67 protein-coding genes and 1 pseudogene are annotated in these 54873 nt (G+C 69.7%); 38 read left to right on the top strand and 30 right to left on the bottom strand.

Going from position 1 to position 54873, the window contains the following annotated elements:
- The first annotated feature begins 97 nt into the window (after positions 1-97).
- The 4 genes from E6R62_RS31370 (at position 98) to E6R62_RS31355 (ending at position 2778) form a co-directional block, all read left to right on the top strand.
- Complete coding sequence (locus tag E6R62_RS31370; protein WP_136216867.1) at positions 98-736, top strand: hypothetical protein; 639 nt, start codon at positions 98-100, stop codon at positions 734-736.
- Positions 737-851: 115 nt separating this feature from the next.
- On the top strand, positions 852-2066 hold the full coding sequence (locus E6R62_RS31365) for a hypothetical protein (protein ID WP_136216866.1): 1215 nt from the start codon (positions 852-854) through the stop codon (positions 2064-2066).
- Between the two features lies 1 nt (position 2067).
- Positions 2068-2385, top strand: a complete 318-nt coding sequence (locus tag E6R62_RS31360; RefSeq protein WP_136216865.1) for a hypothetical protein — start codon at positions 2068-2070, stop codon at positions 2383-2385.
- 177 nt (positions 2386-2562) lie between these two features.
- Positions 2563-2778: a hypothetical protein gene (locus E6R62_RS31355; protein ID WP_136216864.1), complete on the top strand. Its 216-nt coding sequence runs from the start codon at positions 2563-2565 to the stop codon at positions 2776-2778.
- A gap of 64 nt (positions 2779-2842) precedes the next feature.
- Here E6R62_RS31355 and E6R62_RS31350 read toward each other — a convergent pair whose 3' ends face one another.
- The 4 genes from E6R62_RS31350 to E6R62_RS31335 form a co-directional block, all read right to left on the bottom strand.
- Positions 2843-3127, bottom strand: a complete 285-nt coding sequence (locus tag E6R62_RS31350; protein ID WP_136216863.1) for a hypothetical protein — start codon at positions 3125-3127, stop codon at positions 2843-2845.
- A 38-nt stretch (positions 3128-3165) separates the two neighbouring features.
- Positions 3166-3507, bottom strand: a complete 342-nt coding sequence (locus E6R62_RS31345; protein ID WP_136216862.1) for a hypothetical protein — start codon at positions 3505-3507, stop codon at positions 3166-3168.
- Between the two features lie 48 nt (positions 3508-3555).
- A complete protein-coding gene (locus tag E6R62_RS31340) occupies positions 3556-3957 on the bottom strand; it encodes a DUF3307 domain-containing protein (RefSeq protein WP_136216861.1) in 402 nt (133 codons plus the stop codon).
- Between the two features lie 91 nt (positions 3958-4048).
- The gene (locus tag E6R62_RS31335) at positions 4049-4498 is read right to left on the bottom strand and encodes a hypothetical protein (RefSeq protein WP_136216860.1); all 450 of its coding nucleotides are present in this window, start codon (positions 4496-4498) and stop codon (positions 4049-4051) included.
- A gap of 219 nt (positions 4499-4717) precedes the next feature.
- On the opposite strand from E6R62_RS31335, the gene E6R62_RS31330 reads away from it, so the two are divergent.
- Positions 4718-5881, top strand: coding sequence for a TniQ family protein (locus tag E6R62_RS31330; RefSeq protein ID WP_168714241.1), 1164 nt, complete (start codon positions 4718-4720; stop codon positions 5879-5881).
- A gap of 830 nt (positions 5882-6711) precedes the next feature.
- Positions 6712-6879 (top strand): hypothetical protein, encoded by a 168-nt coding sequence (locus E6R62_RS39915; protein WP_168714240.1) that lies wholly within the window; start codon positions 6712-6714, stop codon positions 6877-6879.
- Positions 6880-7342: 463 nt separating this feature from the next.
- On the opposite strand, the gene E6R62_RS31325 is transcribed toward E6R62_RS39915, so the two are convergent.
- The 4 genes from E6R62_RS31325 to E6R62_RS31310 all read right to left on the bottom strand — a co-directional run bounded on the left by E6R62_RS31325 (position 7343) and on the right by E6R62_RS31310 (position 9257).
- Positions 7343-7597 carry a hypothetical protein gene (locus E6R62_RS31325; RefSeq protein ID WP_136216858.1) on the bottom strand — a complete coding sequence of 85 codons (255 nt, stop codon included), beginning with the start codon at positions 7595-7597 and terminating at the stop codon, positions 7343-7345.
- Positions 7590-8030, bottom strand: a complete 441-nt coding sequence (locus E6R62_RS31320) for a DUF6313 family protein (RefSeq protein ID WP_136216857.1) — start codon at positions 8028-8030, stop codon at positions 7590-7592. The genes E6R62_RS31325 and E6R62_RS31320 overlap by 8 nt, the downstream gene beginning before the upstream one ends.
- Before the next feature lie 70 nt (positions 8031-8100).
- Positions 8101-9006, bottom strand: a complete 906-nt coding sequence (gene dapF / locus E6R62_RS31315; RefSeq protein ID WP_136216856.1) for a diaminopimelate epimerase — start codon at positions 9004-9006, stop codon at positions 8101-8103.
- Positions 9003-9257, bottom strand: coding sequence for a hypothetical protein (locus E6R62_RS31310; protein WP_136216855.1), 255 nt, complete (start codon positions 9255-9257; stop codon positions 9003-9005). The genes dapF and E6R62_RS31310 overlap by 4 nt, the downstream gene beginning before the upstream one ends.
- A gap of 158 nt (positions 9258-9415) precedes the next feature.
- Here E6R62_RS31310 and E6R62_RS31305 point away from each other — a divergent pair, with 158 nt between their 5' ends.
- The gene (locus E6R62_RS31305) at positions 9416-10171 is read left to right on the top strand and encodes a GntR family transcriptional regulator (RefSeq protein ID WP_136216854.1); all 756 of its coding nucleotides are present in this window, start codon (positions 9416-9418) and stop codon (positions 10169-10171) included.
- Positions 10172-10250: 79 nt separating this feature from the next.
- Positions 10251-11159, top strand: a complete 909-nt coding sequence (locus tag E6R62_RS31300; RefSeq protein ID WP_136216853.1) for a hypothetical protein — start codon at positions 10251-10253, stop codon at positions 11157-11159.
- A gap of 103 nt (positions 11160-11262) precedes the next feature.
- Here the strand turns inward: E6R62_RS31300 and E6R62_RS31295 are convergent, their stop codons facing one another.
- Positions 11263-11529, bottom strand: coding sequence for a hypothetical protein (locus E6R62_RS31295; RefSeq protein WP_136216852.1), 267 nt, complete (start codon positions 11527-11529; stop codon positions 11263-11265).
- Between the two features lie 176 nt (positions 11530-11705).
- On the opposite strand from E6R62_RS31295, the gene E6R62_RS31290 reads away from it, so the two are divergent.
- Together E6R62_RS31290 and E6R62_RS31285 are read left to right on the top strand one after the other, a co-directional pair.
- Positions 11706-12734, top strand: coding sequence for a fatty acid desaturase (locus E6R62_RS31290; protein WP_136216851.1), 1029 nt, complete (start codon positions 11706-11708; stop codon positions 12732-12734).
- Positions 12735-12905: 171 nt separating this feature from the next.
- Positions 12906-14123 carry an endonuclease domain-containing protein gene (locus E6R62_RS31285; protein ID WP_136216850.1) on the top strand — a complete coding sequence of 406 codons (1218 nt, stop codon included), beginning with the start codon at positions 12906-12908 and terminating at the stop codon, positions 14121-14123.
- A 60-nt stretch (positions 14124-14183) separates the two neighbouring features.
- Here E6R62_RS31285 and E6R62_RS31280 read toward each other — a convergent pair whose 3' ends face one another.
- Both E6R62_RS31280 and E6R62_RS31275 read right to left on the bottom strand, forming a co-directional pair.
- Positions 14184-16094, bottom strand: a complete 1911-nt coding sequence (locus tag E6R62_RS31280; protein ID WP_206308902.1) for a DEAD/DEAH box helicase family protein — start codon at positions 16092-16094, stop codon at positions 14184-14186.
- A 197-nt stretch (positions 16095-16291) separates the two neighbouring features.
- Complete coding sequence (locus E6R62_RS31275) at positions 16292-16843, bottom strand: hypothetical protein (RefSeq protein ID WP_136216848.1); 552 nt, start codon at positions 16841-16843, stop codon at positions 16292-16294.
- Between the two features lie 183 nt (positions 16844-17026).
- Between E6R62_RS31275 and E6R62_RS31270 the strand changes: the two genes are divergently transcribed.
- Positions 17027-17713, top strand: coding sequence for a DUF6083 domain-containing protein (locus E6R62_RS31270; protein WP_136216847.1), 687 nt, complete (start codon positions 17027-17029; stop codon positions 17711-17713).
- A 62-nt stretch (positions 17714-17775) separates the two neighbouring features.
- Here the strand turns inward: E6R62_RS31270 and E6R62_RS31265 are convergent, their stop codons facing one another.
- The 12 genes and pseudogenes from E6R62_RS31265 to E6R62_RS39910 form a co-directional block, all read right to left on the bottom strand.
- Positions 17776-17976 (bottom strand): hypothetical protein, encoded by a 201-nt coding sequence (locus tag E6R62_RS31265; RefSeq protein WP_136216846.1) that lies wholly within the window; start codon positions 17974-17976, stop codon positions 17776-17778.
- 112 nt (positions 17977-18088) lie between these two features.
- Positions 18089-18703 carry a hypothetical protein gene (locus E6R62_RS31260; RefSeq protein WP_136216845.1) on the bottom strand — a complete coding sequence of 205 codons (615 nt, stop codon included), beginning with the start codon at positions 18701-18703 and terminating at the stop codon, positions 18089-18091.
- Entirely contained in the window at positions 18700-19116 is a 417-nt protein-coding gene (locus E6R62_RS31255) for a hypothetical protein (RefSeq protein ID WP_136216844.1), read from the bottom strand. Before E6R62_RS31255 ends, E6R62_RS31260 begins: the two co-directional genes overlap by 4 nt.
- 5 nt (positions 19117-19121) lie before the next feature.
- Entirely contained in the window at positions 19122-19577 is a 456-nt protein-coding gene (locus tag E6R62_RS31250; RefSeq protein ID WP_136216843.1) for a hypothetical protein, read from the bottom strand.
- Between the two features lie 59 nt (positions 19578-19636).
- Positions 19637-19918 (bottom strand): hypothetical protein, encoded by a 282-nt coding sequence (locus tag E6R62_RS31245; RefSeq protein WP_136216842.1) that lies wholly within the window; start codon positions 19916-19918, stop codon positions 19637-19639.
- Positions 19919-20162: 244 nt separating this feature from the next.
- Positions 20163-20516, bottom strand: a pseudogene (locus tag E6R62_RS31240) (hypothetical protein); the annotation flags it as partial.
- 47 nt (positions 20517-20563) lie between these two features.
- The gene (locus E6R62_RS31235) at positions 20564-21151 is read right to left on the bottom strand and encodes a hypothetical protein (RefSeq protein ID WP_206308901.1); all 588 of its coding nucleotides are present in this window, start codon (positions 21149-21151) and stop codon (positions 20564-20566) included.
- Between the two features lie 83 nt (positions 21152-21234).
- Positions 21235-21426, bottom strand: coding sequence for a hypothetical protein (locus tag E6R62_RS31230; RefSeq protein WP_136216840.1), 192 nt, complete (start codon positions 21424-21426; stop codon positions 21235-21237).
- Positions 21427-21484: 58 nt separating this feature from the next.
- Complete coding sequence (locus E6R62_RS31225; RefSeq protein WP_136216839.1) at positions 21485-21766, bottom strand: hypothetical protein; 282 nt, start codon at positions 21764-21766, stop codon at positions 21485-21487.
- Between the two features lie 156 nt (positions 21767-21922).
- Positions 21923-22180: a hypothetical protein gene (locus E6R62_RS31220; protein WP_136216838.1), complete on the bottom strand. Its 258-nt coding sequence runs from the start codon at positions 22178-22180 to the stop codon at positions 21923-21925.
- A gap of 30 nt (positions 22181-22210) precedes the next feature.
- Complete coding sequence (locus E6R62_RS31215; RefSeq protein ID WP_136216837.1) at positions 22211-22432, bottom strand: hypothetical protein; 222 nt, start codon at positions 22430-22432, stop codon at positions 22211-22213.
- Positions 22432-22599 (bottom strand): hypothetical protein, encoded by a 168-nt coding sequence (locus E6R62_RS39910; protein ID WP_168714238.1) that lies wholly within the window; start codon positions 22597-22599, stop codon positions 22432-22434. The genes E6R62_RS31215 and E6R62_RS39910 overlap by 1 nt, the downstream gene beginning before the upstream one ends.
- 191 nt (positions 22600-22790) lie before the next feature.
- On the opposite strand from E6R62_RS39910, the gene E6R62_RS31210 reads away from it, so the two are divergent.
- Positions 22791-23051 (top strand): DNA-binding transcriptional regulator, encoded by a 261-nt coding sequence (locus E6R62_RS31210; protein ID WP_168714237.1) that lies wholly within the window; start codon positions 22791-22793, stop codon positions 23049-23051.
- Between the two features lie 119 nt (positions 23052-23170).
- Here the strand turns inward: E6R62_RS31210 and E6R62_RS31205 are convergent, their stop codons facing one another.
- Together E6R62_RS31205 and E6R62_RS31200 are read right to left on the bottom strand one after the other, a co-directional pair.
- Positions 23171-24082, bottom strand: coding sequence for a ParA family protein (locus E6R62_RS31205; RefSeq protein ID WP_136216835.1), 912 nt, complete (start codon positions 24080-24082; stop codon positions 23171-23173).
- Between the two features lie 32 nt (positions 24083-24114).
- Positions 24115-25554, bottom strand: coding sequence for a ParB/RepB/Spo0J family partition protein (locus E6R62_RS31200; RefSeq protein WP_168714236.1), 1440 nt, complete (start codon positions 25552-25554; stop codon positions 24115-24117).
- A 130-nt stretch (positions 25555-25684) separates the two neighbouring features.
- Here E6R62_RS31200 and E6R62_RS31195 point away from each other — a divergent pair, with 130 nt between their 5' ends.
- A complete protein-coding gene (locus tag E6R62_RS31195) occupies positions 25685-26332 on the top strand; it encodes an HAD family hydrolase (protein WP_136216833.1) in 648 nt (215 codons plus the stop codon).
- Positions 26329-27153, top strand: coding sequence for an NAD(P)-dependent oxidoreductase (locus E6R62_RS31190; protein ID WP_276615674.1), 825 nt, complete (start codon positions 26329-26331; stop codon positions 27151-27153). The genes E6R62_RS31195 and E6R62_RS31190 overlap by 4 nt, the downstream gene beginning before the upstream one ends.
- Here E6R62_RS31190 and E6R62_RS31185 read toward each other — a convergent pair.
- The 5 genes from E6R62_RS31185 to E6R62_RS31165 form a co-directional block, all read right to left on the bottom strand.
- The gene (locus E6R62_RS31185; RefSeq protein ID WP_136216832.1) at positions 27150-27728 is read right to left on the bottom strand and encodes a guanylate kinase; all 579 of its coding nucleotides are present in this window, start codon (positions 27726-27728) and stop codon (positions 27150-27152) included. The two genes, E6R62_RS31190 and E6R62_RS31185, sit on opposite strands and share 4 nt — an antisense overlap.
- Positions 27725-28711 carry an AAA family ATPase gene (locus E6R62_RS31180; protein WP_306432490.1) on the bottom strand — a complete coding sequence of 329 codons (987 nt, stop codon included), beginning with the start codon at positions 28709-28711 and terminating at the stop codon, positions 27725-27727. Before E6R62_RS31180 ends, E6R62_RS31185 begins: the two co-directional genes overlap by 4 nt.
- 242 nt (positions 28712-28953) lie before the next feature.
- Positions 28954-29424 (bottom strand): dCMP deaminase, encoded by a 471-nt coding sequence (locus E6R62_RS42100; RefSeq protein WP_306432489.1) that lies wholly within the window; start codon positions 29422-29424, stop codon positions 28954-28956.
- Entirely contained in the window at positions 29421-30104 is a 684-nt protein-coding gene (locus tag E6R62_RS42095) for a dihydrofolate reductase family protein (protein WP_136216830.1), read from the bottom strand. Before E6R62_RS42095 ends, E6R62_RS42100 begins: the two co-directional genes overlap by 4 nt.
- A 43-nt stretch (positions 30105-30147) precedes the next feature.
- Entirely contained in the window at positions 30148-31581 is a 1434-nt protein-coding gene (locus E6R62_RS31165; protein ID WP_240802015.1) for a helix-turn-helix transcriptional regulator, read from the bottom strand.
- Positions 31582-31876: 295 nt separating this feature from the next.
- On the opposite strand from E6R62_RS31165, the gene E6R62_RS31160 reads away from it, so the two are divergent.
- From E6R62_RS31160 to E6R62_RS31045, 24 genes are all read left to right on the top strand, one after another.
- The gene (locus tag E6R62_RS31160) at positions 31877-32281 is read left to right on the top strand and encodes a hypothetical protein (protein WP_136216829.1); all 405 of its coding nucleotides are present in this window, start codon (positions 31877-31879) and stop codon (positions 32279-32281) included.
- A gap of 152 nt (positions 32282-32433) precedes the next feature.
- The gene (locus E6R62_RS41935; protein WP_136216828.1) at positions 32434-33906 is read left to right on the top strand and encodes a hypothetical protein; all 1473 of its coding nucleotides are present in this window, start codon (positions 32434-32436) and stop codon (positions 33904-33906) included.
- 227 nt (positions 33907-34133) lie between these two features.
- On the top strand, positions 34134-34460 hold the full coding sequence (locus E6R62_RS31150) for a hypothetical protein (protein ID WP_136216827.1): 327 nt from the start codon (positions 34134-34136) through the stop codon (positions 34458-34460).
- A gap of 110 nt (positions 34461-34570) precedes the next feature.
- The gene (locus E6R62_RS31145) at positions 34571-36520 is read left to right on the top strand and encodes an FtsK/SpoIIIE domain-containing protein (RefSeq protein ID WP_136216826.1); all 1950 of its coding nucleotides are present in this window, start codon (positions 34571-34573) and stop codon (positions 36518-36520) included.
- A gap of 123 nt (positions 36521-36643) precedes the next feature.
- Positions 36644-36835 (top strand): hypothetical protein, encoded by a 192-nt coding sequence (locus tag E6R62_RS31140; protein WP_136216825.1) that lies wholly within the window; start codon positions 36644-36646, stop codon positions 36833-36835.
- Positions 36836-36940: 105 nt separating this feature from the next.
- Entirely contained in the window at positions 36941-37195 is a 255-nt protein-coding gene (locus tag E6R62_RS31135) for a hypothetical protein (protein ID WP_136216824.1), read from the top strand.
- A gap of 53 nt (positions 37196-37248) precedes the next feature.
- On the top strand, positions 37249-37440 hold the full coding sequence (locus E6R62_RS31130) for a hypothetical protein (RefSeq protein ID WP_136216823.1): 192 nt from the start codon (positions 37249-37251) through the stop codon (positions 37438-37440).
- A 72-nt stretch (positions 37441-37512) separates the two neighbouring features.
- Positions 37513-38217: a hypothetical protein gene (locus E6R62_RS31125; RefSeq protein ID WP_136216822.1), complete on the top strand. Its 705-nt coding sequence runs from the start codon at positions 37513-37515 to the stop codon at positions 38215-38217.
- A gap of 46 nt (positions 38218-38263) precedes the next feature.
- Complete coding sequence (locus E6R62_RS31120) at positions 38264-38761, top strand: hypothetical protein (protein ID WP_136216821.1); 498 nt, start codon at positions 38264-38266, stop codon at positions 38759-38761.
- Between the two features lie 71 nt (positions 38762-38832).
- The gene (locus tag E6R62_RS39905; protein WP_168714235.1) at positions 38833-39258 is read left to right on the top strand and encodes a hypothetical protein; all 426 of its coding nucleotides are present in this window, start codon (positions 38833-38835) and stop codon (positions 39256-39258) included.
- A 27-nt stretch (positions 39259-39285) separates the two neighbouring features.
- The gene (locus E6R62_RS31110) at positions 39286-39501 is read left to right on the top strand and encodes a hypothetical protein (protein WP_136216820.1); all 216 of its coding nucleotides are present in this window, start codon (positions 39286-39288) and stop codon (positions 39499-39501) included.
- Positions 39502-39591: 90 nt separating this feature from the next.
- Entirely contained in the window at positions 39592-40236 is a 645-nt protein-coding gene (locus E6R62_RS31105) for a hypothetical protein (RefSeq protein ID WP_136216819.1), read from the top strand.
- Positions 40237-40292: 56 nt separating this feature from the next.
- Positions 40293-41045, top strand: a complete 753-nt coding sequence (locus E6R62_RS31100) for a hypothetical protein (RefSeq protein WP_136216818.1) — start codon at positions 40293-40295, stop codon at positions 41043-41045.
- A 41-nt stretch (positions 41046-41086) separates the two neighbouring features.
- Positions 41087-41824: an FtsK/SpoIIIE domain-containing protein gene (locus E6R62_RS31095; protein WP_136216817.1), complete on the top strand. Its 738-nt coding sequence runs from the start codon at positions 41087-41089 to the stop codon at positions 41822-41824.
- A gap of 110 nt (positions 41825-41934) precedes the next feature.
- Positions 41935-42228 carry a hypothetical protein gene (locus E6R62_RS31090; RefSeq protein ID WP_136216816.1) on the top strand — a complete coding sequence of 98 codons (294 nt, stop codon included), beginning with the start codon at positions 41935-41937 and terminating at the stop codon, positions 42226-42228.
- Between the two features lie 92 nt (positions 42229-42320).
- Positions 42321-42560: a hypothetical protein gene (locus E6R62_RS31085; protein WP_136216815.1), complete on the top strand. Its 240-nt coding sequence runs from the start codon at positions 42321-42323 to the stop codon at positions 42558-42560.
- Complete coding sequence (locus tag E6R62_RS31080; protein ID WP_136216814.1) at positions 42557-42877, top strand: hypothetical protein; 321 nt, start codon at positions 42557-42559, stop codon at positions 42875-42877. Before E6R62_RS31085 ends, E6R62_RS31080 begins: the two co-directional genes overlap by 4 nt.
- Positions 42877-43149, top strand: a complete 273-nt coding sequence (locus E6R62_RS31075; protein ID WP_136216813.1) for a hypothetical protein — start codon at positions 42877-42879, stop codon at positions 43147-43149. The genes E6R62_RS31080 and E6R62_RS31075 overlap by 1 nt, the downstream gene beginning before the upstream one ends.
- The gene (locus E6R62_RS31070) at positions 43146-44765 is read left to right on the top strand and encodes a DNA cytosine methyltransferase (RefSeq protein WP_240802014.1); all 1620 of its coding nucleotides are present in this window, start codon (positions 43146-43148) and stop codon (positions 44763-44765) included. Before E6R62_RS31075 ends, E6R62_RS31070 begins: the two co-directional genes overlap by 4 nt.
- Positions 44762-45112: a hypothetical protein gene (locus E6R62_RS31065; protein WP_136216812.1), complete on the top strand. Its 351-nt coding sequence runs from the start codon at positions 44762-44764 to the stop codon at positions 45110-45112. Before E6R62_RS31070 ends, E6R62_RS31065 begins: the two co-directional genes overlap by 4 nt.
- Positions 45109-46254, top strand: a complete 1146-nt coding sequence (gene dnaN, locus E6R62_RS31060; protein ID WP_136216811.1) for a DNA polymerase III subunit beta — start codon at positions 45109-45111, stop codon at positions 46252-46254. The genes E6R62_RS31065 and dnaN overlap by 4 nt, the downstream gene beginning before the upstream one ends.
- A gap of 246 nt (positions 46255-46500) precedes the next feature.
- Positions 46501-46791 (top strand): hypothetical protein, encoded by a 291-nt coding sequence (locus E6R62_RS31055; RefSeq protein WP_136216810.1) that lies wholly within the window; start codon positions 46501-46503, stop codon positions 46789-46791.
- 253 nt (positions 46792-47044) lie between these two features.
- Positions 47045-52261, top strand: coding sequence for a hypothetical protein (locus E6R62_RS41930; protein ID WP_136216809.1), 5217 nt, complete (start codon positions 47045-47047; stop codon positions 52259-52261).
- A gap of 8 nt (positions 52262-52269) precedes the next feature.
- Positions 52270-52851, top strand: coding sequence for a hypothetical protein (locus E6R62_RS31045; protein WP_136216808.1), 582 nt, complete (start codon positions 52270-52272; stop codon positions 52849-52851).
- Positions 52852-54873: the final 2022 nt, after the last annotated feature.

The raw sequence follows: 54873 nt of genomic DNA, 5'->3' as shown, positions 1-54873 counted from the left end.
CGACGGGCGGGCAGCGAGGGCGGCGAGCCCCTCCCCCGCGTCGATTCGCTCTGACGGGTGACAAGGTTTGCAAACTAGGAAGGGCATGATGGGCGGCATGGAGAAGCTGGGGAAGCACCAGGGGAACGCGAAGGTGAGCTTCGAGCTCAGGGCGAGCCTGGACCGGGTGTTGAAGGAACAGAAGGCGTATCGCCGAGAGCTCGCGGGAGACGAGCGCTGGAGCGTGCAGGGCCTGAGTCGCCAGGATGCCGCGGGTGTGCGGGCGGCGTGGCGCCGTGAGCAGGAGCGTCTGCGGAAGGCCGGCGAGCTGCTCGACACCATCGACGTGCTCGCCATACACGGTATTGAACTGGAGCTGAGGGAGCGCGGCTGGTGGGACAGGCGCTGGCCCGCAGTGCCCGACGAGGCGATGGACCCGGGGCGCTGGCCCGGATCGCGAGACAAGGGCCTCCCCAAGCAGGTGCCGCTGCGGTTGCCTCAGCCGCTGGCGCGGAAGGTGTACGCGGCCTGCTGGCACACCTCCTACAAGTCGATCGTCGCGCTGCGGGATTGGCGCGACCTGCACCCTGGCATCGTTCCGGGGCGCCGTCGGCGCGAGCCCGGAGACCTGGAGATCGCGCTGGAGGAATACGAGAGGCTGGCAGCCCAGGTGACGACGGTGGGTGACGTCTACCGAGCCGGACTCCGGAAAGGAATCTGGTCCGCCGAAGCCATTCAATCTAGGGTTGCAAACTAGAAAGCAGCTGGTCAGAGCCCTGTCTGTGGTTGCGTGACTTGCGGGATGGGTCTACCTTCCTCGGTGTAGACGGCGCCGTCGAGGCGCCGTCCAACCCGTGTGGAGGCGACGCATCGTGACGGAGCAGCAGCTGACGCAGGAGCAGGACCGGGGTCTGGAGCCGGCCCGGTACACCCGGTGGAACCAGGTGCCGTGGGACTGGGCGTCGAAGACGCAGATGGCTAGGGCGGACCTTCCCCGGGAGCCGGGCGGCCCAGTCCGCGGCTATGTGGCGGGCCGGGACTTCCGCGAGCGGGAGACAGAGATCGCGTTGTACGCCGTCGCGGAGTCGAAGCCGACCCGGGCGAGCGGAGGGCAGCTGGCGTCCGCCGACGCGCGCCGTACGGCGACGGTGCGGGTGTGCACGGACTGCGGGGCGAACTGCCAGCTGCCGCTTCAGGAGCGCGAGGGAAGGCACCTGTGTCCGATGTGCTGGCGGATCGCCACGGTGGTCGACTGCCAGATCGAGCTGCGCGAGCGGAGGGCCGAGAACGCGGCCTGGGCCCGGAGCCTGCTCGAGGCCGGGGCGCTGGCGATCGTTTGGGTGGACCTCTTGGAAGCCGAGCCGACAGCCTCGGGTCGTAAGCGACCGCCGCTGGCCGCCCGCGTTCATGCGGTGGACGAACGGGGCCGACGGATCATGGACGTGCTGATCCGGCTGGCCGGCCCTCGCACCCAGGGCGCCCCTGAGGAGGCTGTGGCGCCGGAGGTCGGCGCGGCAAAGCTGACCCGGGCGTTCGCTGGGCGGAGGCGGGTCGTGTGGGGGCCGCTGCGCACGGTCCGGGAGCGTCTGGGCGAGCTGGGATACCCGGTGGACTTGGGCAACCTGGCGCCGGGCCTGTCGACAGGGTGGAGCCGGGCGCGGCGCTGGTCGGACGACGTGGTCTCCCGGTACGCGCAGTGGCGCGGCGAACTCAACCCGGCTACCGGCGAACTGCGAACGCCGTGGCCGCCGGGCACTGCGGACCGGCTCTGGCTGTGCCTGACCCGCATGGCGAGCAGCACCGACGCGGGCCGTCCCGGAGTGAGCTCCAGGGTCCGCCGGGAGGCTGGACAGCAGCCGCTGTACGGCTCTGTGGGCTCCGGTGAGGTGACGGTGGCGGTAACTGGACCAGCGAGCGCTGGTGTGGGTCTTGCTGAGTTTCTGGCGGCGCAGGGGGTATTGCAGCCGCTGTCTGTGGTGGGCCCGGTGCCCAGCCGGGAGGTGCCCGGCGCCTGCGTGACGTACATGGTCGGCGACGGTGGCGTTCTGGTCGGCCAGGCCGTCACCGTCGGCGGCCTGGGGAGCTGAGATGGACATCGACCCTGAGATGCACATGTACGACTGCCCGGGAACCCTTCCCGGCGGACGTGGCTGCGAGACGTGCAAGGACTGGGAGGGCCGCACGTTCGCTGATATCCGAGCCGAGCTCGCGGGGACCCGGGCGCCGGTGCCTGAGCCACGGTCGGCCCCCAGCGAGCCGGAACCGGCCCGAACCCTTCACCACGCTGGCTACTGCGAGCGTCTTGCCTACGAGGGTGGCATCTGCACGTGCCACAGCCCGGACGACTACTTCCAGGAGCCCCCGAACATGGCCGACCTGGAGGACGGTGTCGATGCCCGCTGGTGAACCCGACATGAGGCGTCACGGTGCCGCCTCATGGTGACGGAAGATGCCGGGCCGGGGCTCAGGAACAGGTACTGACCCGGAATCCGCTGATGGCCCGGAGCCCTGGTGCGGTGGCGGCCACCACCCGTTCGGGTGCGGGCGGATGCTGCCGGACCCGGGCCGTCCGAGGCTGGGATCATGTCCGCCAAGCTGGTCGTCTACCCGCCCGACGAGAACGGCTGGCGCCGGGTGCGGTACGACGGCGTCGCCATTGGGGTCGCCCACCGCCCGGCCGACATCCGCGTCTTCCTCGCCGCGGCCGGCCTGGAGGACGCGGAGGACGTCGACCTGACCGACCCCGGCTTTGTGGAGTGGAGGGGCAGCGGGCCCGAGGATTGGGAGCCTGCCAAGTAGAGCGCGGAACGCCACTCAGGCCCTGCCGTCGGGCAGGGCCTGAGTGGCGTGCTGTGCACGGCATCTACTGGGAGGCGTCGCGTACGGCCTGGCGGCCGGCTTCGGTGATGGAGAAGAAGTGCGGGTGCCCGCGGTGGATGTGCTCGGGGTCCGGGCTGCCCTGGACGTGGCCGCAGTCGTCGATGCTGTCGGCGTAGCCGAGCTCCTCCAGCGCGATCTCGTCGGTGGGGCGGAGCCAGATCTTCTCCCCCGCGTCGGTGGTTTCGATCAGCGGGCCGATGTTGCCCTTGGGATGGGCGACGGCGTTCTGGAGGGCCTTGAGCCGCTTGGGAGTGAGCCGGGGAGCCATCGGGTGCTGTCCTTCCTGTTCGGGCGCTGAGGGGGTTTCTACAGCCAGCGGAAGGCGTTACGGATGTCGCTGGCGGCGCCGGAGAGGTTGTCGCCCTCCAGGCGGATGTCGAAGTCGTACGGGTCGACGTCGGGCTGGTCGAGCTCGGCCATGACGGCCTCGCTGGCGGCGTCGAGGACGCTGGCGAACGCCTCGGGGAGCTGGGCGGCCTTGAGGGCCTCGACGATGCTCTCGTAGTCGGCGCCGCGCTTGATGGCGTCGCTGAGAAGGCGCAGCGCGGCCGCGGCGGCCGGGGCGAGGTCGGCGAGCGCGGAGGCGTCGGCACGGGCGGCCGGGCTCTCGATGGCGGTGATCCGGGCGATGTCCTTCGAGTGCTCCATGGTGGTCCTCCTTGAGGAAGCGGCGGGCGGTTGCGTTGGGGCGCGGGGTCAGACGGTGGCGGCGAGGAAGAGCGCGGCGATCCCGAGGGCCAGGGCGTGCGCGGTCTGGTCGACGTGGGCGGCGCCCCCGTGCTGGGCCCATCCCTCCTGGCGGGCGAGGCGCATCCAGCGAGCCACGGGCCAGCGCCTGTCGATGAACCCGTGGGTCGCCCCGATCCAGAGCAGGGCCGCGGCGGCCGGCCAGGCGGAGAGCGTCACTTCGTCCAGGACCAGGGCGCCGAGGCCGAGCGCGGCGCCGCACAGCAGGACGTGGGTGGCGGCGTGGGTGAGGTTCGCGGTCCAGCCGGTGCGGCCGCAGGCGGCCTTGTGCTTGGCCTGGTGGTCGGTCTGGAAGGGGTAGTCGGCGAGCCAGTGGCCGAGGAGGAGGAGCACGAAGGTTGCTGCGAACATGGTGGTCTCCCTGGTCTGCGATCGGGTGAGGGACGGGGCGGCCGTGCGCCTGGCAGTGGACGGCCGCCCCCGCATCGGACGGTGCGGGGGGTCAGTCGGTGTCGCCGCCGGTGATGATGACGCCGTTGTCGAAGACGATTCCGCCGTGGATGGTGTCGGCCTGGACGGGGCCGCCGGGCTGGTGGCCGGTCTGGCGCAGGCCCGCCTCGTAGGCGGCGCGGGCGGAGGAGCGCTTGCTCGGGTCGTCGTAGAGGATCGTGGCGATCTCGGCCCAGGAGAGACCGTCGCGGTCCTTGAGCTGGACGACCATGGCCCGGGTGCGGCGCTCCAGGTCCCGCTGGATGGCGGAGGTGGACTGGGCGATCTGGCGCAGCTGCGCGGCGGGCAGGTCCTCGACGGCCGGGGTGCCCAGCGCGCTCAACGCGTTCTCCAGGCGGCCGGACTCGATGGCCTGGGCCAGGTAGCCGCGGGCGTCGTCCGCCGTCGGGTTCCAGGTGATGGCGGCCGAGCTGCCGGTGGTCTTGGTGATGTCGATGCCCATGGTCGTGTTCCCCTCTCGACTCTGCTGTGCGTTTTCCGCACACTTAGAGAATAGGGGTGTGCGGTTTCCGCACACAAGGGGTTTCCGAAGATTCTTTCCACGAACTCGCCCCGGAACAGCTGCCGTTGCCCGACGCCGGACCGACCCCCTTCCCGCGTCGTTGCGCTCTGGCCTGCACAACCCCCCGTCCACAGGGCCGGTATGGAAACGTCCCGTCCCATGACACCTCGCACCGCCCCGTCGGCCCCCACCCGCAAGAACAAGGCGCTCACCGCAGCCGACCTCCCCATCAGGGTCCCGGTGATCCACGGCGAGACGACTGCCTCGTACCTCGCCCGCACCGCGTCGGCGAACGCCGTCGAACTCCCGCGCCTGCTGGGTGCTCTCCACAAGGGCCGCCTCCCCGCCAGCGCCGCCCAGGTCCAACCCGCCACCCACGAAGTCGCCCTCACCGCGGAGTCCCTGGCCCGCCTGGTCGCCCTGACCGGCCGCCAGGCGGACCAGCTGCACCGCGCGCTCCCGGGCCTGGCCGCCGAGCGACTGCACACGGCCTCCGGCGCGGCAGTCCGCGCCAAGCCCTGGCCGCAGACCCCCGGCGAACCCCCGCTGCCTGCCTGCCCTCTGTGCCTTGAGGAAGGAGCCTGGCTGGTCGGGGCCGGGCACCGGTGGCGGCCCTGTGTCTGCGGGCGCCGCTGGGAGTGCGGCGACGACGGCGGCTACCTCATCGACACCACCCCGCTCCCCGAACTCGGCCGGGCGCTGGCCGACCACCGGGCTCTGAACCACCGCGTCGGCCCGGCTGGTGACGCACTGGTCGCCGACGCCCACCAGATCACCCTGTGGTGGTGGGTCAACCGCCAGGTCGCGTACGAGACCTGGCGCACCCGCGAAGACGAGCTCAGCTTCAGCCGGCACCGCCGCCGGGCCGCCCCGGCCGTCGTCTACCCGGAAGCCGTCCGCCTCGCCGCGCTGATGGACGAGTGGGAGATCCACCGCGCCGGTGCGGCCAACATCGAGCCCCGGCAATGGCTTACCGACATCGCCGAGGAGTTCGGTGTTCCCGGCATTGCCGACGGCCGCGAAGCCCAACCGCTGTGGACCTGGCTCGAGCTCCACCCCCCGCTGACCGAACTCCCCGCAAAGACCCCGGACGAGAAACCGGCCGACCGCCGCTGGGCCCTGCTGCCCGAGCTCCACCATCAGCCCGAAGACCGTGGCGCCCTCCAAACCCGCTCGTGCCTGCGCTGGGTGTACGGGCTCCCGCTCACCTCCACCACGGAGCTGTGCCCCCACTGCGCCGGACGCGAACCCAGCTGCCGCTGGGTACCTGCCGACGACTGCCCCCAGGGCCCTCTCCCCGCGTCGAGTCTCAGCACCCAGTGAATTCTCTATACGCGAGTCGCAAAACAACGGCTACAACGGCTACAACGGCTACACCGCAGGTCAGAGGCTTGCGGTAGGTCAGCGAGGAAAGTGAACGGTTACACCGCAGGTCAGGCCCTGTTTCACCCTTGAATCGCACCTGAAACGCACACCCTCCGGCGCTGGCTCCAGAACAGTTACAACGCTCTGACCTGCGATGTAACCGTTCCGAAGGCTCTGTAGCCGTTGTAGCCGTTCTCTTCCCGCCGAACGGCTACAACCCCGGCTTCCGCCGCGGCGAGACAACGGCTACAGACCAGGTCAGCGCACTCCCCGCCCTCCGACGGCCCCCGCCCAGAGAACGGCTACGACGCTCTGACCTGCGATGTAACCGTTCTCTCAACATCCAGCGGCATCGGCAGGGGAACAGCTGGACTCCTCCGGTGCGCGGCGCACCAGCCCGTCCGCGAACGGCGGAACAACGGCTACAGCGTCCCCGAGAACGGTTACATCCCAGGTCAGAGCGCTGTAGCCGTTCCCGGAACGCGGCCACCGAGAACGGCTACAGGGCGCTTCACGCTGCACGTGCTCGCTACCGGGGACCCTCCTGGCCAACGGCTACATCGGGTGCAACGGCTACAGCCCAGCTCAGGGCCCCGCCAGCCCCCGATGGAACGGCTACACCCCTTTCGGAACGGCTACACCCGAGGTCAGCGCGATGTAGCCGTTCCCCCAGCGGACCTGCGCGATGCCACCGAGAAACGGCTACACAGCCCCTGACCTGCGATGTAGCCGTTCCCGCGAAGCCGAGCACGCGACACAAGCACACCGGCCTCTCTACGGTGCGCGCCATGAAGATCCTGTTGAAGAACGGACCGGAACACGGCCGCACGATCACCGCCGACCAGTACTGCGGGGACTTCCACGAAGTCCACCGCACCCCGGACGGATACAGCTACCAGCTCACAGACCGGCGGGACGACCGTGGTCGCCGGATCGCCGTCGGCTACCCGGACTAGCCGACTCCCGACCCGCTGATCATGACGGAGAGCCGTCACCGACACCCGGTTTTCGGGGCATCGGTGACGGCTCTCCGTCATGATCGGGACGTCCGGATTCCCACGCGGCGCGCTCCCTACCGGACTGCCTGGTTCACTGGCCGACTGGCGACCTTGGTGAAAAGAGGGTGGCGGCCGGCTAATCGGTCTTGGTTGAGTCCTTCGAGCCATCGGCGCGCTCTCGAGATGCCCCAGCAGTAGAAGACTGAAGCCTTGTGGTGGCGTCTCGCACGTACCTCCTGACAGCCTCGACGATTTCTTCGTCGGAAGCTCCAGGCAGTGCGTTGGCGAACAGTCGCCGAGTCACCTCATGACTAAGCAGCCCCTTGGCCTTTTCTTCTTCCTCGGCCGAGAGTCGTACTGGGAGGTGCTTCAGTAGGTGGCCCACGGCCTCAGGCTACTGCTGCGCGCGTTAGTGCGACATTCAGGCGCGGCAAAATGGGCATGCCCCGCGCGCGTGACCGAAGATCGTCTCGCTGATGAAGCTGAGCGTGTCGCCCCTGCACTGTTCCTCGCGGTCGGCGGCGATGTAGACAGGGTTCGTCTCCCAGTGGAGGTCGTAGAAGATCCTCCGGAAGTGACTCCGAGTGCGGTCCTCATTGCGTCCATGGATCTCGTGGAACAAGTTGCAGATCAGGGCCTCATCCCGGAGCCCCCAGAACTCGAAGATGTCACTCACGGTGCGCCCTCCCCAGCTCCTCGTGGAAGATGCGCCAGACCAACCCCTTCCGCAGTCTGCGTGGATCTTTGTTGAAGGCTCGCCGCATCTGTTCCGCGACCACAAGACCAGCCGCGGAACCCACCACTGCGGGGATCAGGATCCAGCCGACGAAACGGATCGTGATCGCCCACGCTTTCTGACCGGGCCGCAGGGGCTGAGGGGGATCGAAGGGGTTCAAATACCCGATCATGAACTGAGCCGCACATTCGAAGGAATGAAGGGACCAGCTTGCTGCCAGGTATAGGACTGTCACAAGCAAAAAGCCCCAGACGCCGCGCTGCCTGAACCAGATGAAGAGGGGCCGCTTCCACCACCTGTAGAACCACTTCGCCATCTTGTGCCGACGCCGGTTCGAACCGGGAGGCGGCCAAGTCGGCTCGTCAGCTTCCACGATCACAAGCTAGGCGTACGAGCCGACTTTCGCCTTACAGCTGAGGGATCTGGGTGAATCAACCGAGGATTCAGTTCGTCTGTGCATGTGCTGCCGTAGCACGGGCTATGCGGGAGTCGCGCTCGTCCCGGAGCCCGAGGGTTCCATGGGCGGTGATCTGGGCGGGGCCGATCAGGGTCATGGTGCCGTCGGCGTCGACGTCGATGCGCAGACGGCCGCCGGGGAAGTCGACGGCGTAGCGGGACGGCCCGGTGGGCTCGGGGCCGCGGTGGCGGACAGCGGCGACGGCCGCGCAGGCGCCGGTACCGCACGAGGGGGTTTCACCGACACCGCGTTCGTGGACGCGCAGCACCAGGTGGCCGGAGCCGAGGTTGCGGACGAACTCCACCGTCGTGCCGTGCGGAAACGCGTTCGCCGGGGTCACCACGGGAGCCTCCCGGAGCTCTCCCGCGTGGGCGAGGCCCTTGACGACGACCACGGCGTGGGGGTTGCCGACGTCGACGTGCAGGGCCCGCCATCGCCGCTCCCCGACCGTCACGGTGATATGGGCCGGGCCGGGCAGCGTCGGGCGGCCCATGCCGACGGCGACATCTGCGTGCGGATCCGCGGGGACGGTCAGGTCGCGCAGGCCGGCGCGGGTGGCGAGAGCGAGGTGGCCGGGAGGGTGGTGCCCGGCGGAGACGAGGTACCGGCCCACCAGGCGGGCGCCGTTGCCGCACATAGCGCCCTCGGAGCCGTCGGCGTTGCGGTAGTCCATGAACCACTCGGCCTGGTCGGCCATCGTGAAGGCTTCGGGGTGCGCGGTGGTGCGGACCAGGCGCAGCAGCCCGTCGGCGCCGATGCCCTCGCGCCGGCTGCACAGCCGCGCGACGCCGTCCGCATCGAGCGCGAGTCGGCCGTGCGGGTCGTCCAGGACCAGGAAGTCGTTGCCGGTGCCGTGGCCCTTGGCGAAGGGGATGTCGGTGAGAGAGTTCATGGGCTGGGCTGGTCTCCCGGGGCGAAGCGCAGCCAGACGCGGCTGCTGGTGGCTGTGGTGGTCATGCCGTACGAGGAGCCGAGCTCGAGCACGTCGACTAAGCACTGCCAGTTGGCGGTGAGCCGGTCGTCAACGTCGGCAGAGATGGTCAGGCCGGAGGCGTCTGTAGTGATGTGCGGCTGGGCGCCGGTGAGTTCGGCGAGCTGGTCCAGGGCTATGTGGACGTTGGTGCTGTGCTGTGCGCTGGCCACGGTGTCCCCCATCGACCCACCGGGTTTCACCCTCGGTGCTTCTAGTGCACGAGCTGTTAGCTGGTGCACTAGATTGCCAAAGTCGGGCGCCTGCCGCCACTCCGCTTGCGGCACACCGGCACTGACCGGCAGTCAGCACTTCCCGGGCGAGGAGAACCATGGCCGACAGCACCCCGGCCGGCTACCAGCGCGTCGCCGACGCCTTCCGCGAGCGGATCATCGACGGCACCTGGCCTCCCGGCCACCGCCTCCCCTCCCGCACCCAGCTCGGCGCCGAGTTCGGCGAGGGCGAGAACGTCATCCGCAAGGCACAGGAGACGCTCATCTCCGAGGGCCTTCTGGAGGGCCGCCCCGGCGCCGGCACCTACGTGCGCGCCCCCCGCCCGCGCCTGCACATGCAGCGCTGCCCCGCTCCCGGCACCCCGCCGGTTCCTCTGGCCCCGGCCGGTATCTCGACCTGGGACGCCCACAGCACCGCCAAGGCCCCCGCGTCCGCGGACATTGCGGCCCGCCTGGCCATCACCGCGGGCGACCCGTGCGTGCGCACCGAGTACGAGTTCCTCGACGCCCACCGCCAGCCCGTGATGACCGCGATCAGCTGGGAGCCGATGGCCATCACCGGCGGCACCGTCGTGGTCCTGCCCGACGGCGGACCCTTCGCCGGCCGCAGCGTCCTCGACCGCATGGCCCACCTGGAGATCACCATCACGCGCACCACGGAACGGCCCCGCCCGGTCCAGGTCGACCGCGACCAGGCCCAGAAGCTCGGCGTACCCGCCGGCACCCTGGCCACCCTGATCGAGCGCACCTACTACGACAGCGACGACCGCCCGGTGGAGACCGCGGACCTACTCGTCCCCGCCGACCGCTGGGACATCGACTACGACATCACTCTCACCGCGCCGCCCGCGTGACCAGACACGCCGCGAACCGGGACCGAGGAATCACGACCCGTCGCCCGACCGGGACGGCGGACTGGGGGAGGAGCCGACCATGTCCGAGGCTGTACGCCGTGATCCGCTCAGCCGCACCACCGCCGCATTAGGGTCACCAGCCCTCGGCACGGCCATAGGAATCATCGGCCTGATCGTCCCCGTCGTCGGCTGGGCCGTCGACCGCGTCAACCTCAAGGCCCTGCTCGCCATCCAAGCCGTCCTCATCATTGTCCTGGCCGCAGGCCACCTGTGGGTGCGCAAGAACTTCATCCCGCTGCGCCGGGCCAATAACCTCAAAGCCATGGATGACGCCGCGTACTACGACCGGGTCCGTGCACAACTCGAAGCCGAGCTCATCTCCGACTACGGCGAGATCGCCGACGGCCACCTGCGCGTCTACGCCTCCGAAGTGCCCCGCCTGTCCGTCCTGCTGGTCAACACCGTCACCGAGGCGCAGGCCCAGCCCCAGCGGATCCTGGCCGCCGACCTGACCACCAACCCGACCCTGCTCACCGGCCGCCGCGAATACATCGCCGCCAACCGCCGCTTCACCGAGGCCGGCGGCCACATCAACCGCCTCTTCATCGTCTGGGCCGCCGACTTGGCCAAGGAAGAATTCGCCCGCTCCCTGCTGGAGCTCATCGGCCAGCACCGCGACCTCGGCGTCACCTGCGGCCTCGCCGTTCGCGACCGCCTGCGCGCCGACCAGGCCGTGGATGTCGTCATCTTCGCGGGCGCCGCGGCCCTGGTGGAGGAAGAGCAGGGCGACGCCGACTACAACCGCGGCCGCAGCTCGGTCTACTTCAAGGGCGTCGGCCGCTGGTCCGGCCGTTTCGAATCCGTGTGGGGCCACGGAGCCGACTCCGCCCCCCGCGTCCTGCAGACCTATGAGTCAGTTGCCCGCCCCCAGCTCGACGCCGGCACCTGGGACACCGACCGGGTCACCGCCACCATCGCCGGACTCTGACCACTGCTCCGCAACGTGAAGAAGGGACCGCAGCCCACCGGGCGCGGTCCCTTCTTTGTTGCCGTACTTCCGGCGCCTCACCGCCGCGGGCGCCGACCGCTCGTCACTGGGGGGTCTTGCCGACCAGCTGCGTGAGGAGCTCGACGATCTGCGCCTGGTGGCGGTCCATCTTGTCGTTGAGGGCCTGCACCTCGCCCGCGAACGCCTCGCGCAGCTCGTGCACGTCGTTGCGGACGCCCGTGACCGAGTGCTCCACCGACATCAGGCGGTTGTCGAGGCCCGCGATGTCCCCACGGAGGATCTGCAGGTTGTTCTCGTAGCGGCGGGTCAGGGCCGCGATCTCACCCTGTGCGAGCTCGTCCTCAGGCATGCCAGTCGTCCTCATCGTTCGGCGTCAGAGCCCAGTATCCCAGCCCACCCCGGCAACCCCTCCCCCGCGTCACAGCACCGGATATCACCACACCCCGTGCAACTAGTGCACTAGATGTACTGTGCGTGGGAGTCGGGTGGGGAACGGTCCCCACCCCCGTCCCACGGGATCCGTCTATGCTCGCCGCCTTATCCCTGATCACAGCCGGGATACTCCTGCGCCAGGCCGACCGCACGCACTTCGCCTACCGCGCCCCGCACACTGCCCCCGCCACCGAACTCCTCGCCCTCCAGCGCACCCGCGCCAACAACCTCACCCCCGCCCTGCTGCTCACCGGACAGTGGATCCAAATCGTCGGATGGTGGCTCCTGACCGCCCACGGTCCCGCCCTCGCCACCGCGACCGCCATCGGCGTCGCCATCCAGCTCCGCCACCTGCAAGAGATCAGCCACCACGCCATCCACGGCGTCCTCGCCCACACCCGCCGCGCCAACCATCTCCTCGCCGAGACCTTCGCTCACCACCCGCTCGGCCTGGTCCCCGTCGAGCTGCGCCACCAACGGCACGTACGCGACCACCACCCCGCAGCCACCCTCACCAGCGACCCCAACCTCACCGACCTCCACCAGGCCGGCCTACGCCCCGGCGTCACCCCCACCCGCTTCGCCCTCGCCCTGATTCGACCCATCACCCCCGCCGGAGCCGCTGCCACCCTCGCCGCACTCGCCCACGACCTGCGCGGCCACCGTGGCCGACAAGCCACGCTCCTCGCTGTCCCGGCCGCCGCCTACCTTGCTGCAGGATGGACCGGCGTCATCGCCGGCTGGCTCGTGCCGCGCCTGCTGCTCTACCCGCTGCTCGCCTGGTGGAGCCTGATCGTTGAACACACCTGGTTCGACCCCGAGCACCGCACCGGCACCCAGGCCCACATCGAAGCTGGCCGCTGCCTGCGCCTCTACCGCCAAAGCCGCACCCTCGCCGCCATCGCCGCGGCCACCTGGCTCCCCTACGGCGACCTCCACCACTACGCGCACTCCGCCCACCCCGGCCTGCGCTGGAACTACCTCCCCGCCCTCGAACGCCACCTCCCGGCCCCCCACTTCACCCCCCGCGGCCTGGCCCTCGGGCCCAGCACCGTGGCCACCCGCCACCACCAAGCTCTCAATGCACCCGCCCCCACCAAGCCGACGCTGGCCGAGCGATAGCTACCTCTTCCCGTCCTGCCACGCCACGGCCCCGTAACCAAAGCTGGTTACGGGGCCGTGGCGTGGCAGGGGTGAGACGGGCCAACCACACCTCCAACACCAGAGCGATAAGTCGACCATTTGTCCGGACGCTTGAGTGCGGCTGTCATACCCCGCTGCCACCATCCCCGCATGCTCATCAGCCCCGAACTCGCACGCACTACCCTCGCCGACCTCACCCAGGACTGCAGAATCCCAGTCCTCCCCGATGTCCTCTTGCGAACCAAACGGTTCCGTTTCAACGGCCACATCGTTATCGGCGACGTCGCCTTGCGTGGCTACAAGGACAAAGCCCGCTGGCGCTATGACGACCGGGACGTTCAACGGGCCGCCCGCGCGTTCACCGAACTCCAGCCGGACGAACTGGCCGTCGTAGACCTCCCCGCATACTCCGACGAGCCTGGTCTTCGCCACTGGGAGACACCTGACTGGCGCCGCACCCTGGTCTCCTGGATGTACGACGCCGCCTTCATGAAGAGGTACCGATCCGAGGACCGGAATTCAGCAGACGGAGACTCCTGGAAGCGGTTAGGAGACAACGGACTCCCCGGCGGCCTGACCATGGCCGAGTTCATCCAGGCCCGCCCCTCCACCCCATTCATGCAGACCATCGCCGGCAGCCTGCCCAAGGAGCTCCTGTCCTGGTCCGGTACTGACTGGCAGCTCCCGCGTGCCTACATCAACCTCTTGGACGGCTGGGAACGGGTGCTCGCCGACCTCAACCAGCGGGCCCGCATCTGCTCCACCTGCCGAGCCGAAGGCCCACCGGGTGAGTGGCGAACCCCTACAACGACTGGCTACGTCACCCTTTGCCCCGCGTGCTCGGGCACGACCTACCAGCCTTACGCCGGCGGCCTGCGCGGTGTCCAGTACAGCAATGTACGGCGCACCACCCGAGCCGACGGCTACCTGTGCCGCCTGTGCAAGTCCACCCGCGCGTTCACCTGGGACCACTGCCACGACCACGGCCTGGTACGCGGCCCGGTCTGCGCGAGCTGCAACACCTTCGAAGGCAAGGGAGCCCGCTTCCTCGAAGGAGAAGGAACCGTCCTCCACCTCCTGGAATGCACCAGCTGCCGCCAGCAGCAGACCCTCCCCCGCAGGTATCGCACCGAGATCGCCGCCGCGCACCTCCGGGAAACCGAACGGCACGGCCGCTGCCGCTCCCGCCCCCGCGTCTACGACAACGACTTCCACCACGGCACCCACACCTTCCACCTGTGCTGCCCAAGCCACGGCACTCGCTGGACGAAGAAGATGACCACCGCCGAGATCCACGACCTGGCACGCATCTTCGTCACGGCCGCCCTCACCGAGGAGCCCGGCACAACGAAGGAGGTCAGCCCCTGACGAGGCTGACCTCCACGAGCGGTGGGACGCAGGTACGCCGGCGGCGTCCCACCACAGTCGTTACCGTCCGCGCGCGTTCCGAAGCTGGCGTTCGAGAACATCTACGCGCTTGTTCAGCGACTCCAGGGTGGCCGTCGCGATCGTCCCCCCCAGTTGCTGGTTGAGCTGGTGATGGATGAGCGCGTGCGGGGTTTCCGTGATCCGGTTGAGCTGCGCGACGAGCCGCCTGATTACACGGCGGACGTCCGTCTTCTGCGACGTGAGGTCCTGCTCCGGCTCGGCGGAAGGCTGGGCGGGGATCGTGGCCGTCGCCGTGGTCAGGAGCTTCCCACCGGTGACCATCCGGATCGCCGAGGCCATCTGCGCAGGCGTCATCGTCGGCGGGGCCCCCACGGCCTCCGCGACATTCTTGGCGCGGATGAGCTCATCCTCGCTGTAGGACTGCCCGCCGTAGACCGTCGAGTGATGAAGGGCCTCGCTCGAGTCGATCGGCTGCACGAGATCCAGCTGCAGCGTCGTCTGGGAACCTTCGCCCCGCAGCTCTCGGGCGGCCTTCGCCTGCTCGGCCAGGACCGCCTCGACGGTCCGCTCGATGTCCTGGGCGTACTTCAGGAGCGGCTGGATCGACGGGATGAACAGGGTGGCCGTCGTCTCGTCCTCGGGCGACCGCATACGCACGAAGCGGCCGACGACCTGCCGGAAGAACATCTCGGTCTTCGTCCGCGAGGCGTAGACGCCTACCGCGAGGCGCTTGATGTCGACGCCCTCCGACACCATCTGAACCGCGACGATCCACTTCGAGGTGCCCTTGTCGAAGCGCGTGATGTGGTCGGACGCATCAGGATCGTCCGAGATCGCGACCGTCGTCTTCTCACCCGTGATCGAATCCAGGAGAGCCGCGTACTGCCTTGCCTTGTACTGGTCGGCCGCCACGACCAGACCGCCGGCGTCCGGCACCTCCTGCCGGAGCAGACTCAGCTCCTCGTCGGCGCGCCGCAGCACCGATCCGATCCACTTGCCCTCGTGGTCCAGTGCGGACCGCAGAGCGTTTGTGAGGGTCTTCTCGTCGGTGTCGGCAAGGTCGGTGGAGATGATCGCGCCAGCATCCCGCCAACGCACGTTCCCGTCGAGCGCCGGAAACGCGATCGGACGGACCACGGTCCGGTCCCGCAAAGCGGTGCCGTAGTCGTAGTTGTAGCTCGGCACGCACTTCCCCTCGTCGTAGGTGACGAAGGGGATGGGCCGGCCATCCGACCGGAACGGCGTCCCGGACAGCAGGATCCGTCGGGCCGCCCCGTCGAACGCCTGCTTCAGAGCCGCACCCCACGAGAGGTTGGCGTCCTCTCCCGCGTGATGGATCTCGTCGAAGACGACCAGAGTCCGCTTGCGGCTCACCATCTGTCGCCACAGCAGCGGCTGCGCCGCAATCGTCGCGTAGGTGACCGCGACGCCGTCGAAGTCACTGGCGAGGACGGTCTGTCCGTTGGAGAACGAGCGGTCCAGCTTGATGTTCAGCCGGTTGGCAGCCTCCGCCCACTGCTTTCGAAGGTGCGACGTGGGGACTACCACGATGACCTTCTCGATCTCATGCCGATCCATCAGCTTCTCGGCGGCCACCAGGGCGAACGTCGTCTTACCCGCGCCGGGCGTCGCCACCGCAAGGAAGTCGTCGCCGTTCTTGAGGAAGCGACGCAGCGCCTCCTCTTGCCACACACGCAGTTCCACGAAGCGGTCTCCCTTGCTCAGATTGCAGGTGGGGCAAAGCGCTTGGCCGTTGGTGACGTCAGTGGCGCCGCCGACGGAGTAAGGCCGGACGTGATCGCCGTGCCAGCCGGGTTCAAGGGGCTGTCCGCACGCGGTGCACTGCCCGTCGGCCGCTAGGAAAAGGGCGACTCGCTCGGAGGAGTTGAAGCGCCGACGTTGGTCGGGGGGAGGATCTTCGGTCATCTGGCTCCCGTCGTCGCTGACCACCTTTGGCCAGGAGATAACCGGAATCACCAGTGTGACAGCGATATGGCATGTGAATATGCGAAACCAGCAAGAATGCCCACGCCAACCCCACATGCCTGGACTACCAACGCCCGTCCCTGACACAGGCGTAGTTCAAAAGGGAGAGGGCTGACCCTTGGGGGGCAGCCCTCCAGATCGAACGTCAGTCAGTTCGCCGCCTACACCACGGGGTCGGCTTCCTTGCCGTCACTGTCCAGACCTGCATCGATCACCAGTCGAGGAACCGCACCGCTTGAGGTGTCGGGATCGATGGAGTCCACCAGGTTGGAGAACCGGGCATACAGGCGCTTCGACATTGCGTACCGCTGGGCGTCCTGAAGAACGTGGTCGGCGCCTGCCGCCAGAACAGCCCGGAAGATCGTCAGACACCGCACCAGGTGGGGTCCCGACAGCGTCACCGTGGCCATCCCGGTGCCCCGGTCGACACGGCACCGTTCCCCAGGGAAGTGCTGCGAGTCGACCGATCCATGGAACGGGATGTGGAAGCCGGTGCCCGGAGTAGGAAACACCAGCCTCTCCACGAACGCCCAGGTGTCCTCATGGCAGACGATCACCACAGACGACACCGCTGCGGCCGTCGACAGACGTAACCGGTGAAGACTCTCGAACTTCTCCCTCGCAGCACTCTTCCTCGCCGCCTCCTCTGCACGCTGCGCCCTCCGATCCTTCGCAGCGGCCAGCTGTGCAGACACCGACTTGAACAGGTTCACGCATCTCCCTCGACGAAGCCCACCCGCGAGATGAACATCCCTACGGTCAGGACCGTCATGCCCACACGCCGACCCCCCTATCCAGACCCGTCGGCACCCCACCCGGCTCGCAGAAGGGGCCGGTCCCCCACACGCGCACCACCATTCGGGCCGCCCCCCGGCCGGCCACTATGGTGGCGCGCCGTGAGCAGCAAATACGCAGACCTCGGCCGCCTGGGCCACTGCTGGCGGTGCGGAGACTCTGTCCAGGGTTACCCGGACCACGACGGCCAGGAAGTCGTCCTCGACGTGCGCGAAGCACCAACTCACCTCGTACCCGAGGAACTCCGCTGGAGAGTCAACGGCAACGGCATCGCCCTGCCGCTCGGCTGGACCGACCCCACCGACACCGTCCGCATCCGCCACGAACCCGTCTGCACCGCCAGCCCCCGCCCCGGCCCCGAACCCCTGCGCAACCATCTCAACCGCGCCCGCCCCATCGCCCGAGGCCACGAGAACGTAGCCGCGGCCCTCACCGAGCAGCTGCGCGGCCAAAACCGTAACCCCACCTCGGACGACGTCCGCACCGTCCTCTGCCCCCGTTGTGAGGCAGACCCGGACTTCCAGTGCGTCGACACATCGGGCACCCCCCGCCAGGCCAACCACAAAGAACGCGTCGCCGCCTTCCACCAGGCCCGCTACGACGCCTTCCCCGTCCCACAGGTCGCCGGCCAGACGGCCCGCTTGCTCCGCCCCTCACGTCACCAGGTCCGCACCATCCCGTGCCCCCGCTGCCCCGCTCCCTCAGGCCAGCCCTGTACGGACGACAAAGGACAACCGCGGACCGCCAACCACATGGAACGCGTCGACGCCTACACCAGCGATATCTGAAGCACACAGCAGGAGGCCCACCCCTGAAGGGATGGGCCTCGGCGAACCCGTGCCGGCGATGGTCAGAACAGCGTGTCCTGGTCGGGTTCCTGGCGCGGTAACGGGGCGACGTCTTCGCCGTTCCACTTCGCTTCGAGGTGCTTGCGCCAGCCGGACGGGGGAGGCCACGGCACTCCCCACTCGGCAAGCTGCTTCTTGGACCAACCACCGTTCTCGGTCTGTGCAGCGGACACCTCGTCGGGCGAGGGCACGTAACTAGTCATGAAACGGATGCTTCCCAGAGCGCCCCGTCCTCAACAGCCGAATGCCGAAAGCGAAGACCAAGAGGCCCACCCCGGGACAGGAATGGGCCTCGACAAACCTACGTCGACTGGCTCAGCCGCCGCTGTCCTTCTGACGGTCGTCCGGACGTATGGCGGCGACCTCCGCCTGGTAGCAGGCCGCCTCGAACTCCGCGACCTGGTGCGCCCGCTCCAGCGCCTGCTCCAGGCTGTGCCGGTAGGCCGCAGCACGGCCGATGTCGCTCACATGCCGCCAGCCCTCGCCGTCGACCCAGGCCCGCAGCCCCGAGAAGGCGCCGTCCGTCACCGCCCACCGCTCCCCGGCCCCATCCGGCTGCCGCCGGACCACGACCTCCCCGTACTCGCCGACGCCAGCGTCCGGGATCGGGACACGGAACTCGTGGGCGAGCCCCAGCAGCTCCGCCGGAGCGGGACCGGCCGACGCCGGGCGACCCCGCACGGGCCGCGCGACGATCGACACCGGCGTCGGCATGCCGCCGTCGGTCAGGTCCCAGCTCCCGCCCGCCTCCACCCACACGAGCTCACCGGGCCCGTCCTCGTGTCCGTCGAGCACCTCGTCCTGCTCGTCGACGTACGCCTTGACCGCGAACCGCTGCGCCACGGCCAGGTCCTCGTACAGCTCGCTGCCACCCCAGGTCGGGTTGTCCTCCCAGGCCGGCTCGAACACCACCCGCTCGTCGCCGCTCATGCTTCTTCCTCCCCGATCGTTTCGAGCACCCGGCGGTCGCCGGTGTACCGCTGGAGCAGCCGCAGCCGGCCGTCGCGGATCCACAGCATCGGCCAGTCCCGCTCCGGCTCACCCGCCGCCCGCGCCCTGGCGTGCGCCAGGGCCTCGTCGAACGCGGCCGCGTACGGGCCGCGGCGCACAGCCCGCCTCCGCCAGGCCCGGCCCCAGGCCGTCCGGGCCCCGTCGGCGTACCCGTCGAAGACGGGCTGCAACAACTCCCGGCCCCGCTCCAGGCGCTCGACCGCGACGGCCCCGCCTTCCTCCTGGCTCCAGCCGTAGAGGCCCGGCGAGAAGATGGCGTCGAACGCCTGGAGCGTCTCGCGGGCCACCGCCCGCCACACCGCGGGATCGTCCCACTCCGGACCCCCGGCCACGGCCGTCACCTCTCCCCCGCGTCCAGGGCCTTGCCGTCGGCCTGGCCGGGGCCGGGGCCGTGCTGCAGGGCGAGGGCCGAAGCGGTCCGGCAGGCGGCAAGAACCTCGTCGAGAGTGCGCACGGGGTGCTCGCTCCAGACCTCGTAGTCAACGTACGGGGCGCCGGTGGCCAGCCGCAGAATCGCCTCCAGCACGGCCCTGGCCACGAACTGGGTGTCGGCATCGCCCATGCCGTCGTCACGGGTGCTCGTCAGCGCGTCTCGGAGGTGGTGCCCGGAGAACGGGGCGTAGAGCTGGGGGTCCCAGCCCTTGCGCTCCATCAGGCCGGCTGCGGCCGTCAGGTGGCGGGCGACGGACTCACCGGTGACCAGCAGGCCACTGAGCCCGTACCAGACATCCCGTTCAAGGAGCTGGCGCCTGGTCTGCTCGACCAGGGCGTCGCTGAGGAGGAGAGCAGTCATGACACGTTCCTTCCGTCTACGAGTGGGATCTTCGAACGCGGTGAAGCCGTCCCAGAGGCTCAGGCGCTGAGCTCCAGGTGAGAGAACAAGCGGTGGTAGCGGTAGGCGCAGCCGTCGACGGCCACGACCAGCTCCGCGTACGCGACGAGCTCGTCGGTCCGCGCAACCATGCCCTTCTCGGTGAAGGTCGCCCGCAGCGTGCCGGTCTTGAAGACGGCCAGGGCCTCGGCGTCCTGAGCCGCCAGCGCCTGGTCGATCGCGCGGGTCAGCTTCCAGTTCCCCGTGAGCTCCACCCAGTAGTCCGCCATCCACAACGGCATCCACCACAGCAGCTGCTCCACGTCAGCCTCCGTCGTTGTGGTTGGACCAGGAGTGCCCGGCCGGGCACCGCAGCACGTGGACGCTCAGCAGCTGGTGCGGGCCGCGGTCGTCCCACGCGTGGGTGCCCTTGATGGCCGTCTCGTCGCAGTGCGGGCACTGCCAGTCGGCCAGCTCGTACGAGGCCAGCGCCCGCGCCTCCGTCGACCGCGACCCGGCCACCGGCGACTCGGTCGCGGGCGGGCCGGCCGCCGCCTCGGTGGAGTCGGTGTAGCGGACCGGCAGGCCCAGACTCAGCGCGTAAGAGACCTCCGCCCGCGTCGAGTCGCCGACGTACCCGCCCGGGTTGACCACCAGGACCTCGTCCGCCATCCGCAGCTTCGCCCGGTGCAGCTCGTCCAGGCGCACCTTGAGCTCCTCGGCATCCTGCCCGTCAGCCCACAGCTTGTGCGGCGTCTTCATGTCGACCCCCGGAGCCAGGACGATCCGGCCGGCCGCCGTCTCACGCAGGTTCGCCTCGGCGAGCTCCGCCCAGAACCTCGTAGACCCGCACAGGCACACGACCCGGGGACGCCCGGCTCCGGCGGCCCCGGCCGCCGTGCGCGGGTTCAGGAACGCGATCAGCTTCTTCAACACCAAGGGCCCCCTTCGGGCTCCGAGAACCGTCATCACTTCATCCGCCGCAACAGCTCGTCCGCCAGGTCGTCCTCCAGCCCGTACGCCTCCCGCTCGTGGTCCTCCACCAGCGCCTCGTACGCCCGCACGGCACCCGAACCGAGCAGCTCCACGTCGTAGCCGTGCCGGTCGTACGCGATCCGCGCTGCCCGCACCCCCGGCCGTCCCATCTGCATGGAGTGCACGCCCTCGTGACACAGCACCCGCGCCACGTCCCGCAGGTCACCGCTCGACAGGTCCTCGGCCTCGGCGTTCAGCAGCAGCAGCGTCCCCTGGCGGCCGGGCCGGAGCACCACGTGCCCCGACGCCTCCCGCGCGTTCCGCCGCGCCGAGTCCAGAGCCTTCGACCGCACCCGACCCGATAACCCGGGCACGAACGTCTGCTCCGCCCGGCAGGCCAGCTCCGCCAGCCCGTCCGACACGGTCAACGTCACCTCCAGAGGCTCCAGCCGCTGCCGGAACCGCTTCTCCAGCAGCTGCGCCATCACCGGCGCTGCCGCCTCCAGGAACGGCGCGACCGCGCCCCTCCTCCAGCCCATCCGGTAGGTCCTCACTCGCACACTCGGCCCGAACAGAGCCATCCCCATCTCCTCAATCAGCTGGTTGTCGGATCACTTGCAGGCCGGCCGCGCACCCCAGATGGCGAGCGCCGCCGACGGTGGTCTCAGAGCTTGCGCAGCTCGTGCGCGTGGCACAGGACGGGAGCGATCAGCGGGGAGATCCCGCCCACCGTCCACCTGCCGCCCGTGAGGGGACCCGGAGGCACCTCATCCACGATCCGGCCGACCCTCCCGGCCGCGCGAGGGTCATCCCCGCAGGACACGATGAGCACCTGATCCTTCGCCTCGAACGCCATGCTGGGCTCCATTTCTGCGGGCCGGGGTCGCCGGGCCGCACGTCGCGACTGCGAGCAGTCAGGCTGTGGTCGGAGTCAGATAGATCCCGGCGGAACGCCCCAGCAGCAGCGAAGCCACCATGCCGAGCACCCCGCCGACGAGCAGAAGCAGCGACCGGACCACGGTCACCATGGCCCCGCCGCCGAAGAGCTTCGCCAGACCGCCGGCCACCACCCCGTACACGACCGACCCGACCGTCACCGGGTCGTGCCCGCCCTTCGCAGCCGTCCACGCCGCCCAGGCCCCCACCAGGGAGGCGACCAGCGTGATGAAGGCGAGAGTCGAACGCTCGATGGACATAGCAATCCCCCCAAGGGATCAGTACGGGACAGTCCGATCAGAAACTCAGCAGCAGACCCGGGAGACCGGCGCCTGACAGCTCCCCCTCACCGCCCGACCCGGCCCCGCGCGCGGGGGCCGGTGCGAGCGGATCAGGCAACCGTCAGAAGCGACCCGTCAGCCGCGGTCCCTGCGGGGGAACGTCCGGTGGAAGCGGCCTCCGTCACCGTCGGCCTCGACGACCTTCCGCGCGTACTCCTCAACCTCCCGGCCCCGAGCCTCCCGGCCCTCGGTGGTCAGCGCCGCGGCGAACGTCCCCGTCCGGAACGTCGACATCGCCTCCCGGTCCCCCGACGCGATGGCCTGGTCCATGTCCCGGCTCATCTGGCTGTTGTCCTTCACCTCGGTGATCAGATCCCGGATGCGGTCCAGCATGACGATCTCCCTCTACTCGGATATGGACTGTCAGCGCCGGACGGGACGCCGACGGGAACGCTTCTTGCCCAGGGCCTGGGCCATCCCGTACTGAAAGGAGCCGTACGCCAGAACCGCCCCCGACAAGAACGTGATCACCGGCACCACCGGCTGGCCGACCACCCACAGAGCCACCAGCCCCGTCAGCAGCGCCACGACCAGCGCGGTGCGGTCGACGAGCTTGCGCACCGGAGCCGGCACCCGGGCGGCCATCAGCCCTCCACCCCATCCCGCACCACGTCGTCGGAGTCGACGGACGGCGTGATGCGCGGTGCCGGGCCCAGACCCAGGTCCGGCGCGCCGTACTCCCACGTCGGGGCGGACGAACCCTTCCCCCGCGTCACGTCGGATCCCTGCTGGGTGTTTTCCTCTGCGGTCACTGCGCTCTCCTGGTCATGTAGTGCGCGGATGTAGCCCCCGGTTGTTGTTCTGCATGACGTGTGCTGAGACTCTTTGCTTAGTGCGTGCAGAGCCTCACGCCGACTGTCTGCATGGTTAAAAGCATAGAGCGTGTATGGACTGATGTATAGGGGATGCGCTAATGTCTGGTGGAGAAGAGAGAGGGGACGACATGATCGAGGCGCTGAACGCCGCGATGAGTGGGGTGCAGGACTCGGATCTTCCAGCGCCTGCCGACCGGGCTCGGATTCGCAAAGCTTCCGGGCTGAACCAGGACGCTTTTGGCAAGATCCTCAAGGTCTCGCGCCTCAGCATCAGCATGTGGGAGCAGGGAAAGACTGAGCCGAGCGGCCATAACCGGCAGGAGTACATCAAGGCGCTGCGTCACATCGCCGACGTCCGAGGGATCCCCTGGACTCTGACGGATCACTGAGCAAGCACGGCGGATGTACCTCGCGGCGCGGTAGGCAGGCATGACAGTGGGGCGGTACAGGAGATCCTGTACCGCCCCACTGTCATGCCTGGCCCGCTGTTGTTTCCCGCGGGAAACGGTCAGTTCCGGTCTGGGAAGCCTAGGGCGGTGGCGACCTTCTTGTACTCCTGGGTGGGCATGCTGTTCGGGGCCAGGATGGGTACGGGGCAGTCCTGGCGGTAGATCTTGGGCATCTCGCCGGACCAGTGGACGAGCGGCAGGAGGATGTCGCCGTATTCGTCCTGGATCTCCTGGAGGGTCTGGCGGTGTTCGGCCAGTCCGAACGACGAGTTGGGTGCGCAGCAGGCGAGGACCCGCTTCATCTCGGGGGCGATGCCCTTGATGGCGTACTTCCGCAGCTCGCGGATCTCCTTGAGTTTCTTTTCCAGTCGGACGAGTGCGCCGGCTTCCTTGAAGGTGCACAGGACTGGGGGCAGGACTTCGCCGTCGACGTTCTTGTCGAGGGCGATGAAGGCGGTGACGGTGGAGCGGCCGTAGGTGGCGGGGCAGTCGATGAGGACGACGTCCCACTGGCCGTCCATCTCCGCCAGGCCCTCTCGGAGCCAGTAGGCGTCGGCGGAGCGGGAGTCGTTCAGGATCCGCTCGGCCTCGTCGATGTCCGCGTCGTCGATGTTGCCCGGGATGACGAACACGTTTGGCATCGGCTCGTAGGCGGCGTCCGGGTTCGCGGGGTCGATGTCGTCGACCTGGTAGCGGGCCGGTACGACGGCGTCGCCGAGGCTGGCGTCGGCTTTCATGACGTCGGTGATGCCGACCTGGCCCTCGCCGAAGGCGCTGTATCCGAGAACGTGGCTGGTGTTGCACTGCGGGTCCAGGTCGATCACCAGGGTGCGGTAGCCGCGGGCGCCGAGGATCGCGGCGAGGCTGGTGCACGAGCTGGTCTTGGCGGTGCCGCCGGCCTTGAGCGCGAAGACGATGACCCTGGTCCTGTCGAGGACGCGGGTCGCGATGGCTACGGATGTGCTGGTCATGGTGTCTCCGGAGACGAGCGAGGTGGGAGCGGTCAGTGCTCAGGGGAGACGAGGCCGAGCTGGCGCTGCTCCCACTCGGTCGGCTGGTAGGCAGCCTTGCTGGTCATCAGCAGCTGAAGGTGCGCACGGTCCCGGTCGTCCCAGGTGCGGTCAGGCTGAGCTGCGCGAAGCTCGTCGGCGGCGAGGCCGATCGCGTAGGCGACGCGGCGTTTGAGCTTGGTGTCCTTCGAGGCGGCTACCTCTGCCACGTACTTGCTGGGCCGTCCGAAGTCAGGTCCCTTGCCGAGCTCACGGAGCCAGGCGTGGGCCAGCGCTGCCGCCGGCTTCCACTCCTCGGGGTTCAGCACGGCGTCGACGAGGCGGGTGTACATGTCCTCGGCGGAGGCGTAGCGCTCCTCGGTCAGCAAGATCTGGCAGGCGAGCGCGCGAACCTTTGCCGCGGCGGCAGCATCGCTCACCTCGGGCTCGCTCAAGGGGGCGGGGCTGCCCTGGGCCTGCATGGGGATCGGAGCCTTCCCGTTTGCAGGCGTCTTGTCCGGTTTCCCGAGCGGCTGTCCGTCCTGCTGCTCGGGGGCTCCGGCGTCGTGCTGCTGGTGGGAATTGTCGTTCGTCGAGCCGAGGGCGGAGTCGGGCACGGCGATGGAGGGCGTCGCGTTTCCCGCGGGAAACGCGGCCTGCTGCTTGAGCCGGTTCTTCGCCGCCTCAGCGCTCAGGCCCTCTTCGCTCATCCATCCCAGGGCCCGGCGCTGCAGCTCATGCGCGGCCGGGGAGCTGTTGGAGTCCTCGTCGTCCTTGATGGTCGAGAGGACGTAGGCGGCCTTGTGTGACAGGTGCCCTTCGTGCACCACGGTCTGGATCTCAGGGGGCAGATCCAGCAGGTTCAGGTACCGGGACACGGTGCCCTTGCTGCCGTAGCTCGACCGCTCGGCGATCTGCTCGGTGGTGAACCCGCGCTGGCGCAGCAGATCGAGCTGGAGGGCCTGTTCGACGGGCGAGAGTCCGACCCGGTCCTCGTTCTCGGAGATCAGGTTCTCCTCGACGGAACGGGACTTGGCCCACTTGTTCCGCAGGATCACCAGCATCGGCTTCCCCGCCTGCTGCGCTGCGGCGTGCCGCCGGTGCCCGGGACCCAGGATGTACCTGCGCTCCGGGTGCGAAACGAGGTCGGCCCACTCCGGGTACATCGCCAGGAAGAGCTCCATGTGCATCACGGCACCGGGCGTGTGGACGCCCTGCCGCGCGACGCTGGCGACCATCTCGTCCATGTCCCCGAGCGCCAGGCGCCGGTTCATGGGGTTGGGGGAGATGGAGAGCGGCTCACACTCGAAGAGCTCCCCTTCTTCCGGGTCCAGCGCATGAATCCCGGTCGCTGTGCTCTTCTTCTCCGTGGTCTCCGCCGCGGCCTTTTCACGCTCGGTGCTGAGCTTTCCGCTGCCCCGCTTTTTCAGGGGCCTGCGCGCCGGCGTGGTCATGGAGTCCTCCGAGTGGTGCAACGTCTGATGGGGGAACCCTAGCGGCCACGTCCCAGCTGGTGGACGACCCCGTACGAAGCGGCGCCTCCTCCCCGCGTCCTTGGGAAAACCCCCGGCTAGGGTCGGCGCCGTGACCACCGCCCTGTTCGACCTGGACAACACCCTCATCGACCGCCAAGAAGCCGTCGCCAACTGGGCGCGCACCTTCGCCGCCGACCACGGGTTCGACCCCGCAGCCGAGGCCCAAGTTGCCGATGCGCTGGGAGAACGGGCCTACCCCGCGACCTTCGTCCGCCTCCGAGACGAGCTCGGTCTCGCCGAGCCGGCGGCCCAGCTCTGGAACGACTACGTCCAGGGGATCGCGGCCAACGCCAAGGTCCGGCCCAACGCCATCGAAGGCATCGAGCAGCTGCGCGCCACCGGATGGAAAGTCGGGATCCTCACCAACGGGGCGGGCGACATCCAGCGGGCCAAACTCGCGGCGGCCGGACTGGCCGATGTCGTCGACGCCATCGCGATCTCTGAGGAGATAGGCGCCCGCAAGCCGGACCTAGCCGCCTTCCACACCGCCCTCGCGCTCTGCGGCAGCGCCCAAGGGGCGAAGGCGTGGATGGTTGGCGACAACCCCCAGGGCGACATCGGCGGTGCCCATCAGGCCGGGCTGCGCACCATCTGGCTCCGTGGCCGAACCTGGCCGCAACACCTGGCGGCCGCGCACCACAGCGTCGACACCGTCACCGAGGCCATCGAGATCCTGCTGAAAGAAGGCAACCAGTGACCACGATCGGTCTGCTCCACCCCGGCTCGATGGGCGCAGCCGTGGGTGGCCAGCTCGTCCGCGCCGGCCACCAGGTCCTGTGGTGCCCGAAAGGCCGCTCCGCCACGACGCGCGAACGCGCTGAGGCCCACGGACTCACGGCCACCGACCTGAAGCAGGTGCTGTCCAACGCCGAGACGGTGCTCAGCATCTGCCCACCGGCCGCCGCGGAGGACCTGGCCCGCAGCGCCTCCGGCTACGAGGGCGTCTGGGTGGAGGCGAACGCCATCACACCGCAGCGGACCGTGCGCTGCGCCACCCTCCTCCCCGCGTCCACCGTGGTCGACGGCGGGATCGTCGGCTCCCCGCCCACCGGCGGCAAATGCCCGACGCTCTACCTCTCCGGTCCCGTCGGCACGGACGCCGTCGTCAGCCTCTTCACTGGAACCGACGTCCGCACTCACGTCCTCGGAGAGCGGCTCGGACAAGCCTCCGCCCTCAAGCTCTCCTACTCCAGCTACCAGAAGGCGTCCCGCGTGCTGGCCGCTGTCTCCTACGGCCTCGCGGTCGACCACGGAGTCGACGAAGAACTCCTTGCGATCGGCGGAAAGAGGACGGGCTCGTACCTCACCGAGGTCGACTACATCCCCAAGACAGCTGCCAGGGCCTGGCGGTGGGGCCCAGAGCTCCTCGAGGCCGCCGACATGCTGCGCGACGCCGGACTGCCGGACGAGATGCTGCGCGCCGCGGCCGCCGCCCTGGCCCGCTGGGAGCAGGCGAAGGACGACGGCCGTATGGATCTGGCGGGGGCGCTGGAGCAGCTGCGCAGGCTCCCGGACTAGGAGTCGTTTCCCGCGGGAAACGCAGCGCGCACGCGCTCGCTGATCAGCTCGGCGGCCTCGGCCGGGGAATGGCCGCCGGTCTGCACGACCAGGTCCCAGACCTGGCCGGGGTGGGAGTCCACGTCGTCCTGGGTGGCCTGCCAGGCCGCGAGCCGGGCCTCAGTGTCGGAGTCGCCCCGCCCCGCTGAACGGGCCGCGGTCTCCTCGCGGGTGCACCACAGGAGGACGGTCGTCCACTGAGCCGGGTAGGTGTCGATGACGGCCTGGACACCTTCGATCTGCCCCAGGTGCAGTACGGGGGTCAGGCCGGCGGCCACCATCTCGTCCAGGCCGGGCTGGTCGACCACGTAGACGTTGCCGTACCGGCTGTTGGAGTAGATGACCTTGCCGTCCTTCTCCAGCTTTGCCAGGTCCTCGGCGCCGCCCATCCGGTAGCCGTCGGTCTTGCCGCTGCCGACCTTGAGCCGCTGGAACTGGACGAAGTCGGCATCGAGCTCGGTGAGCGCGCGGGTGATGGTGTCCTTCCCGGCGGCCGGTGGGCCGTACAGGATCACGGCGGGAGGCAGAGCGGTCATGAGTACATCCGTCCGATGGCGAGCTTGGCCTGGTCCGTGAGGCTCACCGCGGAGCCGAGGCGGTTGTCGACGACGAAGTGGTCCACCTTCGGAGCGAAGTCCACGTCGACGCCCCTGATGTAGTCGTCCCAGTTACTCAGCTTCCAGCTGTCGCGGGCCGCACTGCGGAACGTGATGTACTCGCGCATGCTCTCGTGATCACACTTCACCCAGATCACGGCGACCTCAGCGCCCTGGGCCTTGCACCTGTTGATCAGCCGTTGCATCCAGGCTGGGTCGGAGAACTCGCGCAGGAACGGCGCATCGAGCACGGTGCTGATCCCGGCGCGGATGTTGTCGGCTGCGGTCTCCATCAGGCACTGGTACTCGGCATCCCGCGCCTTCTCCAAGTACAGCGGCGTGTGCCTGTCGTGAGGATCGCCGCCATGAGCAACCAGGAGTGCCTCGACCAGCGGCCGAGTCAAGGAGTCCTTGTCGAGCCGAGGCCAGCCAGTCAGGTACGAGATGAACTCCGCGAGCTCGCTCTTCCCGCTTCCCGCGTAGCCACCGACCAGCACCAGGTGAGGGCGGTGCGGGTCGCCGCCCGTGTGGCGCCGGCGCCAGGCATCCAGGATCCGGTGGCGCAATCCGTGGTGGTCGACCTCTCCACCCGGAGAGATCTGCAGAAGAGCCGACTCCACAGCCTGGACGTGCGCGCCCGTCACGGAGTCGGTGTGCGGCGTGATCTTCGGAACCTGTGACTGTTCCTCGTGCGGCAGCTTGCTCCGGAACTGGAGCTCCCAGGGCGCCGCGTTGTACAGGAGGCAGTACGCCCGCTGGTAGTGCGGGTTCGGGTACGCCTTGCCCGCCTCGTGGTTGAAGACGGTCTGGAAGTTCGCCTGGATCGGAAGGCGGGCGATCTCCGCAATCTTCCGCAGCTCCTCTCCGGACCCCTCCAGCGTCAGCCCGTGGGCCTCGCGATGCTTCCGCAGAGTGCCCGGCACCCATCCCGGATGATCCTTTGCCACCACGCCACCCCCGCCGTTCGTATCCATAACCGGAGGCTAGGTCCGCCTCACGAGAGTCCGGTATCAGCCGCGAGTTGAAGCGATCGTTGAAAAAGCCCCTGAGCTGCGCGGATACACCCCTTCGACTTGAACGATAGTCCGCGAATCCGTCACATCGACGGGGAATCGGCGAGCAAGCCGAAGGCCCGGGTCACTCACCCGGGCCATCGAAGGAGCAGTCAGGGCTTGAGCCCCGGAAGGTGGCCGTTCGCGGCGCGGGCGGCCTGGGCCAGCTCGGGAATCTCCACGACGGTGATACCGGCCGCAGTCAGCATCTCGACGCCCTGGCAGTCGTCGACAAAGTACGAGGGCTCGCGCCAGGCGACCACCACCCGGGACAGCCCCGAGCGCAGGATGTGCTGCGTGCACGACAGAGGCCGCGAACGGCGCTGGCTGCATGGCTCCAGCGAGGTGTAGATCGTCCCCCCGCGAAGCTGGGAGGAGCTGACCTTCGCGAGCGCAGCCTCTTCCGCGTGGACATGGAGGTCGCCGCCTTCGCGGGAGAACCCGCGGGCAACCTCCTCCCCCTCAGCGTTGAGGACGACCGCACCAACGCTGAAAGCACCCTCGGCGGGCGGGCAGGAGTGGGACAGCTCGATCGCCGTCCTCATCCACTCGTAGTCGGCGTCCGTCCAGGCGCGCCCCGTCACTGGCCACTCTCCTGCTTGGGCAGGTAACGCAGCAGCGCCACATCGCCCACAGCCCGGACTTCGGCGAGCGTCATCCGCCGGGTGGAGCCGCCCGGGTACGACGCCGGGTTGAGGAACGAGGGCGCATCGCCCTGGCCGACGACGAGCGGAGCGATGGCGAGGTGAATCTCGTCGACCAGCCCGGCGGACAGGAACGCGGTGTGGACGGAACCCCCGCCTTCCACCATGAGCCGCTGAACGCCTCGTTCGCCCAGATCGTCCAGGAGCCGGCCGAAGTCGACGGTCTCGCCGAGAGAGACAACATCCGCCAGACCAGCCAGCCGTTCGCGGAGCTTCTCCGCCCCCGCGTCGGTGGTGTACGCGACCTTCGCTTCCCCGTGGTGCCAGAACTTCAGGGTCGAGTCGAGATCACCCGAGGCGCTGATGGTGACCTTGAGGGGGTAGGCGGACTTGCCTGCCGCGACTCGGGCCGCGCGGCGCTCCTCACTGTTGACCAGCAGCCTGGGATTGTCGGCGCGCATCGTTCCCGCGCCGATCAGGATGGCGTCGGACTGGGCCCGTACTTCGTCGACGCGGTCGAAGTCCGCGGAGTTGGACAGCAGGAGCCGGTCAGCGCTGGTGTCGTCGATATGGCCGTCGACCGAGGTGGCGACGCTCAAGAGGACATAGGGGCGGGGCAACGGTTCTCCCTGGTAAGAGCGGTAATGGGGCAGAGGGTACGGGTCACGCCTCGTGGACGACACAGGCGTCGAGCGAGTCCCGGAACTCGCGGACCGACGGGACCGCGTGCCACCGCTGCAGTACGCCGTCGAGCTGAGCCAGCTCCGCCATGATCCGGGCAGATCCCGTCTCGCTCCCGATCGCCAGAGCCTCCAGGCCCACCGTGGCGGCTTGCTCGGCATCCCGGGTGCCGGCCAGCGCCAGCGCCTCGCGGGAGAGGTACACCCCGCGGTCGCGGTGATACCCCGGAGGCAGCGCGGAGATCGCCGTACGGAACCCCTTGGCGGCCCCACGATGGTCACCGAGCACTGACTGGCTACGAGCCTGCTGGACGCTGATGTAGGCGTCGTCCAGCCACACACCCCAGCTGGACGAGGGATCCGGATCGACAGCGTGGAGGAGCTCGCGTGCACGGTCGTACTCCCGCGCCGACTCCGTTGCCTCGCCCTGGAGCGCGTACCCGTGCGCGGCATACGTCGCCGCGACGGCCGCCAGCCGACTTCCCGGGCGGGCCACGCCCTGCGCAGCCTCCGCCACGTCGACTGCCTCGACCGGATCCAGCATGTCGCCGGCCAGCTGGCTCTTCCTCGCCAGGATGTAGACGGTGAGGTCCGGATCCCCGGCCCCGTGGGACCACTGGAGCGCACGGTCCATCCAGTACTGCGCAGCGCGGTGATCTCCCGCGTCCTGGTGGAACCAGCCGCACAGCTCGGCGAACTGGGTCTGGACCTGGAGGAGCTGGCGACGGTCTGTCCCGCGCTGTCCTTCCCTGAGCGAGGTGATGGTGTGGATCTGCTCCTGAACCTTCGGGATGAGCTGGTGGGGACCGAAGAGGTTGTCGGAGTCGATCAGCACCCGGCGGATCGCCTGGAGGTGCTCAATCGGGCTGCGGTCCACCATCGGGGCCCGCGGGGCCGCTTGAGCCAGCGGAGCGCCCACGATGCTCGTGGCCGCAGCAGCACCCAGGCCGCCCAGAAATACCCTTCGAGGTACGGACACGAAGATGATCCTTCCGTCAGAGGTACGGCAAGGGATGGAAATCCCCTCCTCCTCCGACGGTGCCTGGGCGCTGGCTTCCTCGGCCAGACCAGCCGGGCTGTTGGCCACATGGGACCCCGCTTTGGCCACATGACCACGGGACAAGACATCCAGTCCCACGCCGCTCTGAATCGCTTCGTGGAGGCGGACCAGGGTGCCGCGGGCCTCCAAGGCGTCGTCGTACGCGCGGACTAACGACGCCGAGGGAGCCTGTTCCCCGCGCTCGGCGCGCGCCATGTAGCTGTAGTCGTACCTGATCCGCGCCTTCAACTTGGCCAGGGACAGCCGGCGCTCGTTACGCCACGACCGCATCTCCGCGCCCAGGTAGTGCTGTGGGCTCGCGTGTGGTGTCAGTTCATTCGGCCGCTGCCCCACGTCGTCCTCCCCGATGTGGCCCACGTGGCCAGCACCCAGCGGCCACATGCCGCACCTGCCACCCGGGCTTGCACTGCGGATACAAACGGATCACAGGCAGCGCCCAGCCTATCCACCACCGGTGACAGCCGGTACGGGCTGAGCACGGGAGGAGGGCTGATGCAGCGCCAGCACGCCGTCTCTACACGCGATTTCAACGAGCAGCGACCCGCACGTGAAGACCGCGTTGAAGCAGTCCCGATAGGCAGCGTGATACCTGCAGTCCGGCCTCCGCGCTTGAGTTGGCACATCGAAAACGCCAGCTCGGAAAGGGACGCAGATGAACGCCACGATGAAGCTCGATCCCGTCGCCGACCTCGCACTTCGCGTAGCCGCAGTCCGCGACTCGGTAGCGCTGCCCGACATCGAGTCCACCGTCGAGGAACTGGGGGAGTGCCGGCGGTACGACGCCGAACGCTGGTACCTCGGCACCGGCAGCTCCAGTCGCACCATCGCCCGTGACCTGATCCGGACCGAGGAGGAGCGCGAGGTCTGCCAGGGCTGCCCGGTCCGCGACCGCTACCTCTCGCTGGCCGTACTCACCGGGGACACGGACGACAGCATCCACGGCGGTCTGCTTCCCGTGCAGCAGCGCGAGGTGGAAGCGGCCCTGTACCGGCAGGGGAACGCGGTGGTTCTCATGCTCCCCTCCCGCGTCGATCACGTCGCTGAACAGGCCGCATGACCCTATAGACACACGACTATGCAGATCACCTGTCAAAGAAGTTGGCATTAGCTCTATGCATTTCTCCTGGCAATGCGCTAGCTTTGGGGAAGCAGGGAGCATGCAGTGTTCTTGCTCCACAGCTACGCGTAAGTCGAGACATAGGAGTTGGCATGACCGGATGGATCGGGGATTTCGCTGAGGCGAACCCCTGGCCCGTGGCGATCGGAGCCGCGCTGGTCGGTTTGGCGCTGCTTGCGCTGCTGGCTGTCGGGGCGAAGGCCGGGTTCAAGGCGTTCAAGACCCGCCGCTACACGCAGGGTCGGATGACGATCGCGCAGATGGTGTCGACGATCGGTGCCCTCGGTGCGACGGGCGTCGGCGCCAACACGGCTTGGCGGTTCGCGGGTGAGCACCTGCACATCTCGAACACCTGGGAGCGGGCGGGCCTGTTCCTGGTCGGCGAGGTGATGCTGTTCGGCCTGGCGCTGATGGCGAGGCAGAACCTGCACAACCCGGAGATGCGGCGTACGGGCCTGCCGGGAACGCTGGTCTGGGTCCTGTCTGCCTTCCTTGCGGTACCTGCGATCTCGGAGTCCGACTCGGCGGCCGGCGCGGCCTGGCGGATCGTCCTCGGTCCGATGGGCGCCGCGCTTCTGTGGCACCTGGCGATGGGAATCGAGCTGCGGCACTCCGGTGAGGAGAACGCCGAGAACAACGGTGTCGCCGCCCGGATCCTGCGGCGGTTCCAGCAGCAGCTCCTGGCCCGTCTGGGCATCGCGGAGCACGACAAGGACGCCGAGGAGCTCATCCAGGAGCGGGCCCGCAGCCGCGCCGCCGAACTGGCCGACCGGTACCGCGGCCTGAGCGACAAGCAGCTCGAGGGATGGCGTGGCCGCCGGCTGCGGAGCAAGCTGCGCGCGACGCTGCGCCGTGCCGATGTCGCGGGCAACCCGGAGCGCAAGCGGCTTCTGCTCGCTGACCTGGCGGTCTCCTCCCACGCCCCGGCCCTGGTGGAGCTGGTGCACCCGTCCCCGTGGGTTGAGGTCTCCGAGGCCACTGCCGCGCCGGCCGCTTCGGCGCTGGAGCTGAGCGGCAGCGAGGAGCGGATGTTCGAGGTGTTCCGTACATACCTCGCCCAGCACGGCGCCGCCGCGGCTCTCCAGCTGGAGGCGGGCAACCCCCTCCCCGCGTCGAAGGACGGCGTCGATGAGGCGCTGGAGCAGCTGCTGGAGGAGGCCAGCCAGAACGAGGACGGTCCGGACGACGATGACGACCCGAAGGGTCCCGGCGGTGCGCCGAGCCCGGAGGCAGACGACAGTGACGCGGTCCTGAACGCCACGGTGTGGGCGCAGGAGTCTCCGGCGGAGCAGGTGCAGGAGCAGGAGCCGGTCCTGACCCAGGAGGAGCGGGAGCGGGCTGCTCACACTGCGAAGTTGCAGGAGCCGGAGCTGTCGAAGAACAGCGACGCGATTCGCTACGCGATCTCGGTGACGGGTTCGACAGTGGCCGGGCAGCTCGTTCGGTGGCTGGCCCTGCACGGCCGGGAGGGCGTGAACGAGGGGCAGGCGTACCGGGTCGCGAAGAAGCAGGTGGAGGAGAGGCGGAGCAACATCCGTCAGCTCCGCCCTACCTCCGGGGACTGACGTGGCAGCCGGGATGCAGCGGGTTCGGCAGGCGGGCTCGACCGCGTGTCCGGTCTCCGTGATGGTCTCGGCCGTACAGCAGAGCTACGGCAGGACCCCCAGACAGTACGAGAGCAGCGAATTACCTGATCAGAACCGCAGTGAGTTGGTTGATCCGGTCGGCGGGCGAGACGCCTGGCAGCTTTCCCCGCCGACCGGTACGGCCCACCAGATGAGTGGAGATGACCGTGGACAGCATTGTCGCAGCGGGCCAGCAGGGCCCGGACCACAGCGGCAACAACAACCGGACCGACGAGAACGACAAGAGCAGCGCGAACGCCTGGCACACGCTGCCCGGCGGAGTGACGAGCAGCGGAAAGAGCAGTGCGCTCGCCCAGACCCTGGCGCAGATGCAGGGCCGTGAGCAGGGTGTGCAGGGCTCCATGCAGGTCGTGTTCGACCTGAAGGCGTTCGTGGAGCAGCCGGAGCAGGTGCAGCAGACGTTGATGGGGCTGCTCCTGACCGGCAGCACCGCCGAGATCAGCCTTGGTGACGACGTCGCGGTGGGTGAGTGAGCATGCCGGTCTGGATGCTTCTCGTCGGCGCCCTGGTGCTCGTGGTCCTGGTCAAGGGCGGAGCCGGTCGGGGTGAGCGGCGGCTGGCGAAGGCGATAGCGCATCAGCAGATGCCGATGCAGGCCGCTGACGCCCCTGCGTGGATGCCCGGGGTGTGGGCGAAGGGTCACCGGCGGCACTGGCTGAGCCTGGTGCCGCGCTGGGCGAAGGTCCTGGGCCTGGTGGCCGCCAACGCCCTGGTGGCCGGGGTGTGGTGGCTGTGGGCGAACTACCGGAATCTGTTCACGGCCGCGCTGCTGGTCATCCTGGTGATGGCGGTGTGGCTGTGGAGGCGCGGTCGGCTTGCCCGGCGCCACCGCGAGATGGTCGTGAAGCCGTTCTTCGCGGCGGCTCGCAAGATCCTGAACGACATCCCGGACGGCGCGACGTACAAGGACTGGGTGTCGATCCCGCAGCACCTGATGGGCGGGGAGGACCTCGTTCGCCGCACGCTCCGGGACCGGCTGCCGGCCTCGTTGGTGGAGCGTATCGACGCGTCAGCGACGGTGGCCCGTCTCTCCCTGGCCTGGGTGAAGCTGCTCCGCAGGCCGGTCGCCTGGCTCGACTGGTTCCGTGCGCTGAAGCTGGTGGCCTGGTGGCTGGAGCGCCGGGCCGCGGCTGAGGCCGACGCGGCTCTGTCGGTCAAGATTCCGCCGGAGGCCGAGCTGGGCGATGGTGAGCAGGCACGGCTGAAGAACCTGGTCAGCCGCCGGATTCCGGGGGAGTGGGACGCGTCCTGGGACCACCAGAACTTCGTGGTGACGTTCAAGCACCCGCCGCGCCCGCCGGCCAAGGTCCTGTTCAGCGAGGTCCAGGAGATCATCGACGGGCTGAATGACTCGCAGGTCCTGCTGGGCCTGGGCACCCGCAACGAGAAGATCGTTCTGGACTTCGAGGACGAGACCCCGCACGTGGGTCTGTCGGTCGGTACGGGTGGCGGCAAGTCGTCCACTCTGCGGAACATCATCGTTCAGCAGATCCGCAAGGGTGCTGAGAAGTTCATCATCATCGACCCGAAGCTGATTTCTCTGGACTGCCTCGACGGGATTCCCGAGGTCGAGATCTACACCGAAATCCGGGAGCAGTGGGCCGCCATCGCGGGATTCGCGCTGGAAATGGAGCGCCGTTACCAGATCAAGAAGGCCGACAAGTCCGTGACTTTCCCCCGCTGGTTCCTCGTAATGGAGGAGCAGAACGACTTTGCGGAGGAGTCCTACCAGACCTGGATGGACGTCAAGGAGAAGAAGGACCCGGCGCGCCCGCCCGTGTTCAGTCAGCTCGCCAAGAGCCTTTTCAAGGGCCGTCAGGCGAACATGAACATTATCTCCGTCTACCAGCGTCTTACCGCCCGTGCCGCAGGCGGTACGGAACTGCGGGACCAGTACGGTGCAAAGATTCTCGCCCGTTTCTCCCCGCAGGCGTGGAATTCTCTGGTCGCGACGACGCCGAGGCCGAAGAGCTCGCGCCACAACGGGCGGGCGATCGTGGTCATCGGCGGGTCCGAGCGGGTGTGCCAGCTGGTGTTCGTCGACGAGGACGAGGCTCGCGACTACGCCCTCAACGGCCGGTCCCCGGTCGCTGCGCCGGCCTACGTGCCGATCGCTCAGCGTGAGGCGGAGGCTCTTCCGGAGCCTGTGTCCATGGTGAAGGCGGATGTGTCCATCCCTGGCGATCACCTGGGAAGTGTCCATGGACAGTCCATGGACAAAACCGGCAGTAACGACACAAACGGTGTGGTCGCTGAGAGTGATGTCCATGGCGGTTCGGACGGGGTCGTGATCCCCCTCGTCCAGCCGACCAAGGAGCTGGAGGCCATCACCGGCAACGAGCAGGCCGCCGCCCTCCTGGGCATGACGAAGGACGCGTTCGTCCAGGCCCGCCAGCGCTACAAGAAGCGCGAAGGCCACGACATCCCCGGAACCTTCCAGAACGGGAATTACCCCGCCTGGTACGAAAAGGACCTCCGGCGCTGGCATGCAAAACTCCCCCGCGCGGGAGTCAAGGAAGTAGCCAGCAAGTAACCGAGTAGCGCGTGGCGGCCCGGATATCACCGGGCCGGGCCGCCACCGCCGATATCAAAACCCCTTGCTTAACGCTCCTTGGATACCCCTGTCTCAAAATCCCCCGAGAAACGGTGAATTCAAATGGCCAGCATTTCCATCATCCTTCTCCTCATCGCAGCGTGCGCGGCCCTGATCAAGATGGGCTCCATGAAGGTCTGGCACGTGATCATCGCCGGAATCCTCGGCTTCTACATCCGGGACTCCTCGATAGGGCCGCAGATCGGCGAATGGCTCGCCGCGTTCTTCAACTGGCTCGGAACTCTCAAGGTCTGAACCGGCCGCCGTCGCTGGTTCCCGGCGCGTAATTCCGCACCGGGCGCCGGCGTCCACGACCGGACCGCAGCCCCCTCTCGACCGCACGAGAAAGGAGCGCCACCGATGTTGAACTTCACCTCCCTCCCGCGCCCGGCCCGGACCGCGTTCATCGCCTTGATCGGCATCCCGGTCTTCGCCATCACGGTCCTGGACCCCGACCAGCTCGACGGCCCCAAGCCCCTCGGCCCGGTCATCACCCGCGACGGCGGCCGGCTCACCGTCCGCACCGCCGACGGCCAGCTCCACGAACTCACCGAGCACCCGGCCGCGGTCCGGCTGTGCGACCCCGGCCGGACCTTCCCGGCCTGCACCCGCTGACCCCGGCGCCCGGCAACCCGCCGTCCGCCCAACCCACCCCGAAGGAGCCCGAGATGCGCATCAACGACAAGGACGCGATCAACCACACCGAGGCCGCCCGGATCGCCGGGACCGTCCTGGTCGCCGTGCTCCGCGGCGGCAACCTCAGCGGCCGCCAGAAGCGAAAGATCGACCGGATCATCGCGGGCGCCGAGGAGCGCGAGGCCGCCCTCGCCAAGGAGAAGGCCAAGAAGGCGAAGAAGTAGCCCCCGGTCCGTCACACCCCACCCCGAAAACGAACCTCTATCTCCGACCCACCCACAGGGAGCGAAACCCAGATGAGCACCGACCACACCGACTCCACCGGCCGCCAGAACGAGACCCCGGCGCCGTTCCTCTTCCTCAAGACCACCGCCGAGGCCGCCCCGGCTGAGCCGGGCATCGCCACCGGCTCGTTCGCCTGGAGCCTGCGGACGGCCCTGCGCCGCTGGTACGGCGTTGCCCGCCCGGTCGTCGGGGAGTGGCTGGAGGAGCGCGCCGACGACCTGCGCAACGCGTTCCGCGACGGCTGGGACGAGACGACGACCTGGATCAAGGCCACGGTCGGCGCGACCGTCCTGCTGGCCGTGGCGGCCGTCGCCGTGATGAGCCTGGCCCTGATCGCCCAGTCCGCCGTCGACGGCGTGAACGCGGTCGCGGGGGTCCAGGTGCCCGCCGGGTCCGGCGGCCGCACGGGCCTGCTGGCCTCCATCACCAGCCCGGTCTGGACGTACCTGCAGAGCCACACCGCCGGCCTCGCCGTCACCGCGCCGACCGCGTACGGCGCCTGGATCCTCACGGTCGCCAGCACCGGCCTCCTGTCCTTCGTCACCAAGGCGTTCGGCGCCCGCCTCGCCTGGGGCGCCACGGGCGCGGCCACCGCCTGGATGGTCTGGCAGGGCGCTCCGTCCGACGGCCGCGAGGTCGCCCTGGGCATCACGGTCATCGCGTTCGCCCTGCTCTCCATCCCGGCTCTGCGCGGCTTCCGCATCCGCGGCTTCTGACCCGACCTCCTCCCCGCGTCCACGTCCGAAACGAAGGAGAACCGCCGTGAACACCCCGACGAAGCCGAGCGCGCTGGAGCAGCTGCTCACCGCGTACGCCGAGTTCCACAGCCCCGAGGCCGTCCGCCGCATCACCGACCTGAGCGAGCGCGCCGAGGCGATGGAGGCCGCCGGCCGCTGGGTCAGCGAGCTCCCGCAGTCGCTGGCCGAGGCCCTCAGCGACACCGACCGCTGGACGGCGGTCTCCTCGCTCCGCCTGGGCGTCTACTACGTCCCGGCCGCGGCGTTCGCCTACCTCGGCCAGTGCGTGTGGCTCCACCACACCTGGTGGCCCGCCGAGCGCGGCTTCGGCGGTGCCTCGGAGGTGACGCTGCTGGCCCCGTGCGACTGCGGCAAGGGCTACCAGCAGTTCGAGGTCACCACGAAGGACGACCTCCTGGCCGTGCTCGCCACCTTCGCCGGGGCCGCACGCCTCGCCGGAGGGATCGACGCCCGGCCCGACTGCGACGACGACGGCTCCTGCCGCAGCACCTCCCTGAACTGACCCTGCATGTCCCCGGCGGGCCCGCCCGCCACCGCACCGCCCAAGTCCCGATCACCCGGAGGAGAACCGACATGAGCATTCACCAGCTGACCACCGCCACCGCCAACGTCACCGCGACGGTCTTCACCGACCAGGACGACCTGATCGCCGCCCTCGACGCCCAGACCGACACCGCGTTCGCCGACCCGCAGACCCTCGCGCTCACGGCGATCCGCCAGCTGCGCGAGCCGGCCGACCACCAGCCGCAGCTCCTGGCCACCCGCGGCCGGGTCGCCGACATCACCGCGCTCCTGGAGTCGATGACCGCCGCCGCGCAGGCCGCCGAGCACAGCGAGCTGGCCGAGCTCCTGGGCGACGCCGCCGAGATGGCGGACGACCTGCTGATCCTCCTGGCCCGCGCCGCGCACGGCACCCTCCCGGCCGCCGAGGGCGACGGGGACGGCGAGGAGCTGGAGGACGACGAGGACTGGGCCGACGACGAGCCGATCGCGGCCTGACACCGAGAACGAAAGAGGAGGCCCGCCATGAAGTACCGCGTCGACATCCCCACCCGCGACAAGGCCACCGGCGCCCGGGGCTGGCAGTGCCTGGTCGTCACCGCGACGGTCAGCCGCGAGGCCCGCGAACTCGCCCTGGCCGAGGCCGGGGACCTGGCCGCCGTCCGGCACCGCCGCGACGCGGACTTGGTCCTCGACGACCCCGCCCGACCGCTCCAGGTCTGGGACGTCACCCGCCGCTAGCTACGCCCCGGGACGGCCGTCACCACCGGCAAAAGTGCGTCGACCGTCCCGGGCCCCCGGCACCCCAACAGAGAACCGGAGATCACCATCATGACCGCTTCCCTCGCCGAGATCGAGACCAGCACCCGGCACCTCGCCGACGAGGTCGAGGCATGGCTGGCCCAGATCACCCCCGCCAACCCCCTCCCCGCGTCGCCGGTTGCCGTCCCCGGGCGGGGGACCGGGATCGACATCGCCGCGCTCGTCGCGGCCGGGCTCGCGGAGGTCGAGCGCAACGAGCGCGCGACCGCCGCCGCCCAGAACAATGCCCGCCCCACCCTGCTGGAGCGGCTCACCCGCCGACACCTGCGCCCCGCCCACCTGGCCAGCGTCCACATCCGCCGCGCCGCAGCCGTCCTGGCCACCGCCGGATGGTGCCGTGGCGAACTCACCGACGCCAGCGGCCGGCACTGCATCCTCGGCGCGCTCCAGGCCGTGGCCGCCGAGGCCGACACCGCGCTGCGCTCCCACGTCCACATCCGCGCCGCGATGACCGAACCGGCCTCCTACGCCCGGCCCTCCGACGCGTACCTCGCCCGGCTCGACGCCGAGGCCCGCGCCTGCGGCATGGACCCGGCCGACGTACGCCGCCGCCACGACATCGCCGTCGCCAACAACATCGGCCAGCTCACCGTCGGCGCCGTCCTCGAGCTCCTGGAACGCGCCGCCGTGATCGCCGAATCGGCCGGCGACTGACCTGTCCGCTTTCCCACAGACCATGACCGCTCACTGACCGACCGAGACGAGGAACCATGACCACCGCCTTCACTCCCGACCCGGCCCAGGCCCACCTGGTGCCCCTCGGCACCGACCCGGCCACCGGCGCCCCGGTCCTCCTGGACTGGGACACGACCCCGCACCTGACGATCGCGGCCGGGGCCGGGTACGGCACCACGTCCCTGATCCGGCTGATCGCCGCGCACACCGTCGCAACCGGCGGCACCGCCACCGTCATCGACGGCTGGACCGCCGAGTACGAGGAGTTCACCGACATCCCCGGCCTCGACGTCGCCTACGAGCCGGCCGAGGTCCGCGACGTCATCCGCTCCTACGTCGGAGACATGGAGGACCGCCTCCGTGCCGCCGCGACGGACCCCGCCCTGACCTCCGGACGGCGGGTCCTGGCCGTCGACGGCCTCGCGGCCCTGTGGCACAACGCCAGGGACGAAGAGGACCACGACCTGCTGTGGGCGCTGACCGACCTCAGGCGGATCCTCCTGACCGGACGAGCCGCGGGCGTCCACCTCGTCACCGACATCGACGCCGCGACCGTCATGCAGCAGCTGGACGCCGACCTGCTCCGGTCGGCCACCGCCACCCTCGTGATCGGCCCCGCCGACCACGACCTGGCCCGCCTGCTGGGCATCGACCCGCTCCTGGAGCGCCCCCGCGCAGGTGCCGCGATCTGGCGCACCCCGGCCGCCGCCCAGGGCCGCCAGCTCGACCTCATGCACATCACCGCCGAGCAGGCCCGCAGCCTCGCCCTCGGCGCCCTCCACCACTGAACCGCCACATCCACGACCACGTCTGCCAGAAGGGCACCCCGATGACCACGAACCGCATCCCCCAGGCGCACAACCACCACCACCTGGCCCTGGGCACCGACCTCGACACCGGCGAGGCCGTCACCCTCGACCTCGACCAGCACCCGCACCTGCTGGCCGCCGGATGGACCGGAGGCGGCGTCTCCTCCCTCCTGCGCAGTGTCGCCGCGCATGCCCTCGCCGACGGCGCCACCGTCACCGTCATCGACCCCAAGCGGACCAGCTTCGAGGTCCTGGACGGCCTGCCGGGCCTCAGCCTCAGCAGCTCCCCGCACACGATGGTGGAAGAGATCAGCCTCTTCCACGCCGAGATGATGCGCCGGCACACCTCCGGGGAAACGGGTCCGCAGAGGCTCCTGGTCGTCGAAGAACTCCCGCAGATCCTGGCCCGCATCAACGGGGGAGACCAGGCCAGGCTCGACGCCGCTGTGCGCCTGCTCCGGGCCATCGTGCTGATCGGCGGCAGCGTCGGCTGCCGCCTTGCCGTCGACGCCGATCTCTCCGCGCTCCGCTGGTTCGGCCTCGGCGACCAGGACGTCCTGAACAAGATGGCCACCGTCGTCATGGGCCGCCCCAGCCGTCAGCTCCTGTCCCGCCTGGGTGTTGACCCCGCCCTCACCAGTGCCGGACGCGGGACCGGCGTCCTGCGCCTGCCCGGCGACAAGGGCCGCCGCGTGGCCATCGACTACCTCGCCCACGCCGAACTGCGCGCCCTGGCCCTCGGAGTTATCCACAGCTGACCTGCGGCGGGAGTCGAAATCCGCTTCCCGCGTCCACAGGCTCCGCGTGTTCGACTCGCGTTTCCGCCGGGACCACCCGGTCCCGGCGGCCCACCGAAAGGCAGCGACTCGTGAGCGACGTGAACAACACCCTCGACGCCGTGCAGATCGCCGCGCACGGGATGGTCGTGGACCTCGCCGACGTCCTGGTACGCGGCCACATCAAGGAACACCCGTCCCTGATCGCCTTCCGCCTCGGCGTCGTCAGCGGCGCCGTCGACCAGGTCCGCACCGTCGTCCAGGCCGAGCGGAACTCCGGCCGCTGGCCGCGCCTGGCCGCAGACCCCGCCGCCGAGCACGAGCGCGAACGCGCCGTCTTCGCCGGACACCACTGCGACTGCCCGTACTGCCCGCAGGCCCTCTGACCACCAGCACCCAGACACAGGGACGGGGCGCGTCCCCATCGCCAGCAAGCAAGTGGACGCGCCCCGCACACACCCCGAAGGGATAGACCGAGATGACCACACCGATCGCCCGGGACGCAAGCGGCACCGCCGCGTGCCCGCCCACCGACTCCTGGTGCGCCGACTGCGACGGCCGCCCCTGCCGCCGGGTCGAGACGTTTCCCGCGGGAAACCCCCGCGCGCTGACCGAGGCCGACCAGCTCGCCGCCGCCAGCGGTAACGGCGCGCACGTCCACTTCGCCGCCCGCCGCGACGAGTTCGTCGTCGTCCTGCCCGAGGCGGTGGCGGCATGACCCGCCGACGGATGAGGACCGCCCACCGCCTGGGCACCGGACAGGGCCGTATCAGCCTCGCCACCACCAGCGCCGCCACCGCCGACGCCGAGCGCAACATCGACTGGATCGCCGTCGAGCTCGCCGTCAACGGCGAACTCCCCTGCGGCCTGACCCGGCCCGAGGAGATCGAGATCGCGCGACTGCTGACCGCGAAGGGCATGGGCCCGACCGACGTCGGCCTCTACCTCGGCATCACCAAGGGCACGATCCGCACCTGGCGCGACAAGGGCTGGAAGGTCCGCCCCCTCGGCCGCCCCGCGAAGGCGGTGCGGTGATGGCTCTCAAGACCGTGACGTGCCTGGCCGCCGTCTGCGACGCGTGCGGCCAGGTCCTGGAGAACCCCGACGGCGGCGAAGCCCACTTCGACACCGAGCAGCAGGCCCGCGAGGTCGCCGCCACCTACGAGTGGGAGCTGCTGGAGGACGGCCGCCTGATCTGCACCGAGGGCCACCTGGACCTCCTCGAGGAGCACGGCCGCATCCAGCCGGGCCCCGGCGCCATGACCTTCACCTTCGACACCGACACCGCCCCGGAGGTCTGGCTGTGAGCAGCTACCGGCACGACGGCGAGATCAACGCCATGGACTGGTTCTGCGGCGCCGGTGGCAGCTCGCAGGGGATCGACGCGGTCCCCGGCGTCCGGGTCACCCGGGCCGCCAACCACTGGGACCCGGCGATCGAATCCCACGCCCTCAACTTCCCGCACGCCGACCACTGGAAGGGCGACATCCGCCAGGCCCCGGTGGAGAAGTGGCCTGCCGCCCAGATCTTCTGGGCCAGCCCGGAGTGCCCGAAGTGGACCAACGCCCGCGGCAAGAAGCGCGACTTCCACACCGCGCAGGAGGAACTGCCCGGCTTCGAGAAGCCCCGCGACCCGGCGGACGAGCGCTCCCGCGCCCTGATGGAAGAGGTCCCGATGTACCTGCGCGGGGTGCAGGAGCGCGGCGGCCTGGTCCTCGCCGGAGTCGTGGAGAACGTCATCGACTGCCGGGCCTGGGTGGAGTGGGACCGCTGGCTGGGCGAGCTCCACAAGCTCGGCTACGCCACGAAGACGATCGCGCTGAACAGCATGCACGCCCAGGCGCCGACCCTGCTGCGCGCCCCGCAGTCCCGCGACCGCCTCTACGTCGCCTACTGGCACCGCTCCCTCGGCCGGAGCCCTGACTGGAACAAGTGGCTGCGGCCGGCCGCCTGGTGCTCCGGCTGCGAGCGGGTCGTCCGGGCGATGCAGGTGTTCAAGAAGCCGGGCGCCGACATGGGCCGCTACGGGATCCGCTCCGGGCAGTACGTGTACCGGTGCCCGTCCACCAGCTGCCGGAACCAGATCGTGGAGCCGGAAGTCCTGCCCGCCCTCGCCGCGATCGACTGGACGATCCCCGGAACCCCGATCGGGAGCCGGCCGCGCACGGCGGACGCCCCCGAGGGCCTCAAGCCCAAGACCATCGCCCGGATCAGGGCGGGCCTGGAGCGCTTCGCCCAGCCCGTGATGGTGCCCTCCGGCGGGACCTGGCGGGAGTCCGCGACGCCGGTGTCGGCCCCCATGCCGACCCGTACGACGCGCGAGAACGACGCGCTCGCGGTGCCGCCGCTGCTGATCCCCTCCGAGGGCCGCGACGGCAAGGAAGCCAGCCCCGTGCACCGCCCGCTGCGCACGCAGACGGCCCGCAACGAGACAGGACTGGCCTGGCTGCCGCCGGGCGTCTTCGAGCCCTTCGTGACCCCGGTACGCGGGGGAGGGGACTCCGAGCGGGCCCGGCCCCTTTCGGTCCCGCTCCACGCGGTCACCGCGGGCGGCAACCACCACGGCCTGGTCACCCCGCCCGGCATCTCCGGCGAGGACCTCCAGACGCTGCTGGTGCCGTACTACGGCAACGGCAACGCCGTCCCCGCCACCGCGCCGGTCGGCGCCTTCACCACGCGCGACCGGTGGGCGCTGGTGCAGTCCCTCGCCGACATCGACATCCAGGACGTCCTCTACCGGATGCTCGAGCCGCACGAGATCGGCCGCGGCATGGCGTTCGCCGACGACTACCAGCTCGCCGCCCGCAGCAAGCGCGACAGGGTCCGGCTGCTGGGCAACGCGGTGACCCCGCCGGTCGCCGAAGTCCTCGTCTCCGCACTCACCGAGGCCATCACCGGCACCGAGCTGGAGATGGCGGCATGAGCGACTACCTGCGCCCGTGGCGCTGGGACCGCGAGGACAAGACCGCCAACCGCCAGGCCCTCGAAGTCCACCGCTACGGCCACGTCATCCGCTGCGACCACCGCGGGCTCCTCATCGACGGCGAACGGATCGACACCGTCCCGGTGTACGAGCCGGTCCCGCGCCCCAAGGGCGAGCCGGAGCCCGTCCCCTTCGAGCTCGGAGACGACGGCCGGCTCTTCTACCGGGGCCAGCTCAAGGCCGTCCTCTCCCCGCCCGCGCCCGGCACGTACGGGCCCGGCCCGATCGACCTCCACCCCACCCCCTCCCCGCGTCCGCAGTCCTCTGGAAGGAGCACCGCCGCATGAAGCTCACCCTCACCACCGAGACCCTGACCGACGCCCTGCGCCTGGTCGGCCGCCGCGTCCCCGCCCGGCCCACCGAGCCGATCGCGGCCGGGCTCCAGCTGACCGCCGACGGACAGCAGCTGACCCTCACCGCCTCCGGCGACCCGACGATCGGGGTGCGCACCGCAGTCCCGGCGGCCGTGCACCTGGCCGGCACCGCCGTCCTGCCCGGCCGGATGCTCACCGCCATCGCCCGCACCCTCCCGCCCAAGGCCCCGCTCGACATCACCGTCGACACCGGCATCGCGAACTTCGCCTTCGGCGCGAGCAGCGTCTGCGTCCCGCTCCTGGACGCCGACTACCCCGCGATGCCCGACCTGCCCAGGACCGTCGGGACGGTCAGCGGCCGGGACTTCGCGGCGGCCGTCAACCAGGTCGCCGTGACCGTCGGGACCGACGACACGCTGCCCATGCTCGGCGGCATCCGCGTCGAACTGGCCGGCCACGAGCTCCGGCTGTCCTCCACCGACCGGCACCGCGCCTCCTTCCGGTCCATCCCGATCGAGCGGACCGCCCGCCGGGCCCCGTCCCAGCTCTGCCTCGTCCCCGGCAAGGCACTGCGCGCGACGGCCGCCGACGTCCGGCACGCCGAGACCGTGACCATCGGCCTGCCCACGGCGGAGGGACAGCGGTTCTCCGTGTCGACGCCCGGCATGACCGTCGCCCACACGCCGCTGGAGGCCACCCACTACCCGGACCTCGGCAAGCTCACCCCGAAGTCCTTCGCGACCACCGCGGTGCTGGACCGCATGGCACTGGTCGAAGTGGTGCGCCGCGCCGTCGCCGTGTCGGGCGACTACGTCCCGGTCTGCCTCACGATCCAGCCCGGCGCTCCTGTCGTCATCGCGGGCGGATCCCGCTTCGAGGCGCGGACCCGGGACGAGCTGGAAGCCCGCTCCGTCAAGGGTGAGCCGATCCGCCTGGCCCTCAGCCCGACGTACCTGCTCGGCGGCTTGCGGGCCCTCAAGTCCCGCACCGTGCAGCTGAGTCTGACCCGGCCCGACCGGCCGGTCCTCCTCCACACCCCCGACTCCGACCGGGGTGCCCTGCGCTACCTGGTGATGCCCGTACGCCAGCACTCGGACGCGCCGACGCCCAACTGACCCGCCCTGTAGGCCCGGTCACCCCACCTGGTGGCCGGGCCCACCCCGCTGAGAACAGCTGTGACGAATTTTGCAAGGAGTGGTGTCTTGTGGCCCGCGTGTCGGTGAAATCCGGTACCTTCAGCGTCAGTAGATTTTCATTCGGACGTTTGGAGGTTCACGGTGCCAGCAACTCCGCGCACTCCTCGGAAGTTTCCGGCCGAGGGGGTGACCTCGCGGCGCGCTCCTGGGACGGCAGCGCAGGGCGTGACCTCCACGGACATCGCACGCATGGCGGGGAACGTCTCGCGTCCGTCCGTCTCCACGATCGTGAACATCGCCGGTGTTCCGGGTGCTGGCATCAAGCGCGGGATCTCGCCGCAGAACGGGCAGCGGCTCGTGGCTGCGTTCTCGGCCGGGATGCTCACGGAGAAGCTGGCGCGCTCGATCGCCGAGGACCCGTACGCCGTGATGCGTGCCTGCGACGCGCTGCGCGAGGTTGTGGAGGAGATTGTCCGTACGAAGGGCGAGGGATCGGGGGCCATAACGGCAGCCTGACCCCGAACACGACAAAGGCCCGGGTCTCCTGGCAAGAAGTTTCCGGGCCTTCACCGCTATCTCAGGCGCACTGCCTGGTCCACATCCCCAGGGCTGGTAACCCTGGGTCTCGGCTTCATCAGCCGTCTGTGGGTCGGCAGGTACGCCTTCCGCTGTTGGAGAGGGTACCCATGGCTTCGGCCATCCACTACATCACCAAGTCAAATGTCCCGAATGTCACCCCGACCGTGTCCATCTCCGGCGGTGGTGCCCAGTGACGACGCTCACTCTCGTGGGCCGCCCGGCGGCCTCCGACCGCTCGTCGTACGAGCGCGTTTTCACCGCGCTGGAGACGGCCGGCTGCGCCCCGCGCGCCCGCGGCGACTCCGGACTCGACGCCCGCTGCCCGTCCCACGACGACGCGAACGCGTCCATGTCCGGTGACTGGAAGCCGCCGACATCCTCCCGCGCGGGCGCGATGATGCTGCACTGCCACGCCGACACGGCGTGCACCGTCGAGACGATCCGCGAGGCCCTCGGCCTCAGCAAGGCCGACCTGTTCGACGGCCCGAGCCCGGAATTCGCCGCCAAGCGCGCGGCGGCCACCCCCTTCCCGCGTCGCCGTACGTCCGTGCCCCGCCCCACCGCCGCGCCCAGCCAGGCACCGGCCGCCGAGCCGAAGCCCAAGGCCGACCACGAGCACTCCTACGCGCACGAGGCCACCCACACCTACGCCGACGAGAACGGGCTGATCATCGCCCGTATCCACCGCAAGCGCTGCACCACCGAAGGCTGCCGCGAGAAGACCTTCCGGACCGCCTACCCCAACGGGAAGCCCTCGGGGGGCGTCCCGCTGTTCGGCACCCCGGGCCTGGCCGAAGCCATCGCCGAAGGCCGCACCATCCACGTCTGCGAGGGCGAAGGCGACCGCGACACCCTCACGGCCGCCGGGGAGATCGCCGTCTCCGCGCCCTTTGGCGCCGACAAGGGCGACGGCAACAAGTGGCTGCCCGCCCACACCGAGCAGCTGCGCGGCGCCCGCGCCGTCGTCATCTGGGCCGACCGCGACAAGGCCGGACTCACCCACGCCGGATACGTCGCCAACCAGCTCCTGACTTCCGGCGTCCTGCACGCCGAGCCCTTCGCCAACGGCGAGCCTGGCGTGACGATCGACCTGCGGGTCGTCTACCCGGCCGTCGAAACGCCGAAGGCCGACGCCTCCGACCACTTCGCCGCCGGGCACACCACCGCCGACGCCATAGACGTCCCCCACGCCGACCTGGCCTCCACCGGCCTTATCGGCCCGGCCACCGGCCAGGGGGCCCCAGCCACCGACGCCCAGGCCGACAGCGAGGAGAACCCGGCGGCCGCCAAGGGCAAGGCGGAGAAGGAGAAGAAGGCCACCGGCCCCGCCACCCGGGCCCCGGGCGAGCTGATCCAGGGCTCCTCCGTCTGGTGCTACTCCACCGAGTACGGCGCCGAGGGCGCCCTGTGGAAGGCGACCGGCCGAGGGGACAAGCGGACCTGGGACATCGAGCTGGAATGGGCCCCGGAGGTCGAAGAACGCCTCGTCGTCCTCGGCGACGACGGCAAGATCACCGGCAAGTACTTCACGATCCGCGTCGGCGCCGACACCAACACCGTCGAAGCCGCGGACCTGCGCACCGGCGAGGCGTGGGACAAGTACCCGGACGCCGTCGGCACCGGCGCCAAGCCGGTCCGCGAAGTGCTCTTCAACTGCGTCGAGACCCAGGGCCGCAAGCTCCCGCGCACCCCCGTCGTCAAGCGCACCGGCTGGCACACCCTCCCCGACGTCGGCCGCACCTACGTCTTCGCCGACGGCCGCACGTTCCCCGAAGACCGCCAGGTCCGCCTCATCGGCGCCCCGGAGGCCCTGGCCCGAGCCGCCGCCCCGCTGGACCGCACGGCCAGCGACGACGAGTGCAAGGCCGCCATGACCACCGTCTGCGAGCACGGATGGGTGGCCTCCTTCGGCATGGCCGTCGGCGCCCGCTCCATGGGCTTCTCCCTCAGCCCCGTCGCCGCCTCCGTCGTAGCCGAAGCCGAACCCAACTCCGGCAAGACCCAGGCCGGCAACGTCGGCCGCTCCCTGCTCCTCACCCCCCGCCCCAAGCTGTGGCCCCCCGTGGTCACCAAGGGATTCAGCGCCACCATCACCGACATGGAGTGCGCGATCGAGTTCGAGGGCGACATGCCCTCCCTCATCGACGACGTCGCCATCACCCGGGCCTCCTCCGCCATGGAGCTCCGCGACGCCAACGCCAAGCTGGAGATGATCCTGCGCGGCGCGGGCAACGCCGGAGAACTCCGCGGCCGCCGCAACCGCGACATGACCGCGCGGGCGAGCAACTACGCCCGCGCCATCCCGGTCGTCGCAGCCCAGATGCTGCCGCCCACCATGCAGCCCTCCCTCTACCGCCGCACCGTCGTCCTCTACCTCTCCCAGGAAGGCGGAGAGGTCGACTGGCGCTGGTACCGCGACGGCGGCCACGCCTCCCTCGCCGTGCCGCTGCGCACCATCGGCGACCGGATCATCGCCCACCTCCACGGCATCGAGAAGGTGGAGGAGTACCTGGCCGACCTCGAAGCCAAGGCCCTCAAGTGCTTCCTGCCGTACGTGGAAGCGGCGATGCCCAAGGCATCCGGCGCCATGGACGGCGTCATCAGCGCCGCCGCTGCCATGCTGTCCGGATACGGGCTCCTGGCGGCCGTCACCGGCCTGGACATGGAAGACCTCATCGCCACCGTCGCGACCCCCCTCGCGCTGTCCCTGGCCCGCCAGGCCCGCAAGTACGACGACCAGGTCGGCGTCCAGGACGACCTCAGCGCCGCCGTGGTAGAGATCGTTCGCGCTGCGCTCGCCAGCGGCCGCGCGCACGTCCGCGACGAAAAGGGCGTCATCAGCCCCGCCGTCCCCGGCGAGGTCGAGCAGGTCCAGGGCGTCACCCAGGCGCGCGACGGCTCCGACAACTGGGAGGGCAAGGGCCCCGCCGTCTACTGGCTGCCCGAGAAGGGCCCGGCCGTCGGCATGAAGACCGCCGAACTCCACCTGCTCCTCAAGGCCGCCAGCGACCCGCGCGTCCAGGGCATCGGCTCCCGCTCCCTGCCCGAAGCTCTCCTTCAGGCCGGGCTCACCATCCGCAACGACCGGCAGAAGGACCGCGTCGCGGTCCACCAGATCCGTGTGGGCGACGCCAACCCGCGCCTGCTTCTCCTCAAGGCAGAGCAGGTCTGGGACCTCGACGTCCCTCCGAAGCCCGACGGTGACGACGGTGGCCCCGGCGCGGGCCCGGAGGGCGGCGAGGGGCCCGGCCACGACGGCGACCCCGATGGCACCCAGCCGCCGGCCGAACCCGTCCAGGGCGAACTCACCGACGCCGTCCCGCAGACCGCCACCAGCCACCCCGCACCGGAAAGCCCCGCCACGACCGAACAGGAGGAACCCGATATGGCCGTGCAGATGGACGACGTGCCCAGCGGAACCTGCGTGCGCTGCGGCCACCCCACCACTCACCACAGCGACGGCGTCTGGGCCCACATGGAGATCCCCGGCTTCACGCGCTGCGACGTCGGCTACCTCGACCCCGCTCTGCAGCACCTCAACGCCACCGTCTTCCCCCACCTCGCCACCGCCGCCCCCGCGGGCCCGGTGACGCCGTCGATCCCGGCCCAGGCCACCGCGCCCGCCGAGACCCCCTCCCCGCGTCCCACCGCCATCACGGCGCCCGCGCACAAGTCCCGCGCCCAGCTCACCCTCGCCGCCACCACCGAGGCGTACCCCAACGGGCCGCTCGCCGTCCTTGAGGCCACCGAGGACGGCGAGCTCGTCGCCCACCTCGTCGACGGCCGCACCCTCGACTGCCCCGCTCGCTCCATCCCCACCCTCGTGAAGTGGGCCCTGGACGCCGGACTGGGCCAGGCCCGCCTCCACCGCTGGGGCACCGACGCCGACCCCATGGTCATCCTCACTGCCAGCGCCACCAAGAAGCTCGGCCTGCCCGCCGAACTCGAAGATGAGCGCGGCCAGCGCCTCGAAGACGGGCACCGGGTCATCAAGGCCATCGAGAAGGCCGGCTGGTCCCTCACCCGCCGCGGCTTCGGCCCCTGGCCCCGGATCTACAAGCCCGTCGACGGCGGCCGCCGCATGTGCGTCCAGCTCGGCATCGCCCCCTGGGGAGCCCTCGGCAAGGAATCCCAGTGGTCCCTGCCCGACGACATGCCCGCCCCCGAGATCGCCCGCACCCTCGGCCTCTACGCCCAGCGCGTCATCGCCCCTCGCGGCACCGTCGCCACCTCCGGCCTGGAACTAATGCTCCAGCTGCGCCCCGCCACCCGCCCGGTACGGGTCGAGAACATCGACGAGGCCACCGGCGAGGTCACCGAGACCTACGTCTCCGGCCCCGTCGAAGGCTCCCTCACCCAGCCCCGCCAGCCGGCGCCCTGCGAGACCCGCGCCGAACACCCCGTCGTCCACGCGCTCTACGGCAACGACCGCCCCGACGACCAGGTCATGCGCGAAGAAGCCTGGTCATGGCACCGTGCCCCCGAAAAGGACGAGCGCACCCGCACCCACGTCGTCGGCATCGACACCAACACCAGCTTCCTCTCCGGCGCCTCCCGACTCCTGGTCGGCGACAGCGACCCCGTCCACCACCACCGCCCCGCCTTCGACCCGAAGACCCCCGGAGCCTGGCGCGTCGACTTCTCCGGCGCCGACCTCGACCCCCGCCTGCCCAACCCCTTCACGGCCAACGGCGAGCGCCCCACCGGCCCCGGCTGGTACACCACCCAGACCGTCGACTACGCACGCAAGCTCGGCCTCAACCCCCAGCCCCTCGAAGGCTGGCTCCGCGAACCCCTCGGCGCGGGCTGGCTCGACCCCTGGAACGAGCGCCTGGCGGCCGCCTACAAGACCACCATGGCCCGCCTGGGCATCACCGAGGACATGACCCCGGAAGCCTTCCTGGAGGCCATGGAGCGCTACGAGAACGGCGAAGGCGACCAGACCGAGCGCCTTGTACTCCGGGCCATCAAGCAGTCCGTGAAGTCCGGCGTCGGCCGCCTCAACAGCAGCCCCGCCCGCTACCGCAACTACGTCGACGGCCAGCCCTGGCCCGAGCTGGAGAAGCCCTGGTGGCGGCCCGACATCCGGGCCTCCATCATCTCCACCGCCCGCGTCATCCAGCACCGCCGCATCGTCAAGACCCAGCAGCTCACCGGCCTGGCCCCGCTCGCCGCCTACAGCGACTGCGTCATCTACCCGGCCAACAGCCCCTCCCCGCTGGAGATCATCCCGCGCAACGCCGACGGCACCCAGGTGCCCGGAGCCTTCCGCCTCGGCGTCTCCCCGGGCTGGGCCAAGCTCGAAGGAGCCCGCTCCATGGACTGGTACGTCCAGATGAGCGAGAAGGTCAACCCCGCCCGCTACATCGCCCCCCGTGAGGGCGAGCGCAACGACGAAGGAGAGTGAGACACCCCATGGGCAAGTTCCTCGACGGACTCCGCCGCGCCGTCCACGCCAAAATGACCGAAGCGCAGGCCATCCCCAAGACCACCAAGGGCCGCGCCGCTGCCCTGCTCCGAGACGAGAAGAAGAAGGGCGGCGAGGCCGGCGCCGTCCAGCGCGCCGCCGCCCGCCTCGGCATCCACCCCGACTCCTTCCGCCGCTACGTCAACGGCAAGCGCAAGAACCCGCCCAAGCACATCGAGGAGAAGCTGGCGAGCGAGGTACGCGCAGTCTGGAAGCCCAACGTCCAGAAGAAGGTCGCCCAGCAGGCCAAGACGGCCCCCGTGAAGATCAACGGCAAGGCCGAGTTCGGCTACTCCAACAGCCACTCTGGAACGCACACCCCGGACCCGCGCATGCGGCACATCGCCGAAACCCTCCCGCCCCACTACGCCACGCCCCTCTGGCAGGCACTCGAAGACGGCGACGAAGAAGAAGCCCAGCGCATCGTCCGCGAGTACATCCAAAACGAATACATCCGGGAAGCCGGAGGAGACAACCAGTACACGGAAATCGAGTTCGGAGACGTCCGCTACATGGACTTCAATTTCTGACGCATTGAAGGGTGAGGCCCCCGGAGTGAAGCCGGGGGCCTCACCCTTTTCCTTGCCCTACAAGTTGCCCTACAACTTGCTCCACAAATTGCCCCACAACTTGCCGCACAACTTGCTCCACAACTTGCCTCACCGACGCCTGCCGGATCAGCGAACCTGCAGCTCAGGACACGAGGTCAAGGGGCCAGCAGAACGCCGACTACTTCTCCACAAGGGTCCTGGGCGAAGTTCAGACCCGTGCCGAGTCGACTGCGGCCAACCAACCTGTGCTCAAGTGCCCCCGGCCCCCGCCATCAGCCCGGCCTCGGCGATGCCGAACGGGCAGCGCCCCAGATAGGTGGGCCGTCGCACCGTGGACACTCGGCCGCCACGGGGTCCACGCCCTCCACTGCGCCCTGGCCGCCCTCTCGGTGGACCCGGAAGCCCTCAGGAGCCCCCACACGGCCCCCTAACGGCTTCCGAGTTGAGTGGGCCCGCAGCCCGCCCGGGAGGCTCTCACCGAGGCGCTCAGCGTCGCGGTGCGCTCCAGCGACGGCGAGGCGACATCCGGAGCTGGAGCGGCCAAACCCTATGGTCAAGGGGCCAAAACGGACCCCCTTGACCAGCCTCGGACACGGCCAGCAGACCGCGGTCAAGGGGGGCTGTGGTAGTGGCGCCGTGCAACAGAGCGCTGCAACACACAACTGCACCACGAGCTGCGTTGCAGCGCTGACCTGCACGAACTCCACCGCTGAGGCTGCCTGAGGGCTGTGTTGCACGACGCGTTGCACCGCAGAAGGGAACCTGCGCCTCGCGCGGCCGGCCCCCCGATCAGGAGATACCTCTCCCTTCGACTACCGCGAAGAAAGAGGTGTCGTCGCGGCGATGGGGCTTGCCCACCGGGCCTGACCAGGCACGATACTCAAGATCGCAAAAGGGAGGGTCCCACTCCCGGTCACACCTCCGGTGCAACTCGTAGTGCACCTCTACGTGCAACCCTCCAGCCCCCTTCCGGTGCAACCCTCCGGGGCCGGTGCGGGGGAGGCGAGCCAGCCCCCGGGCCGGGGCGGGCAACCCCTCTTGCACGCCTTGGGGTGGGGTGGGCAAGCCTGGCTGCTCCAGCTGGGCAAGCCTTCGCGCGGCGGGCAAGCCTGGCTTGCCCACGTTCGCAGGATGGCCAGGGGGCGGCTGTTCAGGAGCGGTGACGGGCGGTCAAAGGACGGCCGGTGCAACCTCACAGGGCTTCGAACCTGTGAGGCAGAACGCCCAAGATGCCCGGATCGCACTATTGGTCTGTGAGGTTGAAGGCTGTTTCCCCAGGTCACTGGGCAAGCCTGTGAGGGGGGTGGGCAAGCCCTGCACGGGTGGGCAAGCCAGGCTTGCCCACCCCCCTTGAGGATGCCTACCGGTGCTCGAACGGAACGCACGCGCAGCGCACGCAGAACGCGGTGTCACGCCGATCCCATCCGCCGACCGCTGAGGCACACAGGGCCGCGCCCGAAGCTGCTCCGACTGTGACCGCGCGTCCGCGCCGCGGTCGCCGGCCAAGGACAACAGCCGCAGCCTCGCAGGGGTAGACGACACTGGAGCTCAGTTCCTAACCCGAGCCTAGATCCAACGGAGTTCCTCCACGAGAACGTCAACACAAAGGCACTATTGGGGTATTCGCTAACCCCACGGGGGCGTAAGATGGAAGAAATTCCAGAGCCCCAGTTGACGTCAATTCAAATCGTTGCAAGAATCGCCTTATTGGCTCTGATCGCGAAGAGATCAGAGCCGCAGGAAAGCCGTCACATAAACATCGGCCACCTGGTTCTAATTCCGCGAAGCGGGATTAGAAAGTCGAATCCGAATTCGGGAAAGCCGGAATTCCGGCAGGGTGAGGCACCTCCTCCCCGCGTCGCTGCGTCTGTTTGAACCCCAGCTGACCAGCTGCTTTCTAGTTTGCAACCTGGCCTGCCCTCGCGGGCCGCGGAGCGGGCCGCCTTCCCTGGGATGACGCGGAGCGTCACCCCTCCCCGCGGAGGGGGAGGGGTGAAGATC

This window comes from Streptomyces sp. A1136 (assembly GCF_004795055.1).
Taxonomy (GTDB): domain Bacteria; phylum Actinomycetota; class Actinomycetes; order Streptomycetales; family Streptomycetaceae; genus Streptomyces.
The sequence above is the reverse complement of the archived record's forward strand: the minus strand, read 5'-3'. Positions and strand labels throughout refer to the sequence as shown.

Coding starts and splice junctions, on each gene's coding strand:
- E6R62_RS39905 (WP_168714235.1), top strand. CDS start 38,833: ATGAGCATTCACCAGCTGACCACCGCCACCGCCAACGTCACCGCGACG.
- E6R62_RS31300 (WP_136216853.1), top strand. CDS start 10,251: ATGTCCGAGGCTGTACGCCGTGATCCGCTCAGCCGCACCACCGCCGCA.
- E6R62_RS31145 (WP_136216826.1), top strand. CDS start 34,571: ATGCCGATGCAGGCCGCTGACGCCCCTGCGTGGATGCCCGGGGTGTGG.
- E6R62_RS31130 (WP_136216823.1), top strand. CDS start 37,249: ATGCGCATCAACGACAAGGACGCGATCAACCACACCGAGGCCGCCCGG.
- E6R62_RS31080 (WP_136216814.1), top strand. CDS start 42,557: ATGACCCGCCGACGGATGAGGACCGCCCACCGCCTGGGCACCGGACAG.
- E6R62_RS31290 (WP_136216851.1), top strand. CDS start 11,706: ATGCTCGCCGCCTTATCCCTGATCACAGCCGGGATACTCCTGCGCCAG.
- E6R62_RS31135 (WP_136216824.1), top strand. CDS start 36,941: ATGTTGAACTTCACCTCCCTCCCGCGCCCGGCCCGGACCGCGTTCATC.
- E6R62_RS31210 (WP_168714237.1), top strand. CDS start 22,791: ATGATCGAGGCGCTGAACGCCGCGATGAGTGGGGTGCAGGACTCGGAT.
- E6R62_RS31265 (WP_136216846.1), bottom strand. CDS start 17,976: ATGACTAGTTACGTGCCCTCGCCCGACGAGGTGTCCGCTGCACAGACC.
- E6R62_RS41935 (WP_136216828.1), top strand. CDS start 32,434: ATGACCGGATGGATCGGGGATTTCGCTGAGGCGAACCCCTGGCCCGTG.
- E6R62_RS31250 (WP_136216843.1), bottom strand. CDS start 19,577: ATGACTGCTCTCCTCCTCAGCGACGCCCTGGTCGAGCAGACCAGGCGC.
- dapF (WP_136216856.1), bottom strand. CDS start 9,006: ATGAACTCTCTCACCGACATCCCCTTCGCCAAGGGCCACGGCACCGGC.
- E6R62_RS31350 (WP_136216863.1), bottom strand. CDS start 3,127: ATGGCTCCCCGGCTCACTCCCAAGCGGCTCAAGGCCCTCCAGAACGCC.
- E6R62_RS31330 (WP_168714241.1), top strand. CDS start 4,718: ATGACACCTCGCACCGCCCCGTCGGCCCCCACCCGCAAGAACAAGGCG.
- E6R62_RS31285 (WP_136216850.1), top strand. CDS start 12,906: ATGCTCATCAGCCCCGAACTCGCACGCACTACCCTCGCCGACCTCACC.
- E6R62_RS31100 (WP_136216818.1), top strand. CDS start 40,293: ATGACCACCGCCTTCACTCCCGACCCGGCCCAGGCCCACCTGGTGCCC.
- E6R62_RS31215 (WP_136216837.1), bottom strand. CDS start 22,432: ATGGCCGCCCGGGTGCCGGCTCCGGTGCGCAAGCTCGTCGACCGCACC.
- E6R62_RS31105 (WP_136216819.1), top strand. CDS start 39,592: ATGACCGCTTCCCTCGCCGAGATCGAGACCAGCACCCGGCACCTCGCC.
- E6R62_RS31235 (WP_206308901.1), bottom strand. CDS start 21,151: ATGGCTCTGTTCGGGCCGAGTGTGCGAGTGAGGACCTACCGGATGGGC.
- E6R62_RS31205 (WP_136216835.1), bottom strand. CDS start 24,082: ATGACCAGCACATCCGTAGCCATCGCGACCCGCGTCCTCGACAGGACC.
- E6R62_RS31230 (WP_136216840.1), bottom strand. CDS start 21,426: ATGGCGTTCGAGGCGAAGGATCAGGTGCTCATCGTGTCCTGCGGGGAT.
- E6R62_RS31140 (WP_136216825.1), top strand. CDS start 36,644: ATGGCCAGCATTTCCATCATCCTTCTCCTCATCGCAGCGTGCGCGGCC.
- E6R62_RS31220 (WP_136216838.1), bottom strand. CDS start 22,180: ATGCTGGACCGCATCCGGGATCTGATCACCGAGGTGAAGGACAACAGC.
- E6R62_RS31225 (WP_136216839.1), bottom strand. CDS start 21,766: ATGTCCATCGAGCGTTCGACTCTCGCCTTCATCACGCTGGTCGCCTCC.
- E6R62_RS31295 (WP_136216852.1), bottom strand. CDS start 11,529: ATGCCTGAGGACGAGCTCGCACAGGGTGAGATCGCGGCCCTGACCCGC.
- E6R62_RS31095 (WP_136216817.1), top strand. CDS start 41,087: ATGACCACGAACCGCATCCCCCAGGCGCACAACCACCACCACCTGGCC.
- E6R62_RS31085 (WP_136216815.1), top strand. CDS start 42,321: ATGACCACACCGATCGCCCGGGACGCAAGCGGCACCGCCGCGTGCCCG.
- E6R62_RS31335 (WP_136216860.1), bottom strand. CDS start 4,498: ATGGGCATCGACATCACCAAGACCACCGGCAGCTCGGCCGCCATCACC.
- E6R62_RS31160 (WP_136216829.1), top strand. CDS start 31,877: ATGAACGCCACGATGAAGCTCGATCCCGTCGCCGACCTCGCACTTCGC.
- E6R62_RS31065 (WP_136216812.1), top strand. CDS start 44,762: ATGAGCGACTACCTGCGCCCGTGGCGCTGGGACCGCGAGGACAAGACC.
- E6R62_RS31045 (WP_136216808.1), top strand. CDS start 52,270: ATGGGCAAGTTCCTCGACGGACTCCGCCGCGCCGTCCACGCCAAAATG.
- E6R62_RS31305 (WP_136216854.1), top strand. CDS start 9,416: ATGGCCGACAGCACCCCGGCCGGCTACCAGCGCGTCGCCGACGCCTTC.
- dnaN (WP_136216811.1), top strand. CDS start 45,109: ATGAAGCTCACCCTCACCACCGAGACCCTGACCGACGCCCTGCGCCTG.
- E6R62_RS31370 (WP_136216867.1), top strand. CDS start 98: ATGGAGAAGCTGGGGAAGCACCAGGGGAACGCGAAGGTGAGCTTCGAG.
- E6R62_RS31125 (WP_136216822.1), top strand. CDS start 37,513: ATGAGCACCGACCACACCGACTCCACCGGCCGCCAGAACGAGACCCCG.
- E6R62_RS39915 (WP_168714240.1), top strand. CDS start 6,712: ATGAAGATCCTGTTGAAGAACGGACCGGAACACGGCCGCACGATCACC.
- E6R62_RS31110 (WP_136216820.1), top strand. CDS start 39,286: ATGAAGTACCGCGTCGACATCCCCACCCGCGACAAGGCCACCGGCGCC.
- E6R62_RS31200 (WP_168714236.1), bottom strand. CDS start 25,554: ATGACCACGCCGGCGCGCAGGCCCCTGAAAAAGCGGGGCAGCGGAAAG.
- E6R62_RS31345 (WP_136216862.1), bottom strand. CDS start 3,507: ATGGAGCACTCGAAGGACATCGCCCGGATCACCGCCATCGAGAGCCCG.
- E6R62_RS31185 (WP_136216832.1), bottom strand. CDS start 27,728: ATGACCGCTCTGCCTCCCGCCGTGATCCTGTACGGCCCACCGGCCGCC.
- E6R62_RS31360 (WP_136216865.1), top strand. CDS start 2,068: ATGGACATCGACCCTGAGATGCACATGTACGACTGCCCGGGAACCCTT.
- E6R62_RS31260 (WP_136216845.1), bottom strand. CDS start 18,703: ATGAGCGGCGACGAGCGGGTGGTGTTCGAGCCGGCCTGGGAGGACAAC.
- E6R62_RS31355 (WP_136216864.1), top strand. CDS start 2,563: ATGTCCGCCAAGCTGGTCGTCTACCCGCCCGACGAGAACGGCTGGCGC.
- E6R62_RS31340 (WP_136216861.1), bottom strand. CDS start 3,957: ATGTTCGCAGCAACCTTCGTGCTCCTCCTCCTCGGCCACTGGCTCGCC.
- E6R62_RS31075 (WP_136216813.1), top strand. CDS start 42,877: ATGGCTCTCAAGACCGTGACGTGCCTGGCCGCCGTCTGCGACGCGTGC.